General features: G+C 38.0%; 56 protein-coding genes, 2 rRNA genes and 1 riboswitch (2 of these 59 only partly in view). Of the genes, 37 read left to right on the top strand and 21 right to left on the bottom strand.

Annotation, left to right across the window (positions count from 1 at the left end):
• The 4 genes in view from MKX78_RS20325 to MKX78_RS20310 are tightly spaced (at most 23 nt apart) and all read left to right on the top strand, a layout consistent with a single transcriptional unit that may run on beyond the window.
• Nucleotides 1–691, top strand: partial view of an acyl-CoA dehydrogenase family protein gene (locus MKX78_RS20325; RefSeq protein ID WP_095371928.1) — the 3' portion only. 506 nt of this gene lie to the left of the window's left edge; only the last 691 of its 1,197 coding nucleotides appear in the window; its start codon lies beyond the left edge, outside the window; its stop codon occupies nt 689–691.
• Between the two features lie 21 nt (nt 692–712).
• Nucleotides 713–1,846: an acyl-CoA dehydrogenase family protein gene (locus MKX78_RS20320; protein WP_095371929.1), complete on the top strand. Its 1,134-nt coding sequence runs from the start codon at nt 713–715 to the stop codon at nt 1,844–1,846.
• Nucleotides 1,847–1,869: 23 nt separating this feature from the next.
• The gene (locus tag MKX78_RS20315) at nt 1,870–3,342 is read left to right on the top strand and encodes an aldehyde dehydrogenase family protein (RefSeq protein ID WP_307317761.1); all 1,473 of its coding nucleotides are present in this window, start codon (nt 1,870–1,872) and stop codon (nt 3,340–3,342) included.
• Nucleotides 3,343–3,358: 16 nt separating this feature from the next.
• Entirely contained in the window at nt 3,359–4,759 is a 1,401-nt protein-coding gene (locus MKX78_RS20310) for an MFS transporter (RefSeq protein WP_307317759.1), read from the top strand.
• 143 nt (nt 4,760–4,902) lie between these two features.
• Here the strand turns inward: MKX78_RS20310 and MKX78_RS20305 are convergent, their stop codons facing one another.
• From MKX78_RS20305 to MKX78_RS20295, 3 genes are all read right to left on the bottom strand, one after another.
• Nucleotides 4,903–5,538 carry a DedA family protein gene (locus tag MKX78_RS20305; protein ID WP_157733896.1) on the bottom strand — a complete coding sequence of 212 codons (636 nt, stop codon included), beginning with the start codon at nt 5,536–5,538 and terminating at the stop codon, nt 4,903–4,905.
• Nucleotides 5,539–5,681: 143 nt separating this feature from the next.
• Nucleotides 5,682–6,887, bottom strand: a complete 1,206-nt coding sequence (locus MKX78_RS20300; RefSeq protein WP_095371933.1) for an MFS transporter — start codon at nt 6,885–6,887, stop codon at nt 5,682–5,684.
• A gap of 20 nt (nt 6,888–6,907) precedes the next feature.
• Nucleotides 6,908–7,489, bottom strand: a complete 582-nt coding sequence (locus MKX78_RS20295; protein WP_307317755.1) for a TetR/AcrR family transcriptional regulator — start codon at nt 7,487–7,489, stop codon at nt 6,908–6,910.
• 229 nt (nt 7,490–7,718) lie between these two features.
• Here MKX78_RS20295 and MKX78_RS20290 point away from each other — a divergent pair, with 229 nt between their 5' ends.
• Entirely contained in the window at nt 7,719–8,114 is a 396-nt protein-coding gene (locus MKX78_RS20290) for a winged helix-turn-helix transcriptional regulator (RefSeq protein ID WP_095371935.1), read from the top strand.
• 40 nt (nt 8,115–8,154) lie between these two features.
• Here the strand turns inward: MKX78_RS20290 and MKX78_RS20285 are convergent, their stop codons facing one another.
• Entirely contained in the window at nt 8,155–8,667 is a 513-nt protein-coding gene (locus tag MKX78_RS20285; protein WP_095371936.1) for a type 1 glutamine amidotransferase domain-containing protein, read from the bottom strand.
• 238 nt (nt 8,668–8,905) lie between these two features.
• Here MKX78_RS20285 and MKX78_RS20280 point away from each other — a divergent pair, with 238 nt between their 5' ends.
• From MKX78_RS20280 to MKX78_RS20270, 3 genes are all read left to right on the top strand, one after another.
• Nucleotides 8,906–9,697, top strand: coding sequence for an amino acid ABC transporter substrate-binding protein (locus MKX78_RS20280; RefSeq protein ID WP_095371937.1), 792 nt, complete (start codon nt 8,906–8,908; stop codon nt 9,695–9,697).
• A 61-nt stretch (nt 9,698–9,758) separates the two neighbouring features.
• Entirely contained in the window at nt 9,759–10,418 is a 660-nt protein-coding gene (locus tag MKX78_RS20275) for an amino acid ABC transporter permease (protein ID WP_095371938.1), read from the top strand.
• 15 nt (nt 10,419–10,433) lie between these two features.
• On the top strand, nt 10,434–11,180 hold the full coding sequence (locus tag MKX78_RS20270) for an amino acid ABC transporter ATP-binding protein (protein WP_307317750.1): 747 nt from the start codon (nt 10,434–10,436) through the stop codon (nt 11,178–11,180).
• 336 nt (nt 11,181–11,516) lie between these two features.
• Here MKX78_RS20270 and MKX78_RS20265 read toward each other — a convergent pair whose 3' ends face one another.
• A complete protein-coding gene (locus MKX78_RS20265; protein WP_095371940.1) occupies nt 11,517–11,753 on the bottom strand; it encodes an indolepyruvate ferredoxin oxidoreductase subunit alpha in 237 nt (78 codons plus the stop codon).
• 236 nt (nt 11,754–11,989) lie between these two features.
• Here MKX78_RS20265 and MKX78_RS20260 point away from each other — a divergent pair, with 236 nt between their 5' ends.
• Entirely contained in the window at nt 11,990–12,367 is a 378-nt protein-coding gene (locus tag MKX78_RS20260) for an ArsR/SmtB family transcription factor (RefSeq protein WP_370873380.1), read from the top strand.
• Nucleotides 12,364–14,697 carry a heavy metal translocating P-type ATPase gene (locus tag MKX78_RS20255; RefSeq protein ID WP_095371941.1) on the top strand — a complete coding sequence of 778 codons (2,334 nt, stop codon included), beginning with the start codon at nt 12,364–12,366 and terminating at the stop codon, nt 14,695–14,697. The genes MKX78_RS20260 and MKX78_RS20255 overlap by 4 nt, the downstream gene beginning before the upstream one ends.
• A gap of 41 nt (nt 14,698–14,738) precedes the next feature.
• Here the strand turns inward: MKX78_RS20255 and MKX78_RS20250 are convergent, their stop codons facing one another.
• On the bottom strand, nt 14,739–14,933 hold the full coding sequence (locus MKX78_RS20250) for a helix-turn-helix transcriptional regulator (RefSeq protein WP_307317744.1): 195 nt from the start codon (nt 14,931–14,933) through the stop codon (nt 14,739–14,741).
• Nucleotides 14,934–15,051: 118 nt separating this feature from the next.
• Here MKX78_RS20250 and MKX78_RS20245 point away from each other — a divergent pair, with 118 nt between their 5' ends.
• Entirely contained in the window at nt 15,052–15,492 is a 441-nt protein-coding gene (locus MKX78_RS20245; RefSeq protein ID WP_095371943.1) for an NUDIX domain-containing protein, read from the top strand.
• A 143-nt stretch (nt 15,493–15,635) separates the two neighbouring features.
• Here the strand turns inward: MKX78_RS20245 and MKX78_RS20240 are convergent, their stop codons facing one another.
• The 4 genes from MKX78_RS20240 to MKX78_RS20225 form a co-directional block, all read right to left on the bottom strand.
• Complete coding sequence (locus tag MKX78_RS20240) at nt 15,636–16,685, bottom strand: NAD(P)/FAD-dependent oxidoreductase (protein ID WP_095371944.1); 1,050 nt, start codon at nt 16,683–16,685, stop codon at nt 15,636–15,638.
• Between the two features lie 163 nt (nt 16,686–16,848).
• The gene (gene modB, locus MKX78_RS20235) at nt 16,849–17,526 is read right to left on the bottom strand and encodes a molybdate ABC transporter permease subunit (protein WP_341052126.1); all 678 of its coding nucleotides are present in this window, start codon (nt 17,524–17,526) and stop codon (nt 16,849–16,851) included.
• The gene (modA, locus tag MKX78_RS20230; protein ID WP_095371946.1) at nt 17,507–18,313 is read right to left on the bottom strand and encodes a molybdate ABC transporter substrate-binding protein; all 807 of its coding nucleotides are present in this window, start codon (nt 18,311–18,313) and stop codon (nt 17,507–17,509) included. Before modA ends, modB begins: the two co-directional genes overlap by 20 nt.
• An 86-nt stretch (nt 18,314–18,399) precedes the next feature.
• On the bottom strand, nt 18,400–19,458 hold the full coding sequence (locus MKX78_RS20225; protein WP_307317739.1) for an ABC transporter ATP-binding protein: 1,059 nt from the start codon (nt 19,456–19,458) through the stop codon (nt 18,400–18,402).
• 100 nt (nt 19,459–19,558) lie between these two features.
• Between MKX78_RS20225 and MKX78_RS20220 the strand changes: the two genes are divergently transcribed.
• The 4 genes from MKX78_RS20220 (at nt 19,559) to MKX78_RS20205 (ending at nt 22,182) form a co-directional block, all read left to right on the top strand.
• A complete protein-coding gene (locus MKX78_RS20220; RefSeq protein ID WP_095371948.1) occupies nt 19,559–20,482 on the top strand; it encodes a helix-turn-helix transcriptional regulator in 924 nt (307 codons plus the stop codon).
• Nucleotides 20,483–20,617: 135 nt separating this feature from the next.
• Nucleotides 20,618–21,127, top strand: a complete 510-nt coding sequence (locus tag MKX78_RS20215) for a GNAT family N-acetyltransferase (protein ID WP_341052121.1) — start codon at nt 20,618–20,620, stop codon at nt 21,125–21,127.
• Between the two features lie 94 nt (nt 21,128–21,221).
• On the top strand, nt 21,222–21,872 hold the full coding sequence (locus tag MKX78_RS20210) for an alpha/beta fold hydrolase (RefSeq protein WP_307317734.1): 651 nt from the start codon (nt 21,222–21,224) through the stop codon (nt 21,870–21,872).
• Between the two features lie 25 nt (nt 21,873–21,897).
• Nucleotides 21,898–22,182, top strand: a complete 285-nt coding sequence (locus MKX78_RS20205; protein ID WP_307317733.1) for a 3-isopropylmalate dehydrogenase — start codon at nt 21,898–21,900, stop codon at nt 22,180–22,182.
• Between the two features lie 72 nt (nt 22,183–22,254).
• Here the strand turns inward: MKX78_RS20205 and MKX78_RS20200 are convergent, their stop codons facing one another.
• The gene (locus MKX78_RS20200) at nt 22,255–23,031 is read right to left on the bottom strand and encodes a 3-hydroxybutyrate dehydrogenase (RefSeq protein WP_095371951.1); all 777 of its coding nucleotides are present in this window, start codon (nt 23,029–23,031) and stop codon (nt 22,255–22,257) included.
• A 185-nt stretch (nt 23,032–23,216) separates the two neighbouring features.
• Here MKX78_RS20200 and MKX78_RS20195 point away from each other — a divergent pair, with 185 nt between their 5' ends.
• The 5 genes from MKX78_RS20195 (at nt 23,217) to MKX78_RS20175 (ending at nt 29,436) form a co-directional block, all read left to right on the top strand.
• Nucleotides 23,217–24,146, top strand: coding sequence for a 3-hydroxyacyl-CoA dehydrogenase family protein (locus tag MKX78_RS20195; protein ID WP_307317731.1), 930 nt, complete (start codon nt 23,217–23,219; stop codon nt 24,144–24,146).
• 127 nt (nt 24,147–24,273) lie between these two features.
• Nucleotides 24,274–25,959, top strand: a complete 1,686-nt coding sequence (locus tag MKX78_RS20190) for a sigma-54 interaction domain-containing protein (protein WP_307317729.1) — start codon at nt 24,274–24,276, stop codon at nt 25,957–25,959.
• A 696-nt stretch (nt 25,960–26,655) separates the two neighbouring features.
• Complete coding sequence (locus MKX78_RS20185; protein ID WP_095371953.1) at nt 26,656–28,041, top strand: GntP family permease; 1,386 nt, start codon at nt 26,656–26,658, stop codon at nt 28,039–28,041.
• Nucleotides 28,042–28,080: 39 nt separating this feature from the next.
• Nucleotides 28,081–28,779 carry a CoA transferase subunit A gene (locus MKX78_RS20180; protein ID WP_095371954.1) on the top strand — a complete coding sequence of 233 codons (699 nt, stop codon included), beginning with the start codon at nt 28,081–28,083 and terminating at the stop codon, nt 28,777–28,779.
• 15 nt (nt 28,780–28,794) lie between these two features.
• Nucleotides 28,795–29,436, top strand: coding sequence for a 3-oxoacid CoA-transferase subunit B (locus MKX78_RS20175; protein WP_095371955.1), 642 nt, complete (start codon nt 28,795–28,797; stop codon nt 29,434–29,436).
• Between the two features lie 102 nt (nt 29,437–29,538).
• On the opposite strand, the gene MKX78_RS20170 is transcribed toward MKX78_RS20175, so the two are convergent.
• A complete protein-coding gene (locus MKX78_RS20170; protein WP_341052114.1) occupies nt 29,539–30,180 on the bottom strand; it encodes a hypothetical protein in 642 nt (213 codons plus the stop codon).
• Between MKX78_RS20170 and MKX78_RS20165 the strand changes: the two genes are divergently transcribed.
• From MKX78_RS20165 to MKX78_RS20140, 6 genes are all read left to right on the top strand, one after another.
• Entirely contained in the window at nt 30,171–30,305 is a 135-nt protein-coding gene (locus MKX78_RS20165; protein WP_341052112.1) for a hypothetical protein, read from the top strand. The two genes, MKX78_RS20170 and MKX78_RS20165, sit on opposite strands and share 10 nt — an antisense overlap.
• 3 nt (nt 30,306–30,308) lie before the next feature.
• Entirely contained in the window at nt 30,309–30,611 is a 303-nt protein-coding gene (locus MKX78_RS20160) for a hypothetical protein (protein WP_341052110.1), read from the top strand.
• A gap of 3 nt (nt 30,612–30,614) precedes the next feature.
• Entirely contained in the window at nt 30,615–30,764 is a 150-nt protein-coding gene (locus MKX78_RS20155; RefSeq protein ID WP_341052108.1) for a hypothetical protein, read from the top strand.
• 18 nt (nt 30,765–30,782) lie between these two features.
• Nucleotides 30,783–31,007 carry a hypothetical protein gene (locus MKX78_RS20150; RefSeq protein WP_341052106.1) on the top strand — a complete coding sequence of 75 codons (225 nt, stop codon included), beginning with the start codon at nt 30,783–30,785 and terminating at the stop codon, nt 31,005–31,007.
• A 207-nt stretch (nt 31,008–31,214) separates the two neighbouring features.
• Complete coding sequence (locus MKX78_RS20145) at nt 31,215–31,790, top strand: TetR/AcrR family transcriptional regulator (protein WP_307317724.1); 576 nt, start codon at nt 31,215–31,217, stop codon at nt 31,788–31,790.
• An 89-nt stretch (nt 31,791–31,879) separates the two neighbouring features.
• Nucleotides 31,880–34,984 (top strand): MMPL family transporter, encoded by a 3,105-nt coding sequence (locus tag MKX78_RS20140; RefSeq protein ID WP_307317721.1) that lies wholly within the window; start codon nt 31,880–31,882, stop codon nt 34,982–34,984.
• A gap of 91 nt (nt 34,985–35,075) precedes the next feature.
• Here MKX78_RS20140 and MKX78_RS20135 read toward each other — a convergent pair whose 3' ends face one another.
• The 5 genes from MKX78_RS20135 to MKX78_RS20115 all read right to left on the bottom strand — a co-directional run bounded on the left by MKX78_RS20135 (nt 35,076) and on the right by MKX78_RS20115 (nt 39,595).
• On the bottom strand, nt 35,076–35,747 hold the full coding sequence (locus MKX78_RS20135; RefSeq protein ID WP_095371958.1) for a methionine ABC transporter permease: 672 nt from the start codon (nt 35,745–35,747) through the stop codon (nt 35,076–35,078).
• Complete coding sequence (locus tag MKX78_RS20130) at nt 35,722–36,759, bottom strand: methionine ABC transporter ATP-binding protein (RefSeq protein WP_251162039.1); 1,038 nt, start codon at nt 36,757–36,759, stop codon at nt 35,722–35,724. Before MKX78_RS20130 ends, MKX78_RS20135 begins: the two co-directional genes overlap by 26 nt.
• A 39-nt stretch (nt 36,760–36,798) precedes the next feature.
• The gene (locus MKX78_RS20125) at nt 36,799–37,620 is read right to left on the bottom strand and encodes a MetQ/NlpA family ABC transporter substrate-binding protein (RefSeq protein WP_307317718.1); all 822 of its coding nucleotides are present in this window, start codon (nt 37,618–37,620) and stop codon (nt 36,799–36,801) included.
• Entirely contained in the window at nt 37,617–38,732 is a 1,116-nt protein-coding gene (locus MKX78_RS20120) for an iron-containing alcohol dehydrogenase family protein (RefSeq protein ID WP_307317716.1), read from the bottom strand. The genes MKX78_RS20125 and MKX78_RS20120 overlap by 4 nt, the downstream gene beginning before the upstream one ends.
• Before the next feature lie 92 nt (nt 38,733–38,824).
• Nucleotides 38,825–38,940: riboswitch (SAM riboswitch) on the bottom strand.
• Between the two features lie 79 nt (nt 38,941–39,019).
• A complete protein-coding gene (locus MKX78_RS20115; RefSeq protein ID WP_180316933.1) occupies nt 39,020–39,595 on the bottom strand; it encodes a hypothetical protein in 576 nt (191 codons plus the stop codon).
• A 310-nt stretch (nt 39,596–39,905) separates the two neighbouring features.
• On the opposite strand from MKX78_RS20115, the gene MKX78_RS20110 reads away from it, so the two are divergent.
• From MKX78_RS20110 to MKX78_RS20100, 3 genes are all read left to right on the top strand, one after another.
• Entirely contained in the window at nt 39,906–40,343 is a 438-nt protein-coding gene (locus MKX78_RS20110; protein ID WP_307317828.1) for a GNAT family N-acetyltransferase, read from the top strand.
• Between the two features lie 118 nt (nt 40,344–40,461).
• The gene (locus MKX78_RS20105) at nt 40,462–41,877 is read left to right on the top strand and encodes a hypothetical protein (protein WP_307317711.1); all 1,416 of its coding nucleotides are present in this window, start codon (nt 40,462–40,464) and stop codon (nt 41,875–41,877) included.
• Nucleotides 41,878–42,136: 259 nt separating this feature from the next.
• Nucleotides 42,137–43,654, top strand: coding sequence for a glycine betaine uptake BCCT transporter (locus MKX78_RS20100; RefSeq protein WP_095373605.1), 1,518 nt, complete (start codon nt 42,137–42,139; stop codon nt 43,652–43,654).
• Nucleotides 43,655–43,694: 40 nt separating this feature from the next.
• On the opposite strand, the gene MKX78_RS20095 is transcribed toward MKX78_RS20100, so the two are convergent.
• On the bottom strand, nt 43,695–44,717 hold the full coding sequence (locus MKX78_RS20095; RefSeq protein WP_307317709.1) for an HAAS signaling domain-containing protein: 1,023 nt from the start codon (nt 44,715–44,717) through the stop codon (nt 43,695–43,697).
• Entirely contained in the window at nt 44,704–45,051 is a 348-nt protein-coding gene (locus MKX78_RS20090) for a PadR family transcriptional regulator (protein WP_095371966.1), read from the bottom strand. The genes MKX78_RS20095 and MKX78_RS20090 overlap by 14 nt, the downstream gene beginning before the upstream one ends.
• A 290-nt stretch (nt 45,052–45,341) precedes the next feature.
• Between MKX78_RS20090 and MKX78_RS20085 the strand changes: the two genes are divergently transcribed.
• The gene (locus tag MKX78_RS20085; protein ID WP_095371967.1) at nt 45,342–46,460 is read left to right on the top strand and encodes a mechanosensitive ion channel family protein; all 1,119 of its coding nucleotides are present in this window, start codon (nt 45,342–45,344) and stop codon (nt 46,458–46,460) included.
• Between the two features lie 86 nt (nt 46,461–46,546).
• The gene (locus MKX78_RS20080; protein WP_095371968.1) at nt 46,547–47,149 is read left to right on the top strand and encodes a pyroglutamyl-peptidase I; all 603 of its coding nucleotides are present in this window, start codon (nt 46,547–46,549) and stop codon (nt 47,147–47,149) included.
• Between the two features lie 259 nt (nt 47,150–47,408).
• Here the strand turns inward: MKX78_RS20080 and MKX78_RS20075 are convergent, their stop codons facing one another.
• The gene (locus MKX78_RS20075; protein ID WP_307317705.1) at nt 47,409–49,541 is read right to left on the bottom strand and encodes an MMPL family transporter; all 2,133 of its coding nucleotides are present in this window, start codon (nt 49,539–49,541) and stop codon (nt 47,409–47,411) included.
• A 95-nt stretch (nt 49,542–49,636) separates the two neighbouring features.
• Entirely contained in the window at nt 49,637–50,203 is a 567-nt protein-coding gene (locus tag MKX78_RS20070; RefSeq protein WP_095371970.1) for a TetR/AcrR family transcriptional regulator, read from the bottom strand.
• Nucleotides 50,204–50,724: 521 nt separating this feature from the next.
• Here MKX78_RS20070 and MKX78_RS20065 point away from each other — a divergent pair.
• The 6 genes from MKX78_RS20065 to MKX78_RS20040 form a co-directional block, all read left to right on the top strand.
• Entirely contained in the window at nt 50,725–51,798 is a 1,074-nt protein-coding gene (locus tag MKX78_RS20065) for an amino acid ABC transporter substrate-binding protein (protein WP_095371971.1), read from the top strand.
• 100 nt (nt 51,799–51,898) lie between these two features.
• Entirely contained in the window at nt 51,899–53,074 is a 1,176-nt protein-coding gene (locus MKX78_RS20060) for an amino acid ABC transporter permease (RefSeq protein ID WP_370873381.1), read from the top strand.
• Between the two features lie 8 nt (nt 53,075–53,082).
• On the top strand, nt 53,083–54,288 hold the full coding sequence (locus tag MKX78_RS20055) for an amino acid ABC transporter permease (RefSeq protein ID WP_095371973.1): 1,206 nt from the start codon (nt 53,083–53,085) through the stop codon (nt 54,286–54,288).
• A gap of 14 nt (nt 54,289–54,302) precedes the next feature.
• A complete protein-coding gene (locus tag MKX78_RS20050) occupies nt 54,303–55,082 on the top strand; it encodes an amino acid ABC transporter ATP-binding protein (RefSeq protein ID WP_341052094.1) in 780 nt (259 codons plus the stop codon).
• 323 nt (nt 55,083–55,405) lie between these two features.
• Nucleotides 55,406–56,954: ribosomal RNA gene (locus MKX78_RS20045) — 16S ribosomal RNA — on the top strand.
• A gap of 393 nt (nt 56,955–57,347) precedes the next feature.
• Nucleotides 57,348–57,671, top strand: a 23S ribosomal RNA gene (locus MKX78_RS20040); it runs 2,609 nt beyond the window's last position.
• Together the 16S and 23S rRNA genes form the textbook arrangement of a ribosomal RNA operon.

Raw genomic sequence — 57,671 nt, 5'->3', positions numbered from 1 at the left:
AGCAGATCGCTGTTTCCTATTAGCGCGTACTTCAAAAGGGGAGAAGAAACATCATGGTATTACCGTTTTCCTTTTGGATATGCATCAAGAAGGTGTAGAGACTAGGCCTATTATCCAGATGGATGGGGAACATGACTTTAATGAAGTCTATTTAAATGATGCGATTGCTTATGATAGTGATATTGTTGGTGAGATCGATTGTGGCTGGCAAGTAATGATTGCTTTACTTATGCATGAACGTACGGGTATTGGTGGTCAAGTATTTACATTAGAGCAGCAATTTCAAGATTTAGTAACGATGGCTAAGGAATGGACGGAGGACGGGCAGCCTGTCATAAAAAAGGAAAGTGTAAGAAATGCATTAGTTGATTTATATGCAAAATCTAGGGGATCTTTGTTGAACTATTATCGTAATTTAACGAAAACATTGAAGAATGGTCAACCGGGCTCTGAGGGCTCTTTAGATAAACTGATAGTAAGTGAGGCGACACAAGAACTCTTTGCCTTATCCGTATCTATTCAAGGTCCACACGGGATTCTTTGGAAGCAGGATGCGGCAATTGGTGATTCGTATTGGCAGAAACAGTATCTTTATTCCTTTGGTATGACAATTGGCGGGGGAACAAGTGAGGTACAAAGAAATACTATTGCAGAAAGAATACTAGGACTACCTAAGGATCTAGGACGTTAACATTGTTGGAGGTGAAAAAGAATGGATTTCGCATTAAATAAAGAACAGGAATTATTCGGTAGTTATGTAAGGAAGTATTTAACTGAGCAAGGTACAACCAATATTGCCCGTGCTTTTATTGATGGTGATGGACAAAGATTTAATCAAGCATTTCAAGGATTAGTTGAATTAGGCTATCCAAGTATCAATGTGTCAGAAGACTATGCGGGAATGGGCTTAGGTTTATTAGACATGGTATTACCACTTGAGGAGATGGGGAGAAGTGTCCTGCCGGGGCTGTTTTTGGAAACGAATAGTTTCTCTGTACCACTTATCGAAAAATATGGTACAGAGAAACAAAAGCAAAAGTATCTACCTGCAATTGCCGATGGTTCCCTGCAGATTTCGGTTGCTTGGATAGAGCCAAAAGGAAGTTACAAGGCGTCGTCGATCCAAGTAAGTGGGGTAGAAAAAGGTGATGATTTTGTTCTTAACGGCGTAAAATCGTTAGTAGCAGATGTCGAACTAGCTGATACTTTTCTCGTTCCGATTCGAACCACTTCATCTAGCCATGAAGAGGGAATTTCACTTTTTCTAGTGGATAAGGCAATGATAAAAAACGTTACACAGCAGCAAAGTATTGATGAAACACGGAAGCTATCGCAAATTCACTTTGAAGATGTAATCGTTAATAAAGAGCAATTACTAGGAGAGCTAAACCAAGGTGATAACATTCTCGAAGAAGGACTGCTATCTTTTAATGCATCAATTTGCGCCATTATGGTGGGTTGTATGGCTGCGATTGTGGATATGGCAGCAGAATACGCAAAGATACGGGAACAATTCGGGCAACCGATTGGCCGTTTCCAAGCCATTAAACATGCGATTGCCAATATGAAAGTGGATTTAGAACTGTCAAGGTCACTATCCTATTATGCCAATTGGGCTTACGATACAGCAGCTGAAGATCGTCAGGAATCCATATTTGCGGCGCGTATTTTTATTCATAACGCCCTGCAAAAAGCAGCAGCAGCCAATGTACAAATACATGGCGGGATTGGATTTACTGAAGAATTAGATTGTCATTTATATGTGAAAAGAGCGCGCTATTATGAACACTATCTAGGTAGTAGAGAGAGCTATTATGAAAAGGCAGCAGCAGCTTTAGGATGGTAAAAGAAAAAAGGGGAGTGATTGTAATGCAGACCATAAATGAAATCGAACATTATTTAAATGTAATCAATGGAAAGCAATTGCCAGCTACTCAAGGAAAACAATTAACAAGTATAAACCCTGCAAATGGCAAGGTATGGGCGACAATCCCCTGTAGTACAGAAGAAGATATTGACTTAGCAATCAAGCATGCCAAACAGGCCGTCCCAGCTTGGTCGCAATTATCAGCAATGGAACGTGCAAAATATTTAAGAGAAATTGCGTTACAGGTTGAAAAGTATGGCGAAGAGTTAGCGATGTTAGAAACGAAGGATAATGGGTGGGTTTATCGGGAAACATTGCACGGTCTCATTCCATCATTAGTGAGTATTTGGTTAGACGCAGCAGGAGCGGCGTCACATGTCAATAAAGGTGAAACGGTCCAACTTGATAAGGAAACAATCGGGTACACGCTTAGGGAACCGTTAGGCATTGTTGTTGGTATTCTTCCATGGAATGCCCCATTATTTACCTTTACGATTAAAGCGGCGTATGCCCTTGCAGCAGGCAATGCCGTGATTATCAAACCTTCCGAGCATGCGAGTGTATCGAGCTTAAAATATACAGAACTGCTTAATCAAATTCTTCCTCCGGGAATATTAAACGTCATCTCAGGAGATGGTTCTACAGGTTCGTACTTGGTCGGTCATAGAGATGTTGATCGGGTGACGTTAACGGGATCAGGTCAAACTGCTCGTGCGATTACAAAGAAGCTGGCACAATCGCCAAAGCCTGTCACTTTTGAACTTGGAGGGAAATCCCCCAATATTGTGTTCGCTGATGCGGATGTAAAGAAAGCGGCAGAAGGCGTCACATTAAATGGTATTTTCACGGGGAATGCTGGACAAATTTGTGTCGGCGGCTCTCGCATTCTTGTACAAAAAGACATCTTACCCGATTTTCTTCCTTTAATGAAAAAGTCCATTGAAGAGTCAATTCATTTTGGTGATCCTATGAATCTAGCGACATCGATGGGACCAATTGCGAACAATGTCCAATATAAAAAGGTTTGCGACTTTATTGAATTAGGAAAGCAGGAGGGGGGAGAAGTCATCTTTGGAGGAAATTACGGTGGGGAGAGCTTCTTTGACGATCAAGCAGATCTTCAAAAAGGATACTGGGTGGAACCAACGCTGCTACTAGTGAAGGATTCTTCTCTACGAATCTGTCAGGAAGAGGTTTTTGGTCCGGTGTCGGTCGTCTTGCCATTCGATAATGAAGAAGATGCCCTGCGTCTTGCCAATGATACAAGCTTTGGCCTCGGAGCGGGCATATGGACAAACAATTTAGGGAGAGCCCATCGTATGATGAAGAAAATTGATAGTGGAAATGTTTGGGTCAACACGTATCGAAGAGTAGGACCAGAATTACCGTTTGGTGGATTTAAGGAGAGTGGATTTGGTAAAGATTCCTTATTAGAGAACACCCGTGAAAAGGCGTGCGTGATCCATATCGGGTAATTAAGGAGGGAATGGAGTGGAGGAAAAGTCTGTTAATCGTTCGTTTCATATTCTTTGCATCGGCATTTTACTTGTCGTGTTTGCAGAGGCAACACACATCCCAGCTTATCCAAAAATGCTCGAACATTTCGAATTAACTGCAGGCTATTCTGTCTATATGCAGCTAGGGTTTGCTTTAGGATTAACAGGCTTTCAACCGATGATGGGTTGGTTGTCTGATTCGTTTGGCCAAAAAATAGTCATATTGATCGGTTCAGGATTACTAACAATCGGTTCGATTATGGTGGCCATTGCTCCATCTTTTTTTTTGTTGGTGTTCGGTTTATTTTTAAAAGGCTTCGCCGGAGCGGCTGTGATTCCTGCCGGAGTGAACTTTGTCGGTACCGTATATACCGATAGTATGCGTGGTAAAATGATGGGTGTGTATGGATTTTATACGGTTGTAGGTGGTCTCATTGGTCCTATATTAAGTGGGGTTCTCGTGGATCGCATCGGTTGGTCGTCTATCTTTTGGCTCTGCTCAGTCTTTGGTATTATTGCTTTCCTGCTGTTTACTTTTGGCGTACCTTCTGTACAAAGAAGCAAGAAGAGCACAATTGATTGGTTAGGCGTAATATTTGTCTTTCTTCTTTTAGCAGGTCTACTTACGATTCCAACATTTATCAATCAGTATGGTGTGACATCATGGATGTGGTCACCAGCATTAGTAGTTGCTGTTGTTTCATTCATCTTTTTAATTATCGTTGAAAAGAGGACTAAGCAACCGTTACTGGATATTGACTATGCAAAGACACGTCATTTTTGGGTGCCATCTATCATTGCTATTATCATGTACATGTCTTTTAGTAGTGTGATGTATTTATTAACGTTCTTCGTGCAAAGTGTTCAAGGCCATTCGTCTACGGTGGTAGGGTTATTGCAATTTCCATTATTCCTAACTATGGCTATATGCAACCTTATTAGTGGGCGTTTAATGAGTAAAATCCAACCAGTGCATTTAATTCTCTGCAGTATTTTCTTGCTGAATGGTGGGGTTAGCATGTTGATCTTTGCTAATGAGGATACCTCTTTTGTCTATTTATTTATCTCTATGAGTCTTATAGGTTCTGCAATTGGGACAGTAGGACCAATCGTAAAAGCACTCGTTGTCTCTCGGGCACCTGTTACAAGGGTTGGCGTGGTCTCCTTTACTTATTTAACGATAGAAAATGTCGCTTCTCGTGTAGGGGCATCGTTTGCTTTAGTTACTTTCGCAATCTTTGCTGCTGGAGGAAATGGCGCGAAAGGATTATCATCAACCGCAGTTTTACTGACAATCTTTACGACTTTGAGTCTTTTTTTCATCTTTCTCATGCCTAAAGGGGAAGAAAAAGAAGCCCCCGCATCTGTTTCTCAAAAACAAACGATAGAAAAATAGATAGATTTAGCATTGTTGCACTTCCTAATGGGAGTGTTTTTTTGTCTAATATTATGGACGATGTTAAGAAATAGTCATCCTTTAAATAGTAATAAATGAAATTATTAATAAGGTTGGGTTACTACCATGTACAATGCTTAAATTTACTTCTTGTTTATTTTTCTTTTCATGAGGAAAAAAACAACCGGAATACTAAAAGGAATAAGCGAAAGTACCAAAAGTGAGGCAACAAGATGTTGTTCTACAATGGGCATTTGCCCCAATAAAAGCCCTGTTAGTAACCAAAAAAACACCCAGAGGAATCCGCCAAGGGCATTATGTCTAAAGAAAGATCGATAGGAATAATTCATTATCGCACTTGCTACCGGAACAGTTGTACGCATAAGTGGAATAAATCTTGCGGTGATAATGGATATTTTTCCGTAACGGTTCATAAATTGCTCAGCCCGTTGGAGTTGTGTTTCTTTTAATAAAAATGGCTTTAATCTTTTACTATTCCAGCCTTTGATTAATCTTCCAATAGAGAAGTTTTGGTTATCTCCACAGATTGTAGCAAGAAAGAAAACAATGGCTAGTGTTTCGATATTCAAACTACCCACTGCTGCAAGAGCGCCACTAGCAAATACAAGTGAGTCCCCTGGAATAAATGTAAGTACCACGAAGGCAGTCTTTAAATAAACAAGCAAAAATAACAGTGCATATATATATAATCCATAAGAAGTAAGGAACTCCCCCAGTTGTTTATCAAACGTACTCATCGTGTAAAAGAATGTTCCCATTATACCCGCCCCTGATAGTAGACTCATTAGAGGCATCATATTCATCCAAGGTGAAGAAAGAAATAAGGAATTCGCCCTTTTTTGTTCTATAGAAAAAAGAGTCATATGTGTTCCTTAACGGTGACACATAATGACTCTTTCAATTATTCTGCCGTGCTTTCAACAAACTCCTTCTCACGCCATATATATGTTATCCCTAAGCCTAGAAGCATGACGACACCTGCAAATAGGTAAGGATAATGGATGTTTACATCGAATAGAATGCCTGCAACTGCTGGTCCGGCAATGTTACCGAGACTTGTGTAAGTTGAGTTCATTCCAGCGACAAAGCCTTGTTCTTTCCCAGCTGATCGGGAAAGGAAAGTGGTAAGTGCCGGACGTAGTAAATCAAATGCTAAGAAGATGAAGGCCGTAACTAATAACACCATCCAAAATCCAGATATGACTGTTGAGGCAAATGCTAAGACAACACCCATGATTAAACAGGCCTGGATCACTTTTTTCTCTCCGAGTTTCTCGACCATTTTTCCGAATAAGAAAATTTGGACGATGACGCCGAATATCGAGCTGATGGTTATAATGATCGCAATATCTTGCGGTGTAAAGCCAAATTTATGGTCTGAGAATAAGCTAAATACTGTCTCATAGGCAGATAGACCGAACGCTAGGATAAAGACGATGATAAACGCAATAAAGTATAACGGATTAAACGAGCGTTTAAAATCTGCGATAAAACTGCTTTTCGTTGCATTTTCAGAAAGCTCTTTCATCTGCTCTTTTGTTAGTGGTTCTTTTAATATAAAGATAGATAAAATACAGGCAAAGAAGGCAATACCCGCTGCAAAGAAGAAAGGCAGACGAATACCATACTCGGCGATAAAGCCACCGATTCCTGGGCCTATGATGAATCCAGTGCTAATAGCTGCTGACACGTAACCCATTGCCTTTGGTCTCTCTTTTAATGTAGTGATGTCGGCTACATAGGCTGTTACCCCAGGCATAATGAAAGCTGCACTGATTCCGCCTAAAATTCTTGATAGATATAAAGCAGAAATATGAGTACCTAATCCAAAAACCAATTCACTGATAGCGAATAGAAATAACCCGATGGTAATGATTCTTTTTCGGCCAAATCGGTCAACGAATCTACCTGCAAATGGGGAAGTAATCAATTGAGCGAAAGCGAAGACAGCGACTAAATAGCCCATTGTACTTCCAGATAAATGCATAATATTCATAAAAGAAGGCATGACCGGAATAATTAGTCCGATGCCTAAAAAGGCAATGAAAATATTACTTAATAAAATGAGTAAGACAGCTTTTTGTTCTTTTAACGGTTTTTGTTCCATTTGAAACACCTCTTTTTTTCTCAACGTATCGAGATGCCTCTCCAGAATACTTTCCATGAGGCTTCTAGTTTTTCTTGTAATCGTTTTGTATCACTCATATAGACAAGCTCAAGCATGATGCTATCGACAACACCAAAGAATGCGAGTGTAGGTATGCGTGGATGTTCTACATGCAATAGCCCTTCATTTATCCACTTCTGAAATTTTTCCTGTAATAAGGCTTGCGTTTTTTCTTCTATATCAATGACTTCAAGGTCAACCTCTTTTTGTAGATGAGCTGGTGGGAAGAATGACATTCTTAGCCAGAACTTCAATTGCTCATTTTGTTGAAAGAGATCTACAATTAGTTGTAAAAATCCATATAAATCTTTTTCTGGTTGCGAGCTTCGTATGTTGCTAAAATATTGTAATTTGCTTAGTAGTTCAGTTTCTTTGGCATCATGTAACACTTGAAGAAATAAATCATCTTTACCGCGAAAATGCGCATATAATGACTGTTTCTTCATGCCCACTTCTTCTGCTATTTGGGAAAGGGAAGCACCTTCATATCCATGAATCGTAAAATATTTCAAAGCTGCTTCCTTTATATCATCACTTTTCATTTCACTCACCCCTGATTAACGAACGTTCGTAAGTTATCTTATCAGAGGGTTTAAGTAAAAGCAATAAAAATTAGTTGGCAAATTTCAGCAATATCAGTAGCTATAATAAGTGAAATTACATTACTTAGAATCTGTAGATGATGTGATAGAAACCATTAGATATACACGGGGTTTGATATGTTAAAATAAACTCTTAAAGGATGGATAGGTGCGAGGGAGGTGGATAAGCATGTGTGAGTCTCTTCGGGAAGATATAAAAGAAAAGCTAGAAAGTGGTTATTACCACTGTGCGAAGGAGTTCACTTTATCAGTGATAAGTGGCAAGTACAAAGTTGTTATCCTTTGGCATTTAGGTATAGAAGGTCCTTACCGTTTTAATGGCCTACAAAAGCTTTTTGATGGTGTATCGCATAAAACGCTATCTAATCAATTAAAAGAGTTAGTAGAAGATGGGATAATTAGTAGAAAAGTGTATCCAGAGATGCCGCCGAAAGTGGAGTATTCTATGACGGAATTAGGTTATTCGCTATTACCTATTATTGAAATGATGTATGAATGGGGTACGAACCGCATCCAACAGCTACAAGAAGAAGGCATATTAAAAACCAGCTTTGAGGAGAAGTAATCCTAAGCTGGTTTTTAATGTTAGTTATGCTTTGGCCTTATTAGTTATTTAATAATTTTAATGCTTCACGATTAAAAGCGGGTAAGTCATCTGGTGTACGACTTGTTACAAGTTGCTGATCAACAACTACTTCTTCATCGACAAATTGAGCCCCAGCATTAATTAAGTCTTTACGTACAGAAATGAAGCTCGTCACCCTTTTTCCTTCTAATAAATCTGTATCAATTAAAAATTGAGGTCCATGGCAAATAGCGAATACCGGTTTGCCTTCTGCGATAAAATGTTTGGCAAAACTGGCGTGGTCAGGATTAATTCTTAATAAATCCGGAGAAAACCCTCCAGGAATAAGCAAAGCGTCAAAGTCTTCTGGACTAACTTCATCAAGCCCTTTATCCACAGTGAAATTTTGACCATTTTTTCCTCTGATTTCTTTTCCTGCTTCAGCATTTACAATGGAAACCGTGTGGCCAGCTTCTCTCATTTTCTCAGCGGGATCAGTGAATTCAATTTCTTCCACCATATCTGTTACAAGTGCGGCAATTTTTTTACCCATTCCATATCACTCCTTCTTTGTCATCTATTCTTATCGTAAATGGTTAAACAACAAATGTGAAGAACGCACTTTCGTTACACATAGTTACATTAAAGTAACTATAAAATATCAGAATATACACTTGATTTGCATATATTAAAATAATGATTGACATAGATTTGACTCATATGATAGATTTATTTTATCACTCTAATATATTAGCATACTAAAGTATTTATTATAAATTGGGGGCTTAATCATGGGAAAAAAATTGACGCTTTTTGTTTTATCACTTTTAGTAGTCGGGTTTTTAGCTGCTTGCGGCTCAACAACATCTAGTGAGGAAAACGGTTCAGAAGAAGGAAAGGAAATCGTTATCGGAATAGATGATAAGTTTGCACCAATGGGGTTCAGAGATGAAAATAATGAGATTGTCGGTTTTGACATTGATTTAGCAAAAGCGGCAGTAGAAAAAATGGGTGCAACCCCTGTCTTTCAACCGATTGATTGGAAAACAAAGGAGTCTGAATTAAGTAGTGGTCGTATCGACCTCATATGGAATGGTTATACGATTACAGATGAAAGAAAAGAGAAGGTCTTATTTACTAAGCCATATTTAAGTAATGCACAAGTGGTTGTGACACAGGCAGATTCTAATATTCAAACGATTAATGATTTAGAAGGAAAAGTAGTAGGTTTACAATCATTATCATCGGCTGCTGATGCCTTAAGTGGAAATGAAATTAGTGAAAAAGTAAAAGAGGTTACAGAGTTCTCTGATAATGTGTTAGCATTAGCGGACTTGAGAAATGGTCGCGTCGAAGCAGTAGTCATTGATGAAATCGTCATTGATTATTATATGACAAAAGAAAATGAAAACTTTAAAGTTCTTGAGGAATCACTGGCGCCAGAAGAGTATGGTATTGGTGTAAAAAAAGGAAACGATGAATTGCTAGCAGATTTACAAACAGCATTAGATGAATTGATTGCTGATGGTACAGCGGCAGATATTTCCGAGAAATGGTTTGGTGAAGATTTATTATTGAAGTAAATGAATAACAGCAGGTTTTCCTAATTGGAGGAAACCCTGTTTTGTTTTTGGAGGATGACCGATGTCACTTGATTATATTATGACGTTACTTAAGCCTATGCTAGAAGGCGCGCAAATTACAGTGTTACTCTTTATCATTGCCATTATTGCCTCAATTCCACTTGGATTTTTATTAACACTAGCAGCTCGTAGTAAGATAAAGCCTTTATCTTGGTTTGCCCATACGTATATTTATGTGATGCGGGGAACACCATTACTACTACAATTATTATTTATTTGTTTCGGGTTACCAATGCTTCCAGTCGTAGGTGAATATTTAGTCCTTGATCGGTTTGTTGCCGCATCTTTAGGGTTCATCTTGAATTATGCCGCTTATTTTGCTGAGATATTTCGCGGGGGCCTAATTTCAGTAGATAAGGGTCAATATGAAGCTGCGCATGTACTAGGGTTAAATCGTTGGCAAACAATGACACGTATCATCATTCCTCAAATGATCCGAGTAGCATTACCAGCGATTGCGAATGAATCAATTACGTTAGTAAAGGATACAGCGTTATTATATGCAGTCGCTGTTCCGGAACTTTTACACTTTGCTCAAACGGCAGTCAATCGTGATTTTACTATCATGCCATTCTTCTTAGCGGGCATCATTTATCTATTGATGACACTTGTACTCTCGTTTATTTTTAAATGGATTGAAAGAAGATTTAGATACGCATAGGAAGGAGCGCTTAGTATGACAGTTATTTCTGTGGTTGATTTAAAAAAGTCATTCGGTAAAACAGAAGTATTAAAAGGAATCAACCTTAATATTAAGAAAAATGAAGTTGTGTCAATTATCGGTCCTTCAGGTTCAGGAAAAAGTACGCTACTTCGCAGTATGATTAAATTAGAAGAAATCAATAGCGGTTCAATCATGATTGATGGGGAGGCATTAGTCGAAAATGGAAAGTATGCTAAACCTCAAAATGTGAAAAATATGATTGCGAAAATGGGTATGGTCTTTCAACATTTTAATTTATTCCCACATTTAACCGTCCGAGAGAACTTAGAAATCGCACCGAAAATGGCTAAAATGGGGACAAAAGCGGAAATCAGACAACGAAGCGAGACTTTATTAGCTAAGGTAGGATTAAGCGAATGGATGGATGCCTTTCCTGGTAATTTATCCGGTGGGCAAAAGCAACGGGTGGCCATTGCAAGAGCTTTAATGATGGAACCAGAAATTCTGTTGTTCGATGAACCAACCTCAGCATTGGACCCTGAGCTAACCGTTGAAGTATTACAAGTAATGAAAGATTTAGCGAAAGAAAAAATGACGATGATCGTCGTTACCCATGAAATGGGCTTCGCCAAAGAAGTCTCAACAAAAACCATATTTATGGATCAAGGTGAAGTCGTTGAAGAAGGTAAGCCAGATCAATTTTTTACTTCACCTCAACATGAGAGAACAAAAGCGTTTCTAAAGAGAAATCTGAAATAAAGTGTAACACCCTCTATCTAATAGGTAGAGGGTGTTACTGTGCTGCCTTAAACGATTCAGAAGGGGAGCAAGAATAAAAGAAGTTTCCTTCGAACCAATGTTAAACGAGACAGAATAAGTAAAGAGTTAGCAGGCTGTCCCGATTTGAAACTAATTAGACCAGGTCCACTAAGAAACTAAGGAAATTCCCATTTTTAGGAAACGAATAAAAAAAAGTCAAGTGCTTCGCAAAAAAAGAAACCTGTTTTACCGAAACAAACGGATTATCACCAGCTATAGTCTAAATACAAAAATGAGAACGGAGTGCCATTGTTTGTACACTCCGTTCTCATTTCATTAAGCATCAAAATAGGCTTTTGCCTTCGCAATAAAAGACTCTTCCTCTTCAGGTACATCTTCTTCATAGAAGATAGCATCTACTGGACAAACAGCTTCACATGCTCCGCAATCAATACAAATTGAAGGATCAATCAAATATTGATCTTCCCCTTTTTCAATGCAATCGACTGGGCATGAGTCAAGGCAATCAGCGGCCTGTTCATCAATACAAGGAGATGTAATTACATAAGCCATTTTTCTCTTCCCTCCCATCGTTTATATCTGAAGTGTTTTCCTCACAAATGTGTGTCTATTGTATAATTAAATATTTTTATCTGTATTCCTCTTTTCTCTAGCGGTAAAACCTATTTTTGGTAATTAGTATGGAGTATTATTTTTCAAATATTCTTCATTTTTCTTTGACAATAACCACTTCCATTACATAGACTGAAGTTATAATCAAATATTCGTTTGAATGAGGTGCTTTTATTTTGGTTTCCAAGATTAAGCTAGATGCTGAGGTTTGTGAAGTTATTTGTAATGATGAAGAGAAGGTTAGTCGAGTCAAACAAGAAATGAGCGATATAACAGGCCTTGAGCTAATCTTTAAAGCTTTATCTGATGCTACACGTATAAAAATTGCTTATGCTCTCACAATAGAAGAAGAACTTTGTGTATGTGATGTTGCAACAATCATTGATTGTTCAATGGCAACAGCCTCCCATCATTTAAGATTATTAAAAAATATTGGGTTAGCGAAATTTCGTAAAGAAGGAAAGCTTGTTTATTATTCTTTAGATGATCACCATGTCAAACAACTAATTCAGATTGCCTATATCCATCATCAAGAAGGGCGGCCAAATCAATGAGTGAAGGTGAAGCTAAACAGAACTATCGGATTGAAGGATTTTCATGCGCTCATTGTGCGGGGAAATTTGAGAAAAACGTACAGAACATACCTGGAGTGAAAGAAGCCCATGTGAATTTTGGTGCTTCTAAACTTTCAATTGTAGGAAATGCCTCTCTTAGCGACATTGAAAAAGCGGGTGCGTTTGAAAAACTTAAAGTCATTCCTGAACAAAAAATAAATGAAAAGACTTATCGTGTGGAAGGGTTTTCCTGTGCGAATTGTGCTGCTAAGTTTGAAAGAAATGTAAAGAATTTGTCTGGTGTACAAGATGCCCATGTGAATTTTGGTGCAAGTAAACTCTCTGTACAGGGGGAGGTATCGATTGCAGAGTTAGAACAAGCAGGCGCTTTTGAAAATCTAAAGGTAGCCGAAGAGAATGCCCATGTCGGATTAAATGAAAAGGAGCCCACCTCTTTTATAAAAAAATACAGTCGTGTGCTTATTGCTAGTTTGTTTGTTCTGTTTGGCTATCTATCTTGGATTGGGTTTGGAGAGAGCCATTATCTCACGGTTTCAATGTTTCTCTTCTCAATAATTATTGGTGGCTTAGATTTATTAAAAATAGGGGTAAAGAATCTAATAAAGCTAGATTTTGATATGAAAACATTAATGACTGTAGCCGTCATTGGCGGGGCGATCATTGGCGAGTGGGGAGAAGTAGCTGTTGTTGTCATTTTGTTTGCTATAAGTGAAGAACTTGAGCGTTATTCGATGGAAAAAGCCAGACAGTCTATTCGCTCGCTCATGAGAATTGCTCCGAAGAAGGCAATAATCAGAAGGAGCGGTATAGAGCAGGTTGTGTCTGTTGAAGAAATTCTAGTTGGCGATATTATGTTAGTAAAACCAGGACAAAAAATTGCCATGGATGGCATGATTGTTAAAGGTATATCATCCATCAATCAGGCATCGATTACTGGTGAGTCCATTCCAGTTGAAAAGGGTATAGATGATGAGGTATTTGCAGGTACATTGAATCAAGACGGTTATTTAGAAGTGAAAATTACGAAATTGGTCGGTGATACGACAATTGCCAAAATCATTCATTTAGTAGAGGAAGCACAGGGTGAAAAAGCACCTGCACAAGCTTTCATCGATCGTTTTGCGAGATACTACACACCAGTTATTATGTTAATAGCTGTTCTCATTGCCATTATCCCGCCATTATTTTTAGATGGGAGCTGGGAATCTTGGGTTTACCAAGCATTAGCTGTTTTGGTTGTAGGTTGTCCTTGTGCCCTTGTCATTTCGACACCAATTGCACTCGTTTCAGCAATCGGTAATGCAGCTAGACACGGCGTTCTCATTAAAGGTGGTATCTATTTAGAAGAGTTGTCGCATATACAAACAGTAGCTTTTGATAAAACAGGGACGTTAACAAGAGGAGAACCGGTAGTTACTGATTTTAATGTCCATGATGATGAGAAAGAAAGTGATGAATGGCTACGAATGATTGCTAGTATTGAAAAACTTTCCCAACATCCATTAGCTTCTGCTGTTATTCATTTAGCAGATGAAAAAGGGTTAAAAGATAAAGACATCGAAGTCACAGACTTTGCTTCATTAACAGGTAAAGGGGTCCAGGCAAAGATAAATGGAGAAAAATATTATATTGGAAACCCACAACTTTTTACACAATTACAAGTAATGCCTGATACTATAGGTGAAATGATTGGAAGACAACAAAGCGAAGGAAAAACAGTCATTGTTTTTGGAACAGCAAAAAGGATACTCGTGACAATGGCCATTGCTGATGAAATCCGTCAAATAAGCAAAGCAGTAGTAGAAAAGCTACACCAATTAGGGATGAAACAAACGGTGATGTTAACCGGCGACCATCATAAGGCAGCCAGTAGAATCGGGGAATTAGCTGGGGTATCGAAAGTGTATGCAGAATTATTACCGGAAGAAAAATTGGCTCTGGTAAAAAGACTACAAAAAGAGTCAGGACATGTGGCAATGGTCGGTGATGGCGTAAATGATGCCCCTGCTCTTGCTTCTGCACAAGTGGGAATTGCGATGGGAGGAGCAGGTACGGATGCTGCCTTAGAAACGGCGGATATTGCTCTCATGGGTGACGATTTATCAAAGCTCCCATTTGCGATTAAGTTAAGTAGAAAAACCATGAGAATTATAAAAGGAAATATTACCTTCTCACTTACGATTAAACTCATTGCTCTACTACTTGTTGTCCCAAGTTGGTTAACTTTATGGATTGCAATTGTAGCAGATATTGGTGCTACTTTAATTGTAGCCTTAAATAGTATGCGCTTAATGAAAGTGAAAGAGTAGGGGGAGGCGTAAAGCCTCCTTTTTGCTTGAATAGGAGAATATTATTTCAGTTGTTCTATTGTTTTACCGAAAAATTCTGCAAACTTAATTAATGTTTTTTCCTTTGGATTTGCCTGATTCAATTCATACCGTGAAATCGTACGTGCACTAATGCCGATGTGCTCACTTAATTCCTTTTGCGTCATATGCTTCTTTAATCTTTCTACTTTTAAGTTTAATCCTAATTGTTTAGACATAGAGGCTCCTTGTATTTTATGGGTATAATTAACTGGTTATATAGTACCATATAAAATGAATATTTTCAGTATTATTGTGCATTTACACTGTGATAATAGGAAAAAAGGTGGGGAATAGATGGAAATAAGAAATGCGAGTAGAGCAATCACGATAGAAGGTGACCGCTTGTTATTAGTTAAATGTATTGATGAATTAGGCATTTTTTATGTTTTTCCTGGAGGAGGTCAAAATCACGGGGAAACCCTTGAAGAAACAGTGAAAAGAGAGTGTTTAGAAGAAACTGGAGCAATTATAAAAGTAGGAAACCTTCGTTATATTCGTGAATACATAGGAAGAAATCATGAGTTTTCATCGCAACATAAGAATGTACATCAAGTTGAATTCTTCTTCACCTGTCATCTGGTAGATCAGAATGATGCTATTCTGGCAGATGATCACCAAGTGGGGATAGAGTGGATACCAATAAAAAGCCTTGAGACAATTCGGATCTATCCGCAAGAGCTAACAAAATACATACTCGATAATCATTCACCTGTCTATCTTGGGGATGTGAACTAAGATAAAAGAATGTAGTACTTAAATCAATTTGTCTAACTGCCATGCCTATATAGAAAAATGGTCAAAAGTATCCATGCTTTTGACCATTACTGCAAGCAAATATTTTACACTTTCTCCATATAGGATCTATTTATAACGTGAAATTATTTATAGATTTTCTTCTTTAATTCTTTATTCCGCTCACTAAACAATTCGTTATGTGAAGAAACCATTCCGAATCCATTGGCTTCTGGATCGATGTATGTCTTCGCATGGTTAACAGCATTGGCAGCGTCTTGGAAGGCGCCGGCAATGAGATGAACTTTACCATCATGCTTCAGAATATCTCCTGCAGCATATAACCCAGGGATAGATGATTCACTTCTGCTACTACCAGCAATATAAAAATCATCAATCATGTCAATTTGCATATCACAATTATTGAGGAGTGCTGAGTCTCTTTCGTATCCATGGTTGATAATTACATCATCTATCGCAAGGGTTGATACCTCATCCGACTCATGATTAGTTAACTCCACATGCTCAATACGATCCTGTCCATCACCAGCAACAAGCTTAGTAATAGAAGAGTGGAAAATGACTTCAGCTGAGCTATTTTTAAGTTGTTCTACTTGTGCCTCATGTCCACTGAGTTCACCTTTACGGTAAGTCAAATAAACTTTTTTTGCATAAGGAACAAGTTCATTTGCCCAATCGACAGCTGAGTTTCCTCCGCCTGATATCACAACCGTTTTATCACGGAAGCTTTGAATGGATTTAACTGTATAGTGAAGATTTGATACCTCATATTTTTCCGCGCCTTCAATTTGAAGCTTCTGTGGTTTTAAAATACCCCCACCTACAGCGACAATGACCGTTTTGGAATAATGTATTTGACCTGATGCGGTATGTAGATGAAAAATACGGTTGTCATCTTGGTCGATTTTTACAATTTTTTCATTTAATACAACAGTGGGATCAAATGTTAAGCCTTGAGTAACGAGTTGTTCGATTAGTTTCTCACCAGGTACAGGAGCTAGGCCACCTACGTCCCAAATCATCTTCTCTGGGTACACATGGATTTTTCCGCCAAGCTGTGGTTGAAATTCAATAATCTTGGTCTTCATGGAACGTAACCCACTATAAAAAGTAGAATACAAGCCTGCTGGACCTCCACCAATAACCGTCACATCAAATAACTCATGCTGTTCCATCTTGATCCCTCCTAAATTCCGCAATTGATTATCATTCTCATTAAAGGATAACGCTTTTTTCCCTTTTCTGCAAGAGAAACTTCCTACTTTTTCATTATAAGATAAATAGGCCAATGGATTTAACAAAAAAAATCGCAGAGTTTGTGGATATCTCTACGATTTTTTATTCCTTTACTCTAATCGTTAAAAGGATGATAAATGAAATAATAATCATAGCCCCTACCCAAAGCCAAGCCATGGTCATTTGTCCGGAATCGATGGCTAGATAGATAGCAATAGGAATCGTTTGTGTTTCACCAGGAATATTACCTGCAAACATCAATGTTGCGCCAAATTCTCCTAGTGCTCTGGCAAAGCTTAAAATAGCCCCAGAAATGAGCGCCTTAGAAGCTAATGGAACAGATATTAGCCAAAATACTTTCCAATCACTTGCACCATCCACACGTGCTGCATCCTCGATATCACGATCAATACTGAGAAAGCCAGATTTAGCTGATTGATACATTAAAGGGAAAGAGACAACGGTGGCGGCAAGGACTGCAGCCCACCAAGTGAAAATAATGGGTCTGTCGAATAGCCAAGTTATAGCTTGACCAGCCCAACTATTTTTACCAAAGATGACAATTAATAAGAAGCCAACGACTGTCGGTGGTAGTACCATTGGCAACATTAAAATCGTTTCGACGACTGCTTTGCCTTTAAAAGACCTTCTTGCTAGAAAATAGCCAGCAATTGTTCCAATTATAACGACGATTATTCCAGCGAGAAGGGCAATTTTTAATGAAATCCATATGGGACTTAGAAAGGTTGAACTAGTAATATTATTGAGCAGTGAATCCATATTCCTCAAAGACCTTTAATGCTTCATCAGATTGTAAGAAGGTATAGAATTCTTTCGCTGCATCGTAATTTTTCGTGTCTTTTACTATACCAACAGGGTAAATAATGGGTGTATGTGTATCAGCATCTGCTGTATCAATAATTTCAACTTTATCAGAAACGAGTGCATCTGTTTTATAAACAATGCCTGCATTTACGTTGCCAGTCTCTACATAAGAAAGAACTTGTCTTACATCTTTTGCGTAAACGGTTTTAGCTTCTAGCTCGTTCCATAAGCCCATATTTTTAAGTGATTCGACACCGTAAGCGCCAGCAGGGACAGATTCAGGTGTGCCAAGTGAAATTTGTTCAACTTCCTTTTTTGTTAAATCTGTAAAACCTGTTAGATTTTTTTCATCGGCTGGCGTGATTAACACTAAGCTATTTCCTAATAGGTCAACACCATCTTCTTTTGCAATACTTCCTTCTTCTACTAAAATATCGAATTTATCTTCTGCAGCTGAGAAGAAGAGGTCAACTGGTGCCCCCTGGGATATTTGCTGTTGGAGAGAACCTGATCCACCGAAATTGAATGTGAGTTTTGTCTCAGGGTGTTGTTCTGCATACATTTCATCTATTTCTGACATGGCATCTTGCAAACTAGCAGCAGCAGAAATCGTTAATTCTACGGGTTCTTTTTCTTTATTATTCGTTTCTTTTAGGGCAGTTTCTCCTTCATTTGAAGAACATGCTACGGTAAATAAAGTAACTAAGAGTAATAAACAGATCAGCTTTAAATGTTTTAACAAGTTGAATCATCTCCATCTTTCTTCTAATTAATTATATCTTTTTATATCTTATTATAACTAATTATAAAAGAAAATACTTTTTTATACTAAAGGATTATTTTTTTTGACTCTTTATCAAATAGGAGAAGATGCTTACCAGCGAGTGACAAAGGTAATCGGTCACCTTTAGTGAAGGATAACAATCCAGGTGCTTTTATCGTTAAATGAATGCGGTTGTATTTAGCATAAATAATTGTATCTGCACCAAGAGTTTCTAAGTCTTCAACGGTGGCAATCAAGAGTGGATTATATTTATCAATGATTAAATGCTCCGGACGAATACCGATTAGTGCCTCATTAGTATTTTTTAAATTTTCACGTGAAAAATGAGTCGGAATTCCGTCAATTGTAATGACATTGGATTCGACCTTTCCTTCTAAAACATTGATAGCTGGTGATCCAATAAAGCTGGCGACAAAGAGATTTGCTGGTGTTTCATAAATTTCATGTGGTGTACCCACTTGTTGAATACTTCCATCTTTTAATACGATAATACGATCAGCCATTGTCATTGCCTCTGTTTGATCATGAGTGACATAAATTGTCGTAGTTGCTAGCCTTTTATGCAAAAGGGTAATTTCTCTGCGCATTTGTGTACGCAGCTTGGCATCAAGGTTAGAGAGTGGTTCATCCATTAGAAAAACGGGATTATCGCAAACGATTGCCCTAGCAAGGGCTACACGCTGCCTTTGTCCGCCCGATAGATCTTTCGGTTTTCTTGTTAACAAAGTTGTTAAGCCAGTAATCTCTGCGGTTTTCAACACTTTTTTCTTAATATCAGTTTTCTTTTCTTTCCTCATCTTTAAACCGAAAGCGATATTTTGATATACTGTCATATGAGGATATAACGCATAATTTTGAAAGACCATTGATAGATTACGTTCTCTAGTAGGGACGTTATTCATTTCTCTCCCATCAATTATTAATCTTCCGGAAGTGATGTTTTCTAAGCCGGCTATCATTTTTAGGATCGTTGATTTTCCGCAACCAGATGGTCCAACAAAGACTATAAACTCTTGTTCTTTTGTTTCAAAGTGGAAATCTTTTATGACTGTTTCACCTGAATGATAAGATTTAGAAATATGTTCAAAGATTAATTGTGCCATTTTGCCCACCTTTTGATTAGTTATAATTAGTTAGTATTAATTATAATAAAAACATAAACAAAAAACGAATCCTTTTTGAAATATCCTGGAGGTGATACTTTTGACGAACGATGCATCTTATACAATAGAAGAAGTTTCACAATTATTAAAGGTTTCAAAGTTAACAGTATATGATCTTATTAAAAAGGATCAACTCCCTGCTTATCGTGTAGGGAGGCAAATGAGAATTGATGCCATCGACTTGGAGCGATACAAATCCAAGAGTAAAACAGGTATCACCAAGAATAAAGCTGTGAAAGAAGTAAAAGAGAAAGTTCATTCAGTTGATGATGGTCATGTGATTATAAGTGGACAAGATATTGTTTTAGATATACTAGCTAAACATATAGAAAATGAAAAAGGACAACCGCCATTAAGAATGTATAGTGGTAGCTTGAATAGTTTATTTTCGATGTATCGTGGAGAATGTAATGTCGTTAGTTGTCATTTGTTTGATGGTGATACAGGAGAATATAATACGTCTTATGTGAAGAAAATTCTTGTCAGTCAACCGTTTATCCAACTGAATCTTGTTTACCGTACGGCAGGTATCTACGTACAAAAAGGAAACCCTCTGCATATTCAAGGATGGGCAGATCTTGGGCGTGCGGATGTTACCATCATGAATAGGGAAGTTGGCTCTGGCGCAAGAGTGTTATTGGATGAACAACTTAGAGTTCATGGATTCAATGCGAGCAAGCTTAATGGGTATGACCATGTGTTAACAAGCCATTACTCTGTGGCTTCAGCTGTCGCGAGTGGTCAGGCGGATATTGGTATAGGTATTGAAAATGTAACAAAAATGGTCAATGTTGACTTTATTCCATTAATATCTGAGCAGTATGACCTTATCATTCTTAAAGAAAATGAAGAACTTGTACAATTGTTGAAAGAAACGGTTAATTCCCAAAGTTATAAAAAGGAAATCGAACAGCTATACGGCTATGATTTACGTAAGTGTGGGGAAGTTATTTATGAATCATAAGAGAAGGAAAAACCTATTGTCTGAAAAAGACAGTAGGTTTTTTGTTGAGGATAACAAGTCTTGCCATCCATCACTTCTTTCTATGGTAAAATTAGAGTAATAAAATTCTGATTTTTCCATGAATAGGGGATAAATATGATACAAATCATTCAAGCTAATTCAACCCATATTAATGGGATTATTAAGGTGTGTTCAAATGGATATCGGGCGACCTATAAGGGTTTATATACGAAGGAATATATTGAGAGCGTGATCAGTGATTTTTACAATGTTGCTAGAGTTTCAGCAGAAGTTGAAACGAGGAATCGCCAATGGGGAGGTTACTTTGTAGCAGTAGATAATGAGCGTGTTATTGGTGCAGGTGGCGGTGGATTGACTGGTGAAGGAATCGGGGAAATATTTGTTTTATACCTTGATCCAGCTAGGAAAAACGAAGGTATCGGCACAAAACTATTACATGCTATTACGAAACAACAAAAAGAAATCTACGGTGTAAAAGAACAATGGGTATCTGTTCAAAAGGGAAATAGAATGGGCATTCCCTTTTATGAGGCAAAAGGTTTCGTTTTGCAACATGAACAGAAAGGTTGGTATAACAAGGGGCAAGATGAATATAAAACTTTGCGATATGCGCGGGATATTTAGTAGGAAAAAGAGTTGGTGAAATTTAGCTCGTTGTATTCACTAAACAAAGTAACTAAGCTACAGGGCACAATTAAATATCGGTGGTGAGAAACGGATGAAACTAGTTTTTTTGCATGGATTAGGCCAGACCAATGATAGTTGGATAAAGGTTAAGAAGTTTATGGGGGACGGATACGATGCTAGGTTCATCTCTATAGATGAATTAGTGAAAACATCTGAATCTATTACTTTCAATCAGTTATCTAAATCTTTAACTAATGTGCTTCATACAATAGATGGTCCGTTTATCATCATTGGACTATCATTAGGAGGATGCTTTGCATTACATCAATCCCTTATCACGAACCCTCATTTAAAAGGGATGGTATTATCGGGAACGCCATACTCATTAGTAAATGGATGGAAGATTAAAAGCATATTTCAGCTGCAAAAATATATATTTAAGCTCATACCAACAAAAGTATGGAGGAAGCAAGGGATAGAAAAGTCAACAATTATTCCCCTTTATCAATCTATGGAAAGTTATGATTTATCTCATTCATTGCATCAAATAAATATTCCGACCTTAGTATTGGTTGGTTCTAAAGACCGTATAAATATGCCTACTGCAAAAGAATTGGCAAATTTGATCCCACATGCGCAATTACAAATCATAAATAATGGTAGCCATGAACTGAATACACAAATGCCGCAACAGTTTGCAGAGGAAGTGGAAACTTTCTTAGTGAATACGAATTTAAAATAAGCGATTTTACTAAGGAGGATAAATGGTGATTCTTTCAATTTTGATGATTGTTTTTATTGCCATTGCCAATATAGCAGGGGCATTTGTAGTTTTTAAAAAAAGAAGTGTATACAAGGGAGCACTCATTATTCTAGCATTTGCCCCTGTATTTGGCGGTATGGGGAGTTTAATAGCTATCTCTATAATCCGCGATCCGTTTACCGTTTTTTATGGTCTGCAAATAGGCTATATGTTGCTTGTTAAAAGTGGGATAGTATTATTTATCGCCGTGATAGTAAGTTGCTTACAAAAAGTACTCAAAATGATGTAAATATAATCAAAAGAAGTACTGTTAAGGAACAGCACTTCTTTTAGTTTGATTCTAGTTTTCTCTTTTTGTCACTTATTGCGCCGTATACCCACCATCCATCACAATCGCCTGGCCTGTTACGCCACCAGCTAAATCACTGGCTAGGAACATGGCATAGTCAGCAATTTCTTTTACTTGTAGTAAGCGTTTTTGTGGAACGAGTGGATAGATGACTTCTTCAAGGACATTTTCTAATGGCACATTTCTTGTTGTTGCTAAGTCTTGTAATTGGTTTTGCACAAGTGGTGTGTCAACATAACCAGGGCAAAGGGCATTGACTGTAATGCCATCTGCTGCGGACTCTAGTGCGGCCACTTTTGTTAAGCCGATTACACCATGTTTCGCACTATTGTAGGCTGCTTTGTTGGCAAATCCAATTAATCCGTTAATGGATGCAATATTTAAGATACGACCAAATTGTTGTTCTTTCATAATTGGTAATACGTGTTTGAGTGAAATAAATGGTGCTGTAAGCATGATTTTAATCATCAGCTCAAATTTCTCAGTAGGGAAATCTTCAATGGGTGCCACATGTTGCAAACCGGCATTATTAATAAAGATATCGATTCTTCCATGTGTTTTCTTTGTTTCTTCAATCAAGCTGATAATGTCTTCTTCTTTTGTTACATCAGCTTTCAGGCCAGACACTTCTAGCCCTTTTTCTTGAAGAGATTGCGCAGAATTTTTGACTTCCTCTTCATTAATATCGGAAAGAACGACCTTGGCTCCGTTTTCGGCAAAAATTTTGCCAATCTCATAACCAATGCCTCGTGCTGAACCTGTTATAATTGCCACTTTATTAGATACCATTTTGACATTCCTCCATATCAATCTAGTGGCTTATTCCAGTATGAAGATGTGTAAAGTCAGTAATAGGGAGTTGGGGAGTTAAAACTGGAAAAATCGTAACATAGATTCACGGTTTTCGCAATTATTTTATTTTTGGCACAGTAATTGCATTTTTAATTTTTGAAAAGTTAAAGGAGGTTACAACGATGATAAGAAATATTACTGTGATTGGTTCAGGTGTAATGGGGACAGGTATTGCGATATCGTTTGCAACTAAAGGATACGACGTAATACTGAATGATTTAAATGATGAATTATTACATAAAGCAGAAAAAAGAGTAGCTGCAGATGTAGCATTACTTGTTGAAGAGGAAGTGTTATCAGAAAAGGAAGCGGATACAAGCTTGAATGCTATTAGATATGTTGCTAACTTATCTCAAGCAGTTCAAGAAGCAGATTTAATTATTGAAGCAATACCAGAAGTGATTGAATGGAAGTGGGATTTATATAAACAGTTGGAAGAAATGAAGCAACCAACAGCGATCGTTGCCTCAAATACATCAACTTTTCCTATTTCGAGATTAATGGAGAAGTGCACGTTTGCTGATCAAATGGTGATCATGCATTTCTTTAACCCAGCACATCTAGTTCCCTTAGTAGAAATTATTAAACATGAACAGACTTCGGATGCAATTGTTGAAGAAGTGAGAAACATTATGAAAGAAATCGGCAAAGCACCTGTTATTTTACAAAAAGAAAAGTCTGGCTTTATTGCTAATCGATTACAAACAGCCTTAATGAGAGAAGCTTTTTCATTATTGGCTGAAGGCGTGGCAACAGCTGAAGATATAGATACGGCTATTACCGCAGGGCCAGGTTTCCGCTGGGCATTTACAGGGCCGATTGAGATTGCTGACTTCGGGGGATTAGATACTTGGGAAAGAGTATTTAATAACGTTGCTTCAGAATTAAATGACACAAAGGAAGCGCCAGCCATTATCTCTGACTTAGTAGCCGAGAAGAAGCTTGGTGTAAAGACAGGTGAAGGGATTTTCCAATATGAAGGAGAGATGGTCTCTAATAAACTATTAGAAAGAGACCGTTCCTTTATTCGCTTAGCAAAAATGAAAAAATAATGCGTAGGTGTAGAACGACAAAAAGTTCTACACCTTTTATGTGATTAAAAAATTTCTTTTGCCTGGCTATGATATAATAATGAAAATTATCAGATTGTAAAAAGTAGATTGTAAGGAGAGATCTAAGATGCAAAACAGTCATGCCATCCAGAATGAACAGTTATTTAACAAAATCATAGATGAGCTGCCGTTAGGGGTGATGATACTTAATCATCAAAAGGAGATACTGTTTTGTAATCAAAGATTGTTGTGGATGATGGATGACGATGAAAACGAAATGACTCATCTTCTCCAACAAGACTTCCTTCTCAGTACAATCGTTAAGATGAAAATAAATAAAAAAGAGCTATTAATTAAGGGTGAACGGTTAGAAGGTATAAATGGCGCTGCCTATATGTATCTTTGTGCACTTTCAAATGAAGCTATTGCAGATTTGCTACCTACCGGCCAAGGACAGCAAGAGAATGAGATGCTAATAGAAGACATTCTAGAATATGCTTATGACGGCTTAGTGCTTGTTGATGCAAAAGGCTATGTCGTTCTGTTGACGCAAGCATATGCGGAATTTTTGAAGGTCGATCAGAAAAGCTCAATAGGTAAGCATGTTACAGAAGTGATCGAAAATACGAGAATGCATATCGTTGTAAAAACAGGTAAGCAAGAAGCAGCCTCCTTACAGAAAGTAAATGGTGGCTATATGATTGCTACTCGTTCGCCTATTTTTAAAAATGGAAAAGTAGTAGGTGCGGTTGGAAAGCTCCTATTTAAAAATGTTGGTCAGTTTTCCGCATTATTTAAACGATTGCACTCATTAGAAAAAGAGTTGAAGAAATATAAGGGTGATTTTAGAGAAAGTAATAAAGCATCATACTCTTTTCATCATTTAATTGGTGAATCTCCTGCTTTTAAACAAGTAAAAGCGCAAGCAGTCAAAGTGGCCGAAAATGATTCTAATGTGTTGCTCTTAGGTGAGAGCGGGACAGGCAAGGAATTATTTGCACATGCGATTCATCAGGCAAGCAGTAGGGGAATGGGGCTGTTTGTAAAAGTGAATTGTGCTGCTATCCCAGCTGAATTAATTGAATCCGAACTATTTGGCTATGAAGAGGGAGCGTTTACAGGTGCAAGAAAAGGCGGCAAAGTAGGAAAGTTTGAAACAGCAGATGGAGGCACAATTTTTTTAGATGAAATAGGTGAGCTGCCCATTCATATGCAAGTGAAGTTATTACGCGTGTTACAAGAAAAAGAAGTTGAACGAGTCGGTTCAACTAATAGTAAAGCCATTGATGTTCGTATTATTGCAGCAACTAACCGTAATCTAGAGGATATGGTTGATAAAGGAGAATTCCGATTGGATCTTTACTATCGCTTAAAGGTGATGGAAATAACCATTCCTTCTTTAAAAGATAGAAAAGAAGATGTTTCACGACTGTCTCATTATTTTACAGAAAAATACGCAACAATGATGGCAAAACCAGTTAAGGGGATTGACGAAAAGGCGCTCCATATCTTGAAAAACTACCATTGGCCAGGCAATATTCGAGAACTTGAAAATGTAATCGAGCGCGCGATGAATATGGTTGATCTCAATTGTTTTATTGAACCGAAGCACTTGTCGGCAAATATTAAATTACAAGAAACAGTAATACCTACACGTACATTAGCAGAAGTCATGGAAGAAACAGAAAAACAAACCATTATTCAATGTCTAACAGCAGTTGGTGGCAAGAAAACAGAAGCAGCCAAACGTCTCGGCATTAGCCGTACGACATTGTATGAAAAAATGAACAAATATCATTTGCTAGAAGAGTAAGTAAGGTTGAGAACGGGATTCTACCAAATACTTGTTATAGTGTTTGGTAGGATTTTTTTTGTATGATACCCAAAACGGTACAACTGTAGATGATGATTGTTAATTATCCACACAAAAAGACGGAAAAACTCGAAGGAGTGTGGGCAATTGGAGTTTGCCCACACAAAAGAGTGGAAAATCCAGAAGAAATGCGGGTAATAAATTACGATTTGTCCACACAAAAGAGTAGAAATCCCAAGAGTAGTGTGGATATCAATGTTTATCCACATTATCTGTAACCCCTATTCTCACAAAAACAAAAAAGATAAATGATTCGATATTCCGTAAATCTGTTAAGTAATCCGTACAAGAACTGAGTGGATATTCTTAGAGTGTACGTAAATCCATACAGAATAACCGCAGTGTTTTAAAAGTGACAGTTTTTCTGAACGGTTTTTGCGAAAAAAATGTGCATGAATATAAAAAAGAATAAGAATAGAGGGAATTTTTAAGTTGGCACGTTCATTGCATAGTTTTAACAGACGGTTTATTGTCAGTATGACTCCAAAAGAAATTTTTGGGGAGATGTATATGGAAATGAAAACGTTTTCTACAAGTAAAAGTAAGAGGGAGTTACAAAGGGGGAGAAAAGCAACAATCGGACGACTCTGGGGAGAAGTCAGTTTGACTTGTTAGCGAAAATAAAGGGGGATTTCATTGTTTATTGAGATTTTTGCTATTATACTAGCATTAGGACTTTTAATTTTCTTAGCTTATCGTGGTTATCCAGTTATTATTATTGCCCCAATTGTTACGTTATTAGCTGTTGTCATATCTGGAGGGTTATTATTACCAAGCTATACAGAGACGTATATGTCGAATGCAGCTAATTATATCAAATCATTTTTCCCAATCTTCCTACTAGGTGCGATTTTCGGAAAAGTGATGGAAATGACAGGAGCAGCAGCAGCCATTGCAAGGACAATTGTATCCTCACTAGGGTCAAAACATGCTATTTTAGCTGTTGTACTTGCATGTTCTGCGTTAACATATGGAGGCGTTTCCCTATTTGTCGTCGCATTTGCTGTTTATCCGTTTGCTGCAGCTATCTTCAAAGAAGCTGATATTCCTAAACGTTTAATTCCAGGCGCTATTGCATTAGGAGCATTCACGTATACAATGGACGCACTACCTGGTACGCCACAAATTCAAAATATTATACCAACGAATTATTTTGGAACAGATGCTTATGCTGCCCCTCTTGTAGGTATCATTGGAGCAATTATTATCTTCACTGGCGGGATGATTTGGTTAGAACGTCGTAGAAGGAAAGCGCTTGCGAATGGCGAAGGTTATGGTACAGGGCATAAAAACGAGCCTGAAAAAGTCGACCCGAATACGTTACCAAGTTTTTGGTTAGCAATCTTACCACTTGTTGTCGTGATTGCATTAAACTTTATTTTTAGCCGCACAAGTTGGTCTGCGAAATTCTGGTATGATGCATCGCAGCTTTCTGAACAATACAATATTGCTGATCCAAGTACAGTCACTTCAACATGGGCACTCGTTGCAGCATTAACCATCGGAATAATTGTCGCAATGCTCACGAATGTGAGAAAAATAAAAACAGGTTTGGCAGCAGGGTTAACAACAGCTGCTATGGGTTCATTACTAGCAATCTTTAATACTGCTTCTGAAGTTGGCTTCGGTAATGTTGTGAAAACGCTACCGGGTTTTACAGCGATTCAAGACTGGGTATTTAATGCAAGCAATAATCCGTTAGTCTCTGAAGCAATTGCTGTAAACGTACTCTCAGGGGTAACTGGATCTGCCTCAGGTGGGTTATCAATCGCATTAGAGGTAATGGGTGCACAATATTTACAGATGGCACAAACATTAGGTATTTCGCCAGAGTTACTTCATCGTATTGCTTCTATGGCTTCAGGTGGAATGGATACCCTTCCTCATAACGGTGCTGTTATTACATTATTAGCGATTACTGGCTTAACACATAGACAATCATATGGAGATATCTTTGTGTTGACAATATTAAAAACGATTACTGTATTTGCATTAGCTTTTGCTATTTCACTATTTATTTAATTTAATAGTTTATAAGGAAGATGGAAGGAGAGTCATACCATGAGTAAAATAATTACATCTTTAGATGAAGTGTTAGAACAAGTTCAGGACGGTGCTTCTATAGCAGTAGGTGGTTTTGGTTTATGCGGTATTCCAGAGAAACTAATTATAGCCCTGCAAGAAAAAGGAACGAAGGAACTAACGGTATACAGTAATAACTGTGGTGTGGATGACTGGGGATTAGGCTTACTTCTACAAAATAAACAAATCAAAAAAATGGTCGCCTCTTATGTAGGAGAAAATAAAACATTTGAAAAACAATTTTTAAGCGGTGAGCTTGAAGTTGAACTCGTTCCTCAAGGTACATTAGCTGAAAGGTTAAGAGCTGGTGGCGCTGGAATTCCAGGATTTTATACTGCAACTGGTGTAGGCACAGAGGTCGCTAAAGATAAAGAACATAAAGAATTTGATGGAAAAACATATATTTTAGAAAGAGGCATTGTAGCGGATTTCGCTTTTGTAAAAGCATGGAAAGCAGATCCATTTGGCAACTTAGTCTTTAGAAAAACAGCTCGTAATTTTAATCCAACTGTGGCGACAGCAGGAAAAATAACGATTGTTGAAGTAGAAGAGTTAGTTGGTGCGGGAGAATTAGATGCAGATGAGATTCATACACCGGGCGTATATGTTCAACATGTATATGAAGGAAAAGCTTATGAGAAAAGAATAGAGAGACTAACAACGAGAAAAGAAGCTTAAAAGGAGGACATAATCATGAGTGGAAGAGAAAAAATACTCAATAGAGCAGTAAAAGAAATTAAAGATGGTATGTGTGTAAACCTTGGTATTGGCATGCCTACTTTAATTGCAGATCGCATCCCTGAAGAATTTGATGTGATGCTTCAATCCGAAAATGGTTTATTGGGCATTGGTAGCTACCCGAAAGAGTCTGAAGTAGACGCTGATCTTATCAATGCTGGAAAAGAAACAGTGACAGCTAAACGTAATGCTTCGTATTTTGATAGCGCAGAATCCTTCTCTATGATTCGTGGCGGTCATATCGATCTTGCTATCCTTGGTGGTATGGAAGTATCTGAAACAGGTGATTTAGCTAATTGGATGATACCAGGAAAAATGGTTAAAGGTATGGGTGGCGCCATGGACCTTGTTCAAGGAGCAAAACGCATCGTTGTCATCATGGACCATCGTAATAAATATGGTGAATCTAAAGTGAAAAAGAGTTGTGAATTGCCACTAACTGGTGAAGGAGTTGTTCATGTACTTATTACGGACATGGCAGTCTTCGAATTCACTGAAAAGGGCATGGAACTTGTAGAATTACAAGAGGGCGTGACTTTAGAAGAATTAAAAGAGGCAACTGCCGCTTCTTTTATTGTACGTGAATCGGTGAAATAAATTTGTAGCAAAAAGACTGACTTTATTCTTGAGTCAGTCTTTTTGCTATATGTAAGAGGGGTTAGGAAGATAAGTAAAATAAAGTGGGAGTTTGTGAACAAGTCAGGCATCGTTAGGTGAGTTGTTCTTTAAGTAATGAATACACACAAAAGTGGGAAGGAAAAGGCAGGGAAATGCGTATAGTTCAAGTATACGCGCAAAGGTGGTAGGGAGAAGCCAAAGAACTGCGCGCAAATGATGAATACGCGCAAAAGCGATGAGTAACAAACAAAGAATTGCGCGCAAATGATGAATACGCGCAAAAGTGAGAAGTGGCAAACAAAGAACTGCGCGCAAAACATAAATATGCGCAAAAGCGAGAAGTGGCAAACAAAGAATTGCGCGCAAATGATGAATACGCGCAAAAGCGATGAGTAACAAACAAAGAACTGCGCGCAAATGATGAATACGCGCAAAATTGAGAAGTGACAAACAAAGAATTGCGCGCAAATGATGAATACGCGCAAAAGCGAGGAGTAACAAACAAAGAATTGCGCGCAAATGATGAATACGCGCAAAAGCGAGGAGTAACAAACAAAGAACTGCGCGCAAATCATAAATACGCGTAAAAGCGAGGAGTAGCAAACAAAGAACTGCGCGCAAATGATGAATACGCGCAAAAGCGAGGAGTAACAAACAAAGAACTGCGCGCAAAACATAAATACGCGCAAAAGTGAGAAGTGGCAAACAAAGAATTGCGCGCAAATGATGAATACGCGCAAAAGCGAGGAGTAACAAACAAAGAACTGCGCGCAAATGATGAATACGCGCAAAAGGGAGTAGTAGCAAACAAAGAATTGCGCGCAACCCATGAATACGCGCAAAAGTGAGAAGTGGCAAACAAAGAACTGCGCGCAAAACATAAATACGCGCAAAAGCGAGAAGTGGCAAACAAAGAATTGCGCGCAAATCATAAATACGCGCAAAAGCGAGAAGTGGCAAACAAAGAATTGCGCGCAAAACATAAATACGCGCAAAAGCGAGGAGTAGTAAACAAAGAACTGCGCGCAACCCATGAATACGCGCAAAAGCGAGGAGTAGCAAACAAAGAACTGCGCGCAAAACATAAATACGCGCAAAAGCGAGAAGTGGCAAACAAAGAATTGCGCGCAAATGATGAATACGCGCAAAAGTGAGAAGTGGCAAACAAAGAACTGCGCGCAAAACATAAATATGCGCAAAAGCGAGAAGTGGCAAACAAAGAATTGCGCGCAAATGATGAATACGCGCAAAAGCGAGGAGTAACAAACAAAGAACTGCGCGCAAATGATGAATACGCGCAAAATTGAGGAGTAACAAACAAAGAATTGCGCGCAAATGATGAATACGCGCAAAAGCGAGGAGTAACAAACAAAGAATTGCGCGCAAATGATGAATACGCGCAAAAGCGAGGAGTAACAAACAAAGAACTGCGCGCAAATGATGAATACGCGCAAAAGCGAGGAGTGGCAAACAAAGAACTGCGCGCAAATCATAAATACGCGCAAAAGCGAGGAGTGGCAAACAAAGAACTGCGCGCAACCCATATATAAACCCAAACTCACAAAAACGAAGATGGTGTGTTAAATAGTTGTTTGTGTACATCTTCCTATAGTCAATGGCAAGTCTGCCATTTTTGCTTAAAGTCCAAATACCTCTCTCTTTTCCCTTGTAAAATATAAAAAAATATATTATTCTATTCCCAAAAGGAATGAATGTTCATTCCGAATCATATATTGACTAAAGTGAGGAGAGAGTATATGACGGACGCAAAAAAGTCGAAGCGGCAAGATATATTGGATGCCGCGATTGTTTTGTTTGCAGAGAGGGGGTATAACGGGACGACGGTACCAATGATTGCTGATGCTGCAAAGGTTGGGGCAGGAACGATTTATCGTTATTTTGATCATAAAGAGAACTTAGTTAATGTGCTCTTCCAGGAAAAACTAAATGCGTTATTTGAACAATTATTAAAGGATTATCCGACTGATGCAAGTATCCGTGAACAATTTCATCATATCTTTGAGAGTATTCACCACTTTGCGATGGGAGATACACATGCGCTACATTTCATTGATTCTCATTGTAATGAAATGTTTTTAACAGAAGAGAGTCAGGAACTTTTTGATTCGTTTATAGAGTATATCTCCAATGTTGTTAGGGTTGGTCAAGAAAGAGGAGAAATCATTGTTCTACAAACAGAGGCTTTGATAGGTATTGTTTATGGTGCCATTGTACAAATCTTAAAAATGGTGCGGGCAGGAACGATCGATGGTAGTTCTCCTTTAATGGATAACTTAGAGGAATGTTGTTGGAATGCGATTAAAGCCAACTAGTTAAGCTAGCTTGAAAGTTGATTTCAAGCTGAACATAAATAGGAATGAATATTCATTCCGTTATTTAAAAAAGAGAAAGGAGCCAGAACGTGTCAAAGTTTAAAAATGTAAGAACCCTATTATTTTTCGGGTGGGTTGTCATCTCAATATTAAGTTTCCTTTGGATGCCGAATATGGATGACCTTGTTAGAGAAAAGGGGCAAATAACCATACCAGATAATGCCTTAAGTAGAGAAGCGTCACACATGTTAGAGGAAATGGATGAGAATGCAAATACGTATGATTTTATAGCAGTAATAGGATCAAAAGATGGCAAGAAAATGTCTAATCAGGAGAAAGAGGAATTAGATAAACTTCTTGCAGAATTAAAAGCCAGACAATCAACACTTGGTATCGAAGAGATGACAACGCATTTAGATGGTGAAGAAGCAGCTTCGGTTCTAACAGCTGAAGATGGTTCGACCATACTAGCGCAGATTTCTATTGACCGAGAGCAAGGAGAATTACAGGAAGTCGCTAATTCTCTTAGAAGTGAGCTCATAACAGATTCACTCCAGGTTTCTATTACTGGCAACGAACTTGTCATGGAAGACTTTGTTCAGGCGACGCAGGATGGGATTAAGAAAACCGAGGCAATTGCCGTCGTATTCATCCTACTCGTATTAATTCTTGTTTTCCGTTCACCGATTATACCGGTTATCTCATTATTATCTGTGGGTGTATCCTATATCGTCTCTATGTCTATTATTGCCAACTTAGTAGAATCATTTAATTACCCATTTTCAAATTTTACGCAAGTATTCTTAGTAGTGATTTTATTTGGAATAGGTACGGACTATAATATTTTACTTTTTACGAGGTTTAAAGAAGAGCTGAGTAAGCAAGAAACCATTTTAGAAGCACTGAAAGTTACCTATCGTACGGCAGGAATTACTGTTTTATATAGTGGTTTAGCGGTGTTTATTGGTTTTATTGTATTAATGTTTGCTCAATTTAGCTTGTATCAAGCTAGTTCGGCAGTAGCTATTGGTGTAGCAGTCCTTGTCGGAGTGTTGTATACATTTAATCCATTTTTCATGTACGTATTAGGGAAGAAAATGTTTTGGCCATCTAAGAAATTTGATGGTCATGCAGACAGTAAATTTTGGGGATTTCTATCAGGACATTCAATAATGCGTCCTTTTCTCTCATTACTTATTGTCCTCCTTATCTCTTTGCCATTTGTATTCAAATACTCGGGAGAATTAAGCTATAACGACCTTCTTGAAGTAGATGATTCTTTTGAATCAAAACAGGGGATCAATCGGATAGAAGACCATTTTCCTTCTGGGTTCTCAGCACCGGCAACATTAGTTATAAAAAATGAGCAATCACTCAATCAACAAGAGTCATTGCAAGCGATAGATGAATTGACAGAGAAAATATTAGCTGTAGATGGCGTATCCAAGGTACAATCTGTAACAAGACCAGCTGGAGAAAAAATAGCAGAACTCTATTTAAATGATCAAACAGATCAATTAAATCAAGGGATTGGGGATGCTAACAAAGGGGTAGGAACGATACATGATGGTTTATCTTCTGCTGAAGGAGAATTATCAGCCAATCAAAATAGTAATCAATTAGAAGATGTGCAAACACTCATTGATGGAACAACAAATGCTAAAAACGGAGCGTCGACCTTAGTTGAGGCACTGAATGAATTAACATCTGGAATTCAATCAGGTAGTAGTGGGGCAAGTGAGTTAAATCAAGGGATTGCAGATGTGAAGGCAAGTGTGGAACAGCTTTCTGGTGCAACTGGCACATTATTGAATGGCTATACAGATCTGCAAACAGGTCTTTCGAATACAGGCAATGTATTTTCGCAGATGAATACTGCTGTAACAAGCATGACTTTAGCATTTACGCAAATTGAGCAATCATTAACAAACTATATTGAAGAAAATCCCGAAGCTGCTTCAGATGAACATATGCAATTAGCATTAGGAACAGCAGGGGAGGCAAAGCAACAAGTTGAGGGGTTAAATGCGCAATTAGAAGCTGTCCATCCGCAATATGAAAGAGCGATGTCCCAGTTTGAAGAAGCGAATGCAGGACTAGAGCAAGTGGATGCTGGTTTAGAAAAACTGCATAACGGTTTAGTTGCATTAGAGTCAGGTGCAAATGAATTGCAAGCAGGGCTAGCAAATGGTGCAAATGCATCAGACGAAATGGCAACAAAATCGGGTGAATTAGCGTCTGGTTTAGCCCAGATTAATGAGGGACAAACCATGCTCCAAACGGGTTTAAATGATTTAAGTGAGAAAATGGTGGAGTTACAAAAGGGATTAGCAGAAAGTACAGATGGATTAAATCAAGTAGGAGAAGGTTTACAGGATGCAAATAAGTATCTTAGCGGGTTAAGTGACTCGAAAGCTTCAGAGAAATTCTTTATTCCAGAGGAAGTGTTAAATGGAGAGGAATTCCAGCAAGCACTTGATATGTATGTATCAGATAATCAAAAAATGACGACGTTGACGATTGTGTTAGAAGAAAATCCTTATACAAATGAAGCCATGAAGGTAATGGAGGAAGTCAATCGTCAAGTGCCGGCAAGCTTGAAGGCAACCATTTTACAAGATGCTGAATATGCAATCGGTGGGCAAACACAGCAAAATCTAGATTTACAAAATATTGCTACAGAAGATTTCGCCCGAACGGCAACAATAATGTTAATTGGCATTGGCGTCGTTCTAATGGTCATTACCCGTTCTGTTATGCAGCCATTATATATTATTGCTGCACTTCTATTAGCCTACTATACTTCATTAGGTATTAGTGAATGGATGAGTCAATCTATTCTTGGCGTGGGTGAACTCGCTTGGAATGTGCCGTTTTTTGGCTTTATTATGATTATCGCTCTTGGGGTCGATTATAGTATCTTTCTTATGATGCGTTTTAATGAAGTGGATGGTAATCCAGTAAATGCGATCTTAACGGCAGCGAAAAATATAGGTGGAGTAGTGATATCGGCTGCTATTATTTTAGGAGGGACCTTTGCTGCATTAATCCCTTCAGGTGTTATTACACTGATTGAAGTGGCGCTAGTTGTGATAATTGGGCTAATCATGCTGAGCTTACTTATGCTACCAATCTTAGTCCCATCATTTTTAGCCATTGGGGAGAAATTAAAGAGAAGAAGAGAAGAGACCTAAAGTTAAGAAGAACAATCTCTTCCCCGGTTTTCTTAAGACCTTTCAAGCAGAAATAAGAAAAGAGCCGAACATTTGCTTCGGCTCTTTTGCTTTAATCCTTCTTTAACTTCGCAGCCCAGAAATTCCCTAATGACTGTAATCCTTGTACTAAAATAATCAGTAAAATGACTGTGACATACATCACATCAACTTCATATCTTAAATGTCCATAACGGTAGGCTAAGTCACCAAGTCCTCCGCCGCCAACGAGTCCCGCCATTGCTGTAGCACCAATTAATCCAATTGTTGCAATCGTGAGTCCAAGAACGATTGAAGAGCGAGATTCTCTAACAAGTACATTCCATATAATATGTCTTGTTTTAATTCCCATTGCTTCATAGGCTTCGACTACGCCACGGTCAACCTCAAGTAATGCTGATTCCATTAAGCGCGCAATATATGGAGCAGTATAAATAACAAGTGGGACAATTACGCCTTTTACACCAATCGATGTACCGACAATAAATTTGGTAAACGGTAGAATGAAAAATAATAAGATAATAAAAGGTACGGAACGAATGACGTTAATCACTACGTTGAGCACATTATATACAAATTTATTATCTAGGGCTTTACCTGGTCTAGTCAAAACAAGGAGAATCCCTAATGGTAGCCCGATCAGAATGGAGATAGCGAGAGAGATACCAACCATTTGGAAGGTTTGTATCGTTGATTCCCATAAATCAGCACCCCATGCATCAAGAAATTCGTTGATGGCGTTCATTGAGTGTCACTCCTTCCACATGGACTTGTTTCTCTTGTAAAAATTGTATGGCTTTGTTAATTTCTGCTGTATCGCCTTTAAAATGGACAAGCAACTGTCCGAATGCTTCATCTTTTAATCTTGTAATATTACCAGATAAGATATTAGGGAAAATATCATATTTTTTCGTTACTAATGCAAGTGCAGGATCACCTGATGATTCACCAAAGAAAGATAATGTTGCCACTTGGCCACTTTCACTTAATTCCTCTAATAGATCATCGGGGATATCATGTGAAAATAAGCTATTAACGAATCTTTTTGTTGTACTGTGTTGAGGAGAGGTAAAGATATCCTTCGTTCGTCCCTCTTCAATAATTTCCCCATTTTCCATAACGGCCACACAATCGCAAATCCTTTGGATAACATTCATCTCATGTGTAATAAGGAGAATCGTAATCCCTAATTCTTTATTGATTTTTAATAGCAAATCAAGAATTGCCTCTGTTGTATCTGGATCTAAGGCGCTTGTTGCTTCATCGCTGAGTAATACTTCTGGTTCATGCGATAATGCACGTGCAATAGCAACCCTTTGCTTTTGGCCACCAGATAACTCAGCTGGATAAGCATTTTGTTTTTCACTTAAACCGACAATCTCTAAATATTTATTAACGCGGCTCTTTACTTCTTTCTTATCTAATCCTGTTAGTTTAAGAGGGATAGCAATATTATCATAAACTGTTGCTGTTTTTAATAAGTTAAACCCTTGAAAAATCATGCCGATATGACTTCTTGCTTCACGGAGTTTTCCTGGTGTCAGCGTGGTTAAATCCACCCCATTGACTTTTACAGAACCACTATCAGGTTTTTCAAGTAAGTTCACACAGCGAATTAATGTACTTTTACCAGCGCCGCTGTATCCGATAACCCCGTAGATTTCTCCTTGATTCACTGATAGTGAGACATCCTTTAATGCATGGATGCTTCCTTGTTTTCCTGTAAAGGTTTTGGTTATATTCTTAAGCTCTATCATGATTTGATGCTCCCTCCGTAACGCTCATTTTTAATCATTTTACCAAGAGACGATAACTGATCCGTCAAATTCCTCTTCAACAAACTTTTCAATTTCTTCACTGCGGTAGATATCAGCTAATTTTTCAAGAATTTCATCATCTTTATTCTCCGTACGGACAGCAGCGTGGTTTACGTAAGGTGAATCCTTAGGCTCGATAAAGATAGCGTCTTTAGAAGGGATAAAACCAGCTTCAATTGCAAAGTTCGTGTTAATAGCTGCAGCGTCAAGCTCTTCTAGCTGACGAGCGATTTGAGCAGAGTCAAGTTCAATAAATTCATAGTTACCATTGTTTTTTTCAATATCACGAACTGTTGAATTAATACCTGTTTCAGGATCTAATTCGATTAATCCCGCTTTTTCAAATAGTAATAGAGCTCGGCCACTATTTGTTGGGTCACTCGGAAGACCGATTTTTGCGCCATCTTTTAATTCAGCTACATCTTTTACATTGAGTGCATAGATGCCCATCGGGAATGAAACGGTATCAAAAGATTTAACTAAATCTAAATTTCTATCTTCTTTAAATGCATTAAAATAAGGCTCAGTTTGAAAAATGTTTAAGTCAATCTCTTTTTCAGCTAATGCGACATTTGGCATCACATAATCAGTAAATACTTGTGATTTAATGTTGATATCTTCTTCTTTAGCTAATTCAATTACTTTTTCTAAGATTTGCTCATGTGGACCTGCAGTGACACCAATGACTAATTCTTCATCGTCATATAATCCTTCTGTAGAGTTGCTGGCTTCATCACTACCACATGCAGCTAAGCCTGTTAAAGATAATAAGAATGTTCCAGTTAGTAACCATTTTTTCATGATGTTTGAACTCCTTTTTGTTCATTTTGTTTTTCTAATAATCGAAGTGCTTGTAAAACAGAATGTTCACTTATCTCGTTTTTCATAAAGTGAATAGATTCAGTTGGGCGTATCGCCTTTTTTACAATTGTCTTCATTAATTGCTCATCATTCACATCAATAGTTAGACTAGAGAGACTACTTGGCAATTGCCAGCTCTCATAAAACGGGAGAAGGTAATCAACTTCCGTCCATTTTTCTTCAATGGCCAATTGACCAAGAATCCCGTAAGCGACTAATTCCCCATGAAGAAAATCTTGGGCTGCATCCGCTACGGTTAGTCCATTATGAAACGAATGGGCACCAGCGATTCGTCCTGCTTTTTCGCCGAATCCACCGACCATACCCCCAGTCATGATAATCGTTTCAATCACACGGATAAGTGCTTTTGAGGTTTCGTTTTTGGCTACTGATTGTAGTGCGGCTTCACCATCATTAAGCAATGTATCTCGGCAAATTTTAGCTGAAAATTGCGAAACTTGTTTAGGTACAGGAAGTGTTTCTTCAGGGTAAAAACTTTCAATTAGAGCTTCAGCTTCATAAAACTTGGCTAATGTATCCCCAATTCCTGCTTTTAAATAAGTAATAGGCGCTTTAGCAATAATTTCAGGTTCAACCAATACGAGGGTTGTCGCAATAGGGAACTCGGTATAATGAGTAAAGCTGCCTTCTTCATTATAAAAAACACTTAATGGTGTCCATGCGGCACAGGTAGCTGCGATTGTCGGTATAAGAATGGATTGAACAGATGCTTCAATCGCAACTGCTTTTGTTATATCTAATGCTGTCCCACCACCAATACCTATTACGCCATTAGCACCATCATTTGTTATTATTTCTTGGATGTCATGGACCTTTTTTAAGGTAGTGTGACCATCTATATAATGAAGGTGAATGTTGTTATCTATTACTTCCTTGGGCAAGTAGGGTTGCACGGCTTGCCAAGCTTTTTTACCGGTTATGATATGGTATTTGGAAACAGAAATATCTTTAAGTAGGTCGGGGAGTTCTGTTAGAATGCCTGAACCTAATAAATAATGTCCTGGAGCCCCTTTTACGATTGTTACAGTCATTTCCTCTCCTCGTTTCTCTTTTGATGTGATGATAAAAACAAAAATGCCTCTCATCATGAGAGGCATAAATATACTAGAATAGTAGTAAACCTCTCTCATATATCAAAATACCAAAAAGTATTTTGCAGGATTTAGCACCTGTTCATATGGGTATATGAATGGTTGCCGGGCGTCGCAGGGCCAGTCCCTCAGCCGCTCTTTATAAGAGAAAATGCTTTATTAAATTATATTCATAATATTATCTATTACATGAAAAGTCAATAACATAATTGAAATTAATCATTAAACTAGTGATGGTGTTCTACTTGTGGGGTGTTTTCTTCAATCGGATGAATTGAGTTCTTCGCTTCTTGATGAATTCCCGATGCGCAGATAATGGCGATGCTTAATAAGAATGTTAGATAGAAGGGCACAGGTCGATTTTTCAATGCTTCCTTTAATGAATGTTTTTTGTGCATGAGAAGCATCATGGCAAAAATACTAATTAAATAAATCAGATCCATGCTAATGATCATAAATGTAACTTCACTGGGTACCAACATAATGCCTAGCATTGCCCCCATCATACTTCCCATGAGACTTGACGCTTGAGCTTCAACGAGTCCGTTTGTTTTAAACGGTAGTCCTATAAAAATGGCAATGACAGCGCTAATGAGAATTGATAATACAGTTGCTTTAGCCATTTCTGGTAACCACACAGATATAATCAAACCGATTGTTAAGCTACTCGTCATACCAACCACCATGGGAATACATTTAGAATATTTTGTAGCTATTTCTTTCTTTTTTCTAACGGCACTAATAAAGAAAAAGAAACTGTAGCCGACAACTAGAAAAAGACTGAACAAAGCAAGCATATTCAAATTACCCTCCTTTGGATGCTCATAAAATACCTCGATGCCTCCTTTCATATATATTTTGTATCGTAGTGATTATGTCAGTGCAATGATAAGAAACTTTTTATACTGTTCATTCGTAAATGAATAAAGCAATATTTTCAAACTAAGAAAAGTGGTAGTCTTGGTTTATAAGTTTTCATTCAGAACAGTTTTATAAAAAAAGGAGTTTTTATATGGGGGAAGAAATAAAGATTAGACCGATACATATAAATGATGCAAGAGATATTCATGAAATGCATAGGCAAGATTCTATTATTCAACAAACAATGGCCTTATCATCGGGGAGATAAAAGATATTGAAGATTATATTGAAGGACTTACAAAAGAAGACCATGTATTTGTTGCAGAATGTAACGGTCATGTTCGAGGGATAGCTTCCTTAGAAGAGAGAAGTGGAAAGTTAAGATATAGCGGGAATGTGCCTATCTCTATTAATGAAGAAGTACAAGGAAGAGGGATTGGCAAGACGCTTCTTGAGCGAATAGTAAAGCTTGCCGATGAAGAGTTAGGACTCATCAGATTAGAGTTAGATGTATGTGCAGATAATATAAGGGCGATTGCATTATATGAAATGTTTAACGAGGCTTTGTCTAGCTCCGGACGCCATCGGCTCGAGGTCATAAGCCAATTCGTCAAAAAGGTTAAAAAACAACCTTTCTGCCGGCTCGTCTTATGCTTGTCACCGATAAGCGGGCGCCCTGCGCTTTTCTAATTTATAGATGTCATTATTATGGGAAGAATTAAAGAGAACCTTTAAATAGAAACGATTTAATGTTAAAATTTTACTTCCTGCACGTTAATTAAATCATAACTAAAGGAGAACAGCTGCTTTGAATCACTTAATAATGGAACAACTAAAAACCTATTTTAAAGGAATCAACCCAGATGATTTAGTTATGGAGCAGATGGAATTTGAAGAAAATGTGTATGATATCCTGTTGGAAGATTGGGGAGAGTCAATTGGCTCGGTTCGTATGGATGAATTAGGTGTGGCAGAGTTTTTCATTTATACGGATGAACTAGATGAAATTCCAGGGGAAATGAGTAAGTTTGATATGATCATGCAAGCAGAGCAGTTTATAGAAAGGTTCTATGATTCGACTTTCAGGCATGGGTTATATTTGTCAGCATACATTGACTTAGGTGAATATCATATGATTTTATATAATCGCAAAGATGAGCGGTTGAATAAGGAACTCCCTCATTCTGGAATTAGTTTTACAATGCTTAGTAATGGGGTATTAAGTGCAGTCGAAAGAGAAAGCATGGATTTTGAACTTGTCTATCCCAAAACACTGATTACGAATGAAGAAGCGAAGCGGATTTATTTAAATCATTTAAGGATTCTACCTGTTATTGCAAAGTATGATAATGACATATTTGTCAATGGTGATGATGAGTATCACTATGTTTATCAGTTGGAGGATTTTATTCTTGGTGTACACACAAATGGGGGAATACTTACCTCGGATTCGTTTGGTGTTGGCAAAACGCTGATGACATCCTTACCCGATTTGGCTGAATTTATAGATATTTATACATTGGCGGGAATGACGGAAGACCATATGCTTGTAGCTGAAGCAAAAACGAAAAGTGGTAGACTAGAGGTATGGAGTAAGTTACCTAAAAAATCTTTACGGGTGAGTGAGGAAGATTTATTAGATGATGAATTAGATATCCCTGGTGCGATAAAATTTGTATTCAATGCGGATGGAAGACTGCTTAAATTAATGGGCTTAGATGATTCTGAAACGTTTGTTTCTGGACATGTTAATTCGAAAGTGGCGCTTTTAACTGCTACATCAGTGTTACAAGCAGTTTGTGATAACCCTCATGATTATTTTAAACTGCAACAATTAGACAATAATGCAATAAGTCAAAAACCCGCAAACGGCATATACGATTTTACGTTTATTCGACAAGAAAGGGGCGTTCAAGTAGCTGATGCTTTGGTTCATATTCAAATAGACGATACAGGCTTGGTGAAATATGTAGATGTAGATAGTGAGGTACTCCAAGACTTCTCAAAGGTATCATTTGTCGCAAGCCTTACATTTAAAGCGGCAACAGAAATGATTAAGGAAAAGCTTTTTATGGAATTAAGCTGGGGAAAGAATATAGAGAAGCATCAATACACATTAACTTATTTACCGACCTATCCACTTACTACTGGTCATATTAAAATGATTGATATGAATACAGGGGAACCGTGGGTTATTGACACGAGTTGTATGGATCAATATTAAAACGAATACTGCCTTTTATGCTGAATAATGTATAAAGGCATTTTTTAATTAAGTGGCTAATACAAAGATACAAGGCTAAAGGTCTTGAAAATCGAGTTTAATATATTTTTAATTGGGTAAAAGGTGTAAGGGATTTGTCGAACGGTTGTGTATTCTGTCAGACAAAGAATAATAAATAAAATTTGTCTTAAACTATAACAAAGGTTTTTAGAGGCAGATTAAAGTGAAGTAGAAAAGATTTTTGGGAAAGGAACAATCTATGAAGAGAGTATCGAATGTTTTTTGGATAACTGTAGTAATTGTATTTATTTTTGTCGCTTTAGGTGTAGCGATTCCTAGTGTGTTCGAAAGGATAACAGCTAATTTACAAGATTTATTAACAAATGGTTTTGGATGGTATTACCTTATTTTGGTAACGATCATTGTCGTATTTTGTCTATTTCTCATTTTTAGTCCTATTGGCTCGATTAAATTAGGGAAACAGGATTCTAAACCGGAATTCTCTACTATCTCTTGGTTTGCGATGTTGTTTAGTGCTGGTATGGGCATCGGGCTTGTATTCTGGGGAGCGGCAGAACCGGTATCTCATTATGTCACACCTCCACTGGCGAACGGAGAGACAGATGAAGCGTTTAGAGAATCTTTACGATATACTTTCTTTCATTGGGGCATACATGCATGGGCTATATATGGACTTGTCGCTTTAGTATTAGCCTATTTTCAATTTAGAAAAGATGAACCGGGTTTAATCTCAGCCACATTAAAGCCTCTTTTTGGAAAAGCGATGGACGGTTTTTGGGGTACACTAATTGATGTATTGGCTGTATTTGCAACAGTTGTAGGGGTAGCAACGACCTTAGGGTTTGGTGCAGCACAAATTAATGGAGGATTAACGTATTTATTCGGGATCCCTGACAGTTTTATAGTACAAGTAATCATCGTTGCGATTGTCACAGTATTATTTATGCTTTCAGCGTGGTCAGGCTTGAGTAAAGGCATTCAATATTTAAGTAATGTAAATATGGTTTTAGCAGTAATATTGGTACTGCTTGTCTTTGTTTTAGGTCCAACAGTACTTATTTTAAATATGTTCACAGATACGATAGGTGGTTACATACAAAATATAATGCGAATGAGTTTTAGTATTTCACCACTGAATGAGGACCATCGATCATGGATAAATGATTGGACTATATTTTACTGGGCATGGTGGATTTCATGGTCTCCATTTGTCGGAATTTTTATCGCTCGTGTTTCAAAAGGTAGAACAATAAGAGAGTTTATCTCAGGTGTACTATTAGCTCCAGCGTTAGTTAGTCTTTTCTGGTTTGCGGTATTTGGTACATCAGCCGTGGACGTTCAAAGAAGTGGAGCGGTTGATTTAAGTCAATTTCCAACGGAACAAGTACTATTTGGTGTTTTCAGTGAGTTTCCAGGGTCTATGGTGATTTCGATTATTGCTATTCTATTGGTAGCCATTTTTTTCATTACTTCAGCAGATTCGGCCACATTTGTGCTAGGTATGCAAACAACTTATGGCTCTTTAAATCCTCATAATTCTGTTAAGCTGACTTGGGGAGTGGCACAATCATTAGTAGCCTTAATTTTGTTATATAGTGGGGGCTTACAAGGTTTACAAAATGCATTGATTATTTCCGCTTTCCCTTTCTCATTTATAATGATATTAATGATGATTTCAATTTATCGGTCATTAATGCAAGAAAAGAAAGAATTGGGTTTATATATTAAACCGAAGAAAAGAAAAAAAGAGCAATAAATAAAAGAAGCGCGGGGCTTTTATTCGCGCTTCTTTTTAGTTACAGTAAAGTATCATTCTTTATTTTACTTTTCTTAAAACCATCATACGAAGCATAAACAGCTGAAATGATTGTAATCGCAATAGATACCCCAATAATTGTGTCAAGAATTGAGCTTATACTTGTTGTTGTTGTGTTAAAGAGCTGACTAAGTTCATTGATTAAATTACTGTGAAAGAGATTTGGTTGCAGAATAATTAATAGGAACAAAATTGTATACAAGAGTTGATAGATAGTGTTAATGGTTGCTAAAGATTTGGTCCACTGCCTCTTTACCCATTTATATACCGTTAATGTGAGCTCGCATAAAAGAACAATCAAAACAAGTGGCCAGAATGAGAGAAGAAGCTCTTGGTTGAAAATCGGCGTCAGTAGGGTTAACCCTGTTTCTTGATTATTTTGTGTATAGATACCGACCCTATCAAGTGCGATGAAGTAAATGGTACCCCATATTGCTGTCCAAAGGAACGCAGCAAAAATATCGATCTTCGTGATTCCTTTTTTCTTGGGAATAACAGTGATATTTTTCAAATCATCTGGTGTCCATTTTTCTCCTGTACCGGCGATTTCATAAGGCGCGACGCCAGTTCGTTCCATAATGATGAAGACAATAGCGACCCAGAATACGACTTGGATAGCTGTAGATATAACCGTCCAAATCCCTTTGCCAAAGACAGTAAATATATAAGTCCAATCTTGATCGCTGTTTAGGTAAGTAATTACTCCTTCAAAAACGATAAAAGCAACAGCAAACCCAATGGCAAGTTGTAAAATCATCTTCATAGTGGTCATGAATAAGTCATAATAATCAGGACCGATTAAATAGGAGGGCGCATCGCGATAATTCTTCGCGATTTCTGCAGGATCTCCTAAGTCCTCCAATACAGCTTTAACATCTTCGAGCGAATAATTCTCTGGTAGCGCATCTAAGATGGATGATTTTAGCTCTAAAGCAATGTCATTCCGTTGTTTTTCTGGTAGACGCTTTGTAACCTCATGGATATAAACATCAATCCATTCCATTGTTATTTCCCCCCTCTAATAATAAATTCATTTCAGTAGACATTTTTGCCCACTCCTCCTTTAATACTGCGAATATTTTCTTCCCATATTCACTAAGCTGATAATATTTTCTTGGTCTGCTTTCGGTTGTGTCCCAACTACTAGTGACAAGTTCTTGTTTTTCCAGTCGTCTAAGTAGAGGGTATAAAGTACTTTGTTCTATTTCGATGCCTGATTGTTCTAAGTTTTGTACTAAAGAGTAGCCATATTGTGGTTCGTCTAACTGACTTAAAACCGCTAATGTAAGTGTTCCACGTTTTAGCTCTGTTGTAAGGGAATGTAATAAGTCTTTCAATTGTAATCACCTCGTTAATAACAATAGTGTATATCATACAGTATTATGAAATCAATAATAATGTGCATAATATTTTTCGACAGCATTTCTTAACATAAATCTCCAAGGTAGAATAGCTGAAAATGAGAAAGAATAAGAATGCAGAGGACAAGATACATTCGACATTATTTTCAACCATCAGGTTTGTTAACGTGTGGAACGGTTATTTACATAAAGTAATATCTTTTTACTAATGGTAACAAGCGGTGTTATGGTATGATAAACACTAGATTATAAGGAGGGACAGATAAATGGAAGGCGCTTTTTCATTCCTTGATTCTGAGAACACCTGGATACAGCTAGGGATATCAATAGGAATCGTAATACTTTTTTTAATTTTTCGCGGTATTTTTGCAAAATATTTGTTTCAACTATTAATGAAGGTGAGTAATAAGGCAAACTCTCAGCTTTTATCTCATATCTTTCTTTCTTTTGAAAAACCGGTGAAATGGATTTTCATCATTGTCGGTCTATATATCGCAATGGACTTTTTCCCATATTTAGAACAACATAATAGGATATTTGTTGCACTTATAAAATCCGCATTTATCACTATGATTGCTTGGGGATTATATAATGTAGCATCAGCTTCATCAGCAGTCTTTATAAAAATGCGTGATAAGTATAAGTTAGAGGTGGATGATATTCTCATTCCATTTTTATCACGTATGTTAAGAATAGTGATTATGGTTATTGCTGCAAGTATTATCTTGCAAGAGTTTGGATACCATATCAGTGGTCTTGTAGCAGGGCTTGGTATCGGTGGTGCTGCAATTGCTTTTGCAGCGAAGGATGCAATCGGTAACTTATTCGGAGGTTTCGTCATCATAACCGAGAAACCTTTTACAATCGGTGATTGGATTATGACGCCGAGTGTTGAAGGGACCGTAGAAGATATTTCCTTCAGAAGTACAAAAGTCCGGACATTCGCACAGGCGATTGTTACATTACCAAATGGGACAATTGCGAATGAACCCATTACGAATTGGAGCCGAATGGGAAAAAGACAAATTACCTTTAATTTATCGATCTCACATGAGACACCAAGACATAAGCTACAACGTATTGTTGATAGAATTCATTCAACTTTAGTAAATAATGATGATATCCATCCAGAAACCATCTTTGTTACTTTTGATGAAATTAAAGATAATTCATATGACTTATTTTTGTATTTCTTTACGAACACAACCAATTGGGGAGAATTCCTTAAAATTAAAGAGAATATTAACTTTCAAATCATTGATATTCTAGAGCAAGAAGGTGTCATCATTGCGCTAGAAAGCACTCGCGTATATGTTGATTCCGACAAGCTCCTTGCAGATCAGAAGGAAAACAAAGATCAATTAATGTTAGGGAAAGATTCTTAAAAACGAAATCGCTTCTTGTTTAGAAAAGAAGCGATTTCTCTTTTGGTAAAATAATTGAATATTCTACATAATGAAGGGTGAGATAGATGCAAAAATTATTATTAACCGGTTTTGAACCTTTTTTAGATTTTCCAATTAATCCAACCGCAGAAGTTGTGGAAGCATTAGATGGCAAAAAAATTGGGAATTATCATGTGCAAACGGCCTTGCTCCCCGTCTCGTTTAAACATGTAAAACAAACACTTATAACAAAAATGGAAGAAATGAATCCAGATGCCGTGATACTTATGGGGCTAGCAGCTGGTAGAGATAAAATAACGCCCGAGCGGATAGCGATTAATGTAAATGATGGACCTGTTGATAATAACGGAGTTCAACCAGTGGATGAGCCTATTCACATGGATGGCGAAGATGGTTATTTCTCTACTCTACCTAATAGGCAAATGATCGAAAGGCTTCATCATCATGGTTTCCCTGCAAAAATTTCTAATACAGCAGGAGCTTATTTATGTAACCATGTGATGTATCAAGTACTGTATTATATAAAAAAACATAACATTAATATCCCAGCAGGGTTTATTCATATTCCTGCGTCTCATCGATTAGCATTGACCAATAGTAAACTGCCTAGTTGGAGTCAAGAGGATTTAACAAGGGCGATCGAAATATGTATAGAAACGTTAGAGTAGTTAGGGGAATCTAATGTGATTTTAGGTTGAATTAGCATTTAAAGCAACAAATCCGAATAGCGTTAGAGTCTGAAGAGGCCTGGCAAGTGAAAGATATATCTTATATTGGGAGAGGAGTATTAAACGCTGTTTATCTAATTGAAGACCGTTCAAAAGGAAAGTTTGCAGTAAGAACTCCTTGGCTGTTATATTCTCAGTGTATAAAAACTGCCACAGAACATCATCTGTGGCAGTACAAACATAAATTAATTTTTGTATTCTATACGTTATTAGCAGATTTAGATTTTTGCTTATCTCCTTGTTTATCTTTCTCTAATAAAACAATTAATCCTGGTAAAAGTACACCTCTTATAAGGAATGTATCTAATAGAATTCCAACGGCTACAATAAATCCGAATACAAATAGTAACTCGATAGGTTGTGTCATTAGAACAGCGAATGTTGCGGCTAGAATCAAGCCGGCTGAAGAAATGACTCCACCTGTATGAGAAACAGCTAATTGAACAGCTTCTTTGACACTATGGTGCTTTCTTTCTTCTTGAAAGCGAGAAACGAGCATAATATTATAATCGATTCCAAGTGCGACAAGAAATACAAAGGCATATAAAGGAACGCGGTTACTTACAGCATCGATTCCGAAAAATATCTCTGTTAAAAATGTTCCTAATCCTAATGCTGCTAAGAATGATATGAGAATAGTTCCCATCATATAGATTGGCATTTTGATCGATTTTGTCAAAGCAATAAGGAGCAAGAAGATGAGGACCGTTTCAAGGGTAACAATCAAAAGGATATCATTATTGTTCACTTTACGATCATCTAATGATGACGCTGTTTCCCCTGAAAAATAAATGTCACCATCTATATTACTGTTATCTAATAACTCTTCTTTCTCATTTACTATTTTTTCTAGTTCATTAATACTTTCAATCGCATAAGGACTGTCATTGAAAGTCAAGCTCAGTTGAAGAACTTGATTGTTTTCAGCTGTCCCAGAAGGTCTAACTTCATTTACTTCTGACCTTGATGAAAGTTGTTCGACAATAGAAGAAATTTGTTCTTCAGATAATGCTTGTGATGATTCAACTAAAACAGTTGTTGGTGCAAGATCGCCGCTAGAGAAGTTTTCTTCTAATACTTCATAACCGACACGAGATGGCATATCTTCAGGGAAAGATTTTATCGTATCAAATTCATAGTCTAAGTTTGAAATATTTAATGCAGAAACGACCAAGATAACCCCGACAGATACAACTGATACAATCGGTTTTTTGACAACGAATTGTCCTACCTTACTCCAGAAAGAACTTCCTTTCACTGAATGGTCTCCCACTTGCGGTACTTTTGGCCAAAATGCTTTTCTGCCAAATAACGCAAATAACGCAGGGATGAGCGTTATGGATGAGATCATGATAATCGCCATTGCTGTTGCGAAAGTTGGAGCGAAGTTTCGATAATCACCAAACTCGGCAAAGAACAGAACAAGCATAGCGGCAAGAACCGTGCCTCCAGAGAAGAAAACAGGCATGCCAACGCTTCTCATGGCCACTTTCATCGCTTCAAAAGAGTTTTCATGGTTTTTTAATGCTTCTCTAAAACGTGAAAATACGAAAAGTGAATAATCAACTACTGCTGCAAATAACAAGATCAACATAATCGAAATAGTTTGTTGACTGAGATTTAATCCTAGGCTTCCGAAAATACCTAATGACTTCATAACAACTTCATAAACAAAGCCAGCAGCCAATAAAGGAATGATAGCAAGCAGTGGTGAGCGATAAATAACAATAAGTAAGACTAATATTAAAGCGACAGTAGATAAAATAAGGACAACATCAGCTCTTGAAAATAGGTCAAGAGAGTCTGCACTAATGCCAGCAGGTCCAGTTACCCAAAAGTTTAGGTCTGTTTGATCTTCGACAATATCTTGCATTTGATGAATGGAAGTTTGAATATCTCCGCTTTCCATACTAGATGCAAATTGTAGTGGAATAACTGCTATGGATTGATCATCAGAAAAGAAGCCTTTGAGTGCTTCAGGTGGTAATTGTTCTAGTGGAATGACCTCAGTTATTCCTTTAATGTCATTATCCTTAAAGCTATTTAGTTGTTCTGCTAAAACAGAGGTTTCAAGTTGCTCATCATTTTTATCCTGAAAGACAAGGATGGCAGGAATACCGTCAGCGCTTGGAAAGTATTTTTCTAATTTGTTTTGGGCGATAATCGATTGGCTATCTTCAGGGAGAGTAGCAATTCTTCCCACTTGATAATCTTTCGCATTAGGAGCAAAAAATGCTAACCCTAGCGCGATAACTAGCCAACAGACGATGGTAATCCAGGCCCCTTTTTTCGTTGCTACTCGATCAGTAATAGTATGGAGCAAGTTTTTCATTTGATAGGACATCCTTTCAAGTTAGGTTGGGGTAAATATCATAAAAATCCATGCTTCTATCATATTTTGCTCCAAAGTGACACATGTGTCAATTATTATGTGCGTATCCCGTTACTTACCATTTCAATAATGGATTGAACCCATTGCTCACGTGGTAACTGAAAATGATTTGGAATGGCTACTGATTGAAAAATAAAGCCTAATATCATTGTGTCTGGCAAGGAGGGGTTTAACTTTCCTTCTTGCTTACCTAATTGGACAAAGTTTTGTAAGCATGTATACATATTTATACTCATGCTCTTAAAATAAGTTTGATTTGCAACTGTTTTTTCGTTTGTTGTATTCACTTGCTTTGTAATATTGATTAATTCCTGAATCTCAGTTCTTTCAAAGATAATCTCCATTAAGTAAGTAAATTGCCGTTCAAAATCCCCTTTTTCCTCAATTTGCTCGAGTTTTTTCATAAACTGATTCATTTCATAAATCATAAAAGCTGTAATAAGTTCATCTTTATTTTCAAAATACTTATAAATTGTCCCTCTAGCTACATGTAGCCTTTCTGCTAGTAAACTAAACGTAAATCCTTCATATCCAACTTCTAGTAATAATGCTTGTGTATGTTCGTATAATTCTGTAATGGAGAACTTTCTATCTCTACCCATATTTATTCACCTCATCAATATTATAATCGTTTGTCATTTATAATCGAAAGTTATATCTTTTTCATTCATTATTTCTGCAAAAAGAAAGAAGATAAAGTGTTATATTGAGAAACTAGAAACTACTTTTATGGATTAATTACGAAAAAATGGAAGAAGAGAAGGGGAAGGTAAAATGTGGTCCGTTTTGGTAAAAAAAGATTATTAATCCGATGTGTAGAATGGGTATTTAGGATGAGTGTTAGTTAAACGAGAAACATTATTAAGAAATACTCTTATTTGTAAGTAAACATGATTAGACGTCAATCGTATAGGAAGAGATTAGTATGTTAGTAAAATTTTAAGTTGATTTATTAATTCTAAATATTTATATTTTTAAGAATATTTAAAATATAAATGTTGACTATAAAAAACAATAAAGTTAATATATAACATATAGTGATAGACAATCTTACATGGTAAGTCTATTACTATTGTTAAATATCTAAAAATTCTGTTAAATAACAGAATAAAGGGGGTTAATTATGAAGAAAATTTCTTTTGGTTTTATGAGTTTATTTTTAGTAGTATTGCTTGCTTTAACTGGTTGTTCAAATGAAGAGGCGGGGGGGAAGGAAAGCGGGGATTCAAATAATGGATCATCTGGAAGTTCTATTCTTAGTAAAGTGATTGATAATAAGAAGCTAGTTGCTGGGGTGAATGATGAATTGCCAGGGTTTGGCTACATCGATGAGAGTGGTAAGAACGTTGGGTTTGATGTTGATTTCGCTCGAGTACTAGCAGCGGGTGCGATAGGGGATGCCGAAGCCGTTGAGTTTAGACCTTTATCTGCTCAAGAGAGATTTACAGCTGTGCAAACAGGCGAAGTTGATGTGTTAATTAGAAACACAACATGGACAACAAACCGGGATTCGGAAGTTGGTTTGAATTTTGCTCCAACAACTTTCTATGATGGGCAAGGTATTATGGTGAGAGCTGACAGTGGGGTAGAGTCTCTTGAGGATTTAAAAGGTATGCGTATTGGTGTAGATACAGGAACAACAACAGAGCTGAACTTAGCAGATCAGATGAGGGCGCTTGGTATTGAGCATGAGGCGGTTGTGTTTGATGGTCAAGATGCAGTGGTAGCGGCATATGAATCAGGAAGCATCGATGCATGGACAACAGATAAATCAGGATTAGTTGCAAGGCAGGCAGTTATGGAAAATCCTGATGACCATAAGATTTTGGAAGAGAACTTATCGAAAGAGCCACTTGGACCGTCAGTAAAAGGTGGAGATGATAAGTGGTTTGATGCAGTGAACTGGATGGTTAATGCTACTATTCAAGCTGAAGAATTTGGCATCAATTCTAAAAATGTTGATGAATTTTTAGAATCGGAAAATCCTGAAATTAGAAGATTGCTAGGAACTGAAGGAAATCTTGGAGAACAGTTAGGGCTCCCTAATGACTTTGCCTACCAGATTATTAAACAAGTAGGGAATTATGGCGAAATTTTCGAGAAGAATCTTGGAGCAGATACTATTTTCAAGTTAGATAGAGGGTTAAACGCATTATACACTGATGGCGGAATTCTTTACTCTCCTCCATTCCGTTAAGTAAAGATAGACCTGCTTGATGAGAATTCTCTATAGCAGGTCTATTTTAAACTATTAGTTAAATAGGTACCTCTAGAAGGGAGTGTAAGATGTGAGTGAACTGTCGAATCAGAAGAAGTCGATTTCTCCACCATTTTGGCGAAATAAAAAGATTATCCCAATTATCTTACAAGTAGTATTTGCTATTATCGTTTTAGCATTCGGATATCTTTTAATTAACAATGCGTTAAGTGGACTAAGACAAATAGGTTTACAGTTAGGGTTCGATTTCCTTGCCAATACAGCGGGGTTTTCTATTTCGGAGGCGATGATTGATTATCAACCGACTGATACATATGGAAAAGCTTTACTCATAGGCATGCTTAATACATTGAGGGTTGCATTCTTTGGTATCATTTTGACGACTATTCTTGGATTGATTGTAGGGTTGTCGAGAATGTCGAATAACTGGTTATTAAGTAAACTTGCCGGAGCGTACATCGAGATTTTTCGAAATACACCATTGCTTGTACAAATTTTTATTTGGTTTTATGCCGTGTTTTTACCAATGCCAAAAATTCAAGAAGCCCTTCAGATTGGACCAATGCTTTTCTCAAATCGCGGTACAGCTATTCCTTGGTACGAAGAAAATCAAGGGATTTTACTCTGGGGCATTTTATTCCTTGTGTCACTGGTAATTGCTTTTTTTGTATATCGTTTGATGTTAAAGAAACAAATCGAGTCTGGGAAAAAGATTTTTCCATCATTGTGGGCGTTGGGCGTTATCGTGGTGGTTGCTATTATATCTTACGTAGTCACTGGAAATACACCAGTAACCTTCCATGCTCCGTCTGTTGCAGGAAATGGGTTTGATGGTGGTTTTGTCCTATCACCTGGATTTTCCGCTATATTACTCGGGTTGGTCATTTATACATCTACATTTATTGCAGAGATCATACGAGCTGGGGTCAATGGAGTCAATAAGGGGCAGTCTGAAGCTGCGAAAGCATTAGGGTTAAAAAATTCAACAGCTCTAAGATTGGTGATTTTCCCACAGGCTATTAGAATTATTATCCCACCTTTAACCAGTCAGTATTTGAACTTAACTAAGAATTCAAGTTTGGCTGTTGCAGTTGGTTATCAAGAGATTGTAAGTATCGGAAACACAGTAATGAATCAAGCGGGGCGCCCAATAGAGGCCATTGCGATAATGATTGCTGTTTATTTAACGTTTAGTTTAATTACTTCTTTATTTATGAACTACTTTAATAAGAAAGCACAACTCGTTGAAAGGTAGGTGTAAGCATGAACAATGAACCTCAAATAAACGTTACTACTGATACTTCGGTTGTGGGACCGCCTAAAAAAACAGTCGGTGTAGGTGGTTGGTTAAAGACAAACTTATTCGGTACTTGGCCAAATATTATCTTAACTATCGTGTCAGTTGCCATTATTTCATATGTTGTCTTCCATACAGGGGAATTTATTTTCACAGCTGATTGGACTGTTATCGAAACGAACTTTCGTTTACTCATGGTTGGGCAATTTCCATTAGAGGAGACTTGGAGAGTTTGGGTAGCTATTTTTCTCATTTCTGCTCTTTTAGGAAGCTCATGGGGGCTATGGCGAGGAGTGATGAGGCATGTGGCATTGGTTATTGCTGGGCTAATGCTCGTTTCGCTTGTCCTGCCATTTATCCAAACAAATACGAGGCTTATTCTTGTAGGGAATATTATTTTTATTTTCCTCTTTTATATAATAGGAAGAAAAGTGAAGAAGCTAAAAATCCCAGTTTTATTATTATGGATATTGTTCATTCCGCTTGTTATTTCTCTATTCAATGGTTTCGGTATTTTACCAAAAGTGAATTCTAATATTTGGGGAGGTTTCTTGTTAACGCTACTTATTGCAAGTGTGGCAATTGTTTGTTCTTTTCCTTTGGGAGTTTTATTAGCTCTAGGAAGACGAAGTAAACTCCCTGTAGTGAAATGGTTTTGTATCATTTATATTGAACTGATAAGAGGGATCCCTCTAATTACAATACTATTTGTATTTCAGTTGATGTTGCCGCTTTTTTTAGGTAATAGTATTGACGTGAGTAATGTCCTCAGGGCAATGGTTGGTTTCACATTATTTAGTGCGGCGTATTTAGCTGAAAATATAAGAGGTGGATTGCAATCGATCCCGAGGGGACAATTCGAGGCAGCGCAAGCTTTAGGTTTAAATTCCACATATACCATGGGTTTTGTTGTTCTTCCTCAAGCTATCAAAGCTGTAATTCCAGCTTGTGTTGGTCAATTTATCTCAATTTTCAAAGATACTTCTCTTGTAGCGATTGTAGGATTAACTGAATTATTAGGGATGGGGCAAAAGGTGATTGCAAATCCTGCCTTTTTAGGTAAGAACATGGAAGTATTTCTGTTTATCGCGTTTATTTACTTTATATTCTGTTCGCTTATGTCGTATGTAAGTAGAAGATTAGAAAATACTTTAGGTGCTGGAGAGCGTTAGGGGGATATATATAGATGGAAAGTATATTTGGAGTTGAGAAAATAGATATACCTATTGAAAAAAGAGAAAATATAATAGAAGTGAAGGGATTAAATAAATGGTTTGGACAACTGCATGTTTTAAAAGATGTAAATATTAGTGTGAAACAAGGTGAGGTTGTTGTTGTTCTGGGGCCATCTGGTTCAGGGAAATCTACTTTTATTCGCACCCTTAATGCTTTAGAAGAGTTCCAACAAGGACAAATAAAGATAGATGGTATTGAGTTGACTGATGATTTAAAGAATATAGAAGAAATAAGAAAAGAAACAGGGATGGTTTTTCAATCTTTTAATCTCTTTCCGCATATGACGATTCTAAAAAACATCTCTTTAGCACCGATATGGGTGAGGCGGTGGAAGAAGCAAAAAGCTGAACAAATCGCGAAAGAGTTGCTTGAAAGGGTGGGTATCCCTGAACAAGCTGATAAATATCCAGGTCAACTTTCAGGTGGACAACAACAAAGGGTGGCTATTGCAAGAGCGCTGGCGATGCAACCGAAAATCATGTTATTTGATGAACCGACTTCAGCGTTAGATCCTGAGATGGTAAAAGAGGTATTGGATGTAATGAAGACGTTGGCTGAATCAGGAATGACAATGGTAGTAGTTACACATGAAATGGGATTCGCTCGCCAAGTAGCTGACCGTATTGTTCTATTTGATTACGGTGAAATTGTGGAAGAGGGAACACGAGTAGAATTATTTGATAACCCACAACATGAAAGGACGAAAGCGTTCTTATCGCAAATACTATAATAAAAAGGAGTCAGCATAACATGAAAGTGCTGACTCCTTTTTATTTATGTAATAGATTAATTTTTTTAAAAAAGTTATTGACGAATAATAATAACAGGTGATATTATATTAAAGCAGTCGTTACTGACGCAGTAACTTACATAAGATTTTATAAAAAAGTTATTGACATCAAACACACTGGGTGATATATTAAGAAGGTCGCTTCTGAAGCGAACGAGATTGTTCTTTGAAAACTGAACGAACATAAAACGTCAAGCGTAATTTTAAAAAGCTGATTTATCAGCAACAAAGCACCATAGGTGCAAATGAGCTAATCAAACACTTTATTGGAGAGTTTGATCCTGGCTCAGGACGAACGCTGGCGGCGTGCCTAATACATGCAAGTCGAGCGAATCTGAGGGAGCTTGCTCCCAAAGATTAGCGGCGGACGGGTGAGTAACACGTGGGCAACCTGCCTGTAAGACTGGGATAACTCCGGGAAACCGGGGCTAATACCGGATAATATCTATTTATACATATAATTAGATTGAAAGATGGTTCTGCTATCACTTACAGATGGGCCCGCGGCGCATTAGCTAGTTGGTGAGGTAACGGCTCACCAAGGCGACGATGCGTAGCCGACCTGAGAGGGTGATCGGCCACACTGGGACTGAGACACGGCCCAGACTCCTACGGGAGGCAGCAGTAGGGAATCTTCCGCAATGGACGAAAGTCTGACGGAGCAACGCCGCGTGAGTGATGAAGGTTTTCGGATCGTAAAACTCTGTTGTTAGGGAAGAACAAGTATCGGAGTAACTGCCGGTACCTTGACGGTACCTAACCAGAAAGCCACGGCTAACTACGTGCCAGCAGCCGCGGTAATACGTAGGTGGCAAGCGTTGTCCGGAATTATTGGGCGTAAAGCGCGCGCAGGCGGTTCCTTAAGTCTGATGTGAAAGCCCACGGCTCAACCGTGGAGGGTCATTGGAAACTGGGGAACTTGAGTGCAGAAGAGGAAAGTGGAATTCCAAGTGTAGCGGTGAAATGCGTAGAGATTTGGAGGAACACCAGTGGCGAAGGCGACTTTCTGGTCTGTAACTGACGCTGAGGCGCGAAAGCGTGGGGAGCAAACAGGATTAGATACCCTGGTAGTCCACGCCGTAAACGATGAGTGCTAAGTGTTAGAGGGTTTCCGCCCTTTAGTGCTGCAGCAAACGCATTAAGCACTCCGCCTGGGGAGTACGACCGCAAGGTTGAAACTCAAAGGAATTGACGGGGGCCCGCACAAGCGGTGGAGCATGTGGTTTAATTCGAAGCAACGCGAAGAACCTTACCAGGTCTTGACATCCTCTGACAATCCTAGAGATAGGACTTTCCCCTTCGGGGGACAGAGTGACAGGTGGTGCATGGTTGTCGTCAGCTCGTGTCGTGAGATGTTGGGTTAAGTCCCGCAACGAGCGCAACCCTTGATCTTAGTTGCCAGCATTTAGTTGGGCACTCTAAGGTGACTGCCGGTGACAAACCGGAGGAAGGTGGGGATGACGTCAAATCATCATGCCCCTTATGACCTGGGCTACACACGTGCTACAATGGATGGTACAAAGGGCTGCAAGACCGCGAGGTTTAGCCAATCCCATAAAACCATTCTCAGTTCGGATTGTAGGCTGCAACTCGCCTACATGAAGCCGGAATCGCTAGTAATCGCGGATCAGCATGCCGCGGTGAATACGTTCCCGGGCCTTGTACACACCGCCCGTCACACCACGAGAGTTTGTAACACCCGAAGTCGGTGGGGTAACCTTTTGGAGCCAGCCGCCTAAGGTGGGACAGATGATTGGGGTGAAGTCGTAACAAGGTAGCCGTATCGGAAGGTGCGGCTGGATCACCTCCTTTCTAAGGAATATACGGAATTAACTTGATGTTAGACTGTTCGTTCAGTTTTGAGAGTATAATCTCTCAAAATAAGGTGAAAGTAGCGAAGGATTCAAGGAAGCGTAAGCTGACGAGAATACCAAAGCTTACCATTCATCAATCGTTCTTTGAAAACTAGATAATGTAATGAAGAAGATTACCGAGTAATCGCCACCTTAGTTATTTTCTCTCTATATAATAGTAATAGAGTAGAGATACTAAACTTTTTTTAAAAACATACAACCGTGAGGGTTGTGAGAAGCAAGCAGTTCAAGGAAGCGAGCGAGGAAACACCGGAGTGTGCGTCTTGTGCACATGAGGATGTTGACGAGTGAGCTGACGCCGAAATGCGTAGCTTATCGCAAGCCGAACAATGGTTAAGTTAATAAGGGCGCACGGTGAATGCCTTGGCACTAGGAGCCGATGAAGGACGGGACTAACACCGATATGCTTCGGGGAGCTGTAAGTAAGCTTTGATCCGGAGATTTCCGAATGGGGAAACCCCCTATCCGTTATGGGATAGGATCCATACCTGAATACATAGGGTATGGAAGGCAGACCCGGGGAACTGAAACATCTAAGTACCCGGAGGAAGAGAAAGCAAACGCGATTCCCTGAGTAGCGGCGAGCGAAACGGGATTAGCCCAAACCAAGAGGCTTGCCTCTTGGGGTTGTAGGACATTCTATACGGAGTTACAA

Origin of the sequence: Cytobacillus sp. FSL R5-0569 (assembly GCF_038007265.1) — a bacterium.
In the GTDB taxonomy this organism is placed as follows: Bacteria; Bacillota; Bacilli; order Bacillales; family Cytobacillaceae; genus Cytobacillus; species Cytobacillus kochii.
The sequence above is the reverse complement of the archived record's forward strand: the minus strand, read 5'-3'. Positions and strand labels throughout refer to the sequence as shown.

Coding starts and splice junctions, on each gene's coding strand:
- MKX78_RS20270 (WP_307317750.1), top strand. CDS start 10,434: ATGACAGTTATTTCTGTGGTTGATTTAAAAAAGTCATTCGGTAAAACA.
- MKX78_RS20055 (WP_095371973.1), top strand. CDS start 53,083: ATGAACAATGAACCTCAAATAAACGTTACTACTGATACTTCGGTTGTG.
- MKX78_RS20190 (WP_307317729.1), top strand. CDS start 24,274: ATGCAAAACAGTCATGCCATCCAGAATGAACAGTTATTTAACAAAATC.
- MKX78_RS20065 (WP_095371971.1), top strand. CDS start 50,725: ATGAAGAAAATTTCTTTTGGTTTTATGAGTTTATTTTTAGTAGTATTG.
- MKX78_RS20145 (WP_307317724.1), top strand. CDS start 31,215: ATGACGGACGCAAAAAAGTCGAAGCGGCAAGATATATTGGATGCCGCG.
- MKX78_RS20255 (WP_095371941.1), top strand. CDS start 12,364: ATGAGTGAAGGTGAAGCTAAACAGAACTATCGGATTGAAGGATTTTCA.
- MKX78_RS20095 (WP_307317709.1), bottom strand. CDS start 44,717: ATGGAATGGATTGATGTTTATATCCATGAGGTTACAAAGCGTCTACCA.
- MKX78_RS20265 (WP_095371940.1), bottom strand. CDS start 11,753: ATGGCTTATGTAATTACATCTCCTTGTATTGATGAACAGGCCGCTGAT.
- MKX78_RS20240 (WP_095371944.1), bottom strand. CDS start 16,685: ATGGAACAGCATGAGTTATTTGATGTGACGGTTATTGGTGGAGGTCCA.
- MKX78_RS20300 (WP_095371933.1), bottom strand. CDS start 6,887: ATGGAACAAAAACCGTTAAAAGAACAAAAAGCTGTCTTACTCATTTTA.
- MKX78_RS20135 (WP_095371958.1), bottom strand. CDS start 35,747: ATGAACGCCATCAACGAATTTCTTGATGCATGGGGTGCTGATTTATGG.
- MKX78_RS20215 (WP_341052121.1), top strand. CDS start 20,618: ATGATACAAATCATTCAAGCTAATTCAACCCATATTAATGGGATTATT.
- MKX78_RS20275 (WP_095371938.1), top strand. CDS start 9,759: ATGTCACTTGATTATATTATGACGTTACTTAAGCCTATGCTAGAAGGC.
- MKX78_RS20245 (WP_095371943.1), top strand. CDS start 15,052: ATGGAAATAAGAAATGCGAGTAGAGCAATCACGATAGAAGGTGACCGC.
- MKX78_RS20320 (WP_095371929.1), top strand. CDS start 713: ATGGATTTCGCATTAAATAAAGAACAGGAATTATTCGGTAGTTATGTA.
- MKX78_RS20070 (WP_095371970.1), bottom strand. CDS start 50,203: ATGGGTAGAGATAGAAAGTTCTCCATTACAGAATTATACGAACATACA.
- MKX78_RS20225 (WP_307317739.1), bottom strand. CDS start 19,458: ATGGCACAATTAATCTTTGAACATATTTCTAAATCTTATCATTCAGGT.
- modB (WP_341052126.1), bottom strand. CDS start 17,526: ATGGATTCACTGCTCAATAATATTACTAGTTCAACCTTTCTAAGTCCC.
- MKX78_RS20290 (WP_095371935.1), top strand. CDS start 7,719: ATGTGTGAGTCTCTTCGGGAAGATATAAAAGAAAAGCTAGAAAGTGGT.
- MKX78_RS20305 (WP_157733896.1), bottom strand. CDS start 5,538: ATGGGAACATTCTTTTACACGATGAGTACGTTTGATAAACAACTGGGG.
- MKX78_RS20295 (WP_307317755.1), bottom strand. CDS start 7,489: ATGAAAAGTGATGATATAAAGGAAGCAGCTTTGAAATATTTTACGATT.
- MKX78_RS20200 (WP_095371951.1), bottom strand. CDS start 23,031: ATGGTATCTAATAAAGTGGCAATTATAACAGGTTCAGCACGAGGCATT.
- MKX78_RS20085 (WP_095371967.1), top strand. CDS start 45,342: ATGGAAGGCGCTTTTTCATTCCTTGATTCTGAGAACACCTGGATACAG.
- MKX78_RS20050 (WP_341052094.1), top strand. CDS start 54,303: ATGGAAAGTATATTTGGAGTTGAGAAAATAGATATACCTATTGAAAAA.
- MKX78_RS20130 (WP_251162039.1), bottom strand. CDS start 36,759: ATGATAGAGCTTAAGAATATAACCAAAACCTTTACAGGAAAACAAGGA.
- MKX78_RS20100 (WP_095373605.1), top strand. CDS start 42,137: ATGAAGAGAGTATCGAATGTTTTTTGGATAACTGTAGTAATTGTATTT.
- MKX78_RS20075 (WP_307317705.1), bottom strand. CDS start 49,541: ATGAAAAACTTGCTCCATACTATTACTGATCGAGTAGCAACGAAAAAA.
- MKX78_RS20250 (WP_307317744.1), bottom strand. CDS start 14,933: ATGTCTAAACAATTAGGATTAAACTTAAAAGTAGAAAGATTAAAGAAG.
- MKX78_RS20125 (WP_307317718.1), bottom strand. CDS start 37,620: ATGAAAAAATGGTTACTAACTGGAACATTCTTATTATCTTTAACAGGC.
- MKX78_RS20175 (WP_095371955.1), top strand. CDS start 28,795: ATGAGTGGAAGAGAAAAAATACTCAATAGAGCAGTAAAAGAAATTAAA.
- MKX78_RS20180 (WP_095371954.1), top strand. CDS start 28,081: ATGAGTAAAATAATTACATCTTTAGATGAAGTGTTAGAACAAGTTCAG.
- MKX78_RS20195 (WP_307317731.1), top strand. CDS start 23,217: ATGATAAGAAATATTACTGTGATTGGTTCAGGTGTAATGGGGACAGGT.
- MKX78_RS20285 (WP_095371936.1), bottom strand. CDS start 8,667: ATGGGTAAAAAAATTGCCGCACTTGTAACAGATATGGTGGAAGAAATT.
- MKX78_RS20315 (WP_307317761.1), top strand. CDS start 1,870: ATGCAGACCATAAATGAAATCGAACATTATTTAAATGTAATCAATGGA.
- MKX78_RS20120 (WP_307317716.1), bottom strand. CDS start 38,732: ATGACTGTAACAATCGTAAAAGGGGCTCCAGGACATTATTTATTAGGT.
- MKX78_RS20210 (WP_307317734.1), top strand. CDS start 21,222: ATGAAACTAGTTTTTTTGCATGGATTAGGCCAGACCAATGATAGTTGG.
- MKX78_RS20280 (WP_095371937.1), top strand. CDS start 8,906: ATGGGAAAAAAATTGACGCTTTTTGTTTTATCACTTTTAGTAGTCGGG.
- MKX78_RS20080 (WP_095371968.1), top strand. CDS start 46,547: ATGCAAAAATTATTATTAACCGGTTTTGAACCTTTTTTAGATTTTCCA.